General features: G+C 61.3%; 51 protein-coding genes, 2 tRNA genes and 1 other annotated feature (1 of these 54 running past the window's edge). Of the genes, 22 read left to right on the forward strand and 31 right to left on the reverse strand.

Features of this window, described 5'->3' with window-relative positions; genetic code table 11:
- Positions 1-154: 154 nt before the first annotated feature.
- Positions 155-400, forward strand: a complete 246-nt coding sequence (locus tag ACB037_RS18695; RefSeq protein ID WP_239053975.1) for a hypothetical protein — start codon at positions 155-157, stop codon at positions 398-400.
- 62 nt (positions 401-462) lie between these two features.
- Here ACB037_RS18695 and hcp1 read toward each other — a convergent pair whose 3' ends face one another.
- A complete protein-coding gene (gene hcp1, locus ACB037_RS18700; RefSeq protein ID WP_005332563.1) occupies positions 463-981 on the reverse strand; it encodes a type VI secretion system effector Hcp1 in 519 nt (172 codons plus the stop codon).
- A gap of 232 nt (positions 982-1213) precedes the next feature.
- Positions 1214-1978: a LuxR family transcriptional regulator gene (locus ACB037_RS18705; protein WP_151028140.1), complete on the reverse strand. Its 765-nt coding sequence runs from the start codon at positions 1976-1978 to the stop codon at positions 1214-1216.
- 576 nt (positions 1979-2554) lie between these two features.
- Here ACB037_RS18705 and ACB037_RS18710 point away from each other — a divergent pair.
- Positions 2555-4045 carry a SulP family inorganic anion transporter gene (locus tag ACB037_RS18710; protein WP_371175718.1) on the forward strand — a complete coding sequence of 497 codons (1491 nt, stop codon included), beginning with the start codon at positions 2555-2557 and terminating at the stop codon, positions 4043-4045.
- A 145-nt stretch (positions 4046-4190) separates the two neighbouring features.
- Here ACB037_RS18710 and ACB037_RS18715 read toward each other — a convergent pair whose 3' ends face one another.
- Positions 4191-5270, reverse strand: a complete 1080-nt coding sequence (locus ACB037_RS18715; protein WP_371175719.1) for an ATP-binding protein — start codon at positions 5268-5270, stop codon at positions 4191-4193.
- On the reverse strand, positions 5267-5995 hold the full coding sequence (locus ACB037_RS18720; RefSeq protein ID WP_042864283.1) for a response regulator: 729 nt from the start codon (positions 5993-5995) through the stop codon (positions 5267-5269). Before ACB037_RS18720 ends, ACB037_RS18715 begins: the two co-directional genes overlap by 4 nt.
- Before the next feature lie 155 nt (positions 5996-6150).
- On the opposite strand from ACB037_RS18720, the gene ACB037_RS18725 reads away from it, so the two are divergent.
- The 7 genes from ACB037_RS18725 (at position 6151) to ACB037_RS18755 (ending at position 16066) form a co-directional block, all read left to right on the forward strand.
- Positions 6151-7308, forward strand: a complete 1158-nt coding sequence (locus ACB037_RS18725; RefSeq protein WP_371175720.1) for an efflux RND transporter periplasmic adaptor subunit — start codon at positions 6151-6153, stop codon at positions 7306-7308.
- 15 nt (positions 7309-7323) lie between these two features.
- Entirely contained in the window at positions 7324-10449 is a 3126-nt protein-coding gene (locus ACB037_RS18730; protein ID WP_371175721.1) for a multidrug efflux RND transporter permease subunit, read from the forward strand.
- 39 nt (positions 10450-10488) lie between these two features.
- A complete protein-coding gene (locus tag ACB037_RS18735) occupies positions 10489-10617 on the forward strand; it encodes a hypothetical protein (protein WP_270829918.1) in 129 nt (42 codons plus the stop codon).
- Between the two features lie 642 nt (positions 10618-11259).
- Positions 11260-12609, forward strand: coding sequence for a putative glycoside hydrolase (locus ACB037_RS18740; protein ID WP_139739425.1), 1350 nt, complete (start codon positions 11260-11262; stop codon positions 12607-12609).
- 61 nt (positions 12610-12670) lie between these two features.
- Complete coding sequence (locus ACB037_RS18745; RefSeq protein WP_041214661.1) at positions 12671-13960, forward strand: carbohydrate porin; 1290 nt, start codon at positions 12671-12673, stop codon at positions 13958-13960.
- Between the two features lie 74 nt (positions 13961-14034).
- Positions 14035-14904 carry a MalM family protein gene (locus ACB037_RS18750; RefSeq protein ID WP_039041337.1) on the forward strand — a complete coding sequence of 290 codons (870 nt, stop codon included), beginning with the start codon at positions 14035-14037 and terminating at the stop codon, positions 14902-14904.
- Between the two features lie 139 nt (positions 14905-15043).
- Positions 15044-16066, forward strand: coding sequence for a LacI family DNA-binding transcriptional regulator (locus ACB037_RS18755; RefSeq protein WP_041201452.1), 1023 nt, complete (start codon positions 15044-15046; stop codon positions 16064-16066).
- A gap of 326 nt (positions 16067-16392) precedes the next feature.
- On the opposite strand, the gene ACB037_RS18760 is transcribed toward ACB037_RS18755, so the two are convergent.
- The 3 genes from ACB037_RS18760 to ACB037_RS18770 form a co-directional block, all read right to left on the reverse strand.
- Positions 16393-17724 (reverse strand): extracellular solute-binding protein, encoded by a 1332-nt coding sequence (locus ACB037_RS18760; RefSeq protein WP_323918011.1) that lies wholly within the window; start codon positions 17722-17724, stop codon positions 16393-16395.
- 10 nt (positions 17725-17734) lie between these two features.
- Positions 17735-19708 (reverse strand): methyl-accepting chemotaxis protein, encoded by a 1974-nt coding sequence (locus ACB037_RS18765; RefSeq protein WP_371175722.1) that lies wholly within the window; start codon positions 19706-19708, stop codon positions 17735-17737.
- A 93-nt stretch (positions 19709-19801) separates the two neighbouring features.
- Entirely contained in the window at positions 19802-22480 is a 2679-nt protein-coding gene (locus ACB037_RS18770; RefSeq protein ID WP_324047275.1) for a glycoside hydrolase family 3 N-terminal domain-containing protein, read from the reverse strand.
- Between the two features lie 841 nt (positions 22481-23321).
- Between ACB037_RS18770 and ACB037_RS18775 the strand changes: the two genes are divergently transcribed.
- The 6 genes from ACB037_RS18775 to ACB037_RS18800 all read left to right on the forward strand — a co-directional run bounded on the left by ACB037_RS18775 (position 23322) and on the right by ACB037_RS18800 (position 30776).
- Positions 23322-25550, forward strand: a complete 2229-nt coding sequence (locus ACB037_RS18775) for a glycoside hydrolase family 9 protein (protein WP_371175723.1) — start codon at positions 23322-23324, stop codon at positions 25548-25550.
- Between the two features lie 845 nt (positions 25551-26395).
- Entirely contained in the window at positions 26396-26701 is a 306-nt protein-coding gene (locus ACB037_RS18780) for a PTS sugar transporter subunit IIB (RefSeq protein WP_010673339.1), read from the forward strand.
- A gap of 27 nt (positions 26702-26728) precedes the next feature.
- Positions 26729-28081 carry a PTS cellobiose transporter subunit IIC gene (locus ACB037_RS18785; RefSeq protein WP_010673338.1) on the forward strand — a complete coding sequence of 451 codons (1353 nt, stop codon included), beginning with the start codon at positions 26729-26731 and terminating at the stop codon, positions 28079-28081.
- A gap of 57 nt (positions 28082-28138) precedes the next feature.
- A complete protein-coding gene (locus ACB037_RS18790) occupies positions 28139-29518 on the forward strand; it encodes a glycoside hydrolase family 1 protein (protein WP_010673337.1) in 1380 nt (459 codons plus the stop codon).
- A 10-nt stretch (positions 29519-29528) separates the two neighbouring features.
- Complete coding sequence (locus ACB037_RS18795; RefSeq protein ID WP_010673336.1) at positions 29529-29840, forward strand: PTS lactose/cellobiose transporter subunit IIA; 312 nt, start codon at positions 29529-29531, stop codon at positions 29838-29840.
- A 240-nt stretch (positions 29841-30080) separates the two neighbouring features.
- Positions 30081-30776 carry a family 16 glycosylhydrolase gene (locus ACB037_RS18800; protein WP_080560416.1) on the forward strand — a complete coding sequence of 232 codons (696 nt, stop codon included), beginning with the start codon at positions 30081-30083 and terminating at the stop codon, positions 30774-30776.
- A 94-nt stretch (positions 30777-30870) separates the two neighbouring features.
- Here ACB037_RS18800 and ACB037_RS18805 read toward each other — a convergent pair.
- A tRNA-Ser gene (locus ACB037_RS18805) sits at positions 30871-30958 on the reverse strand.
- Positions 30959-31156: 198 nt separating this feature from the next.
- Here ACB037_RS18805 and ACB037_RS18810 point away from each other — a divergent pair.
- Positions 31157-31906: a DsbA family protein gene (locus ACB037_RS18810; RefSeq protein ID WP_371175724.1), complete on the forward strand. Its 750-nt coding sequence runs from the start codon at positions 31157-31159 to the stop codon at positions 31904-31906.
- A 174-nt stretch (positions 31907-32080) separates the two neighbouring features.
- On the opposite strand, the gene galE is transcribed toward ACB037_RS18810, so the two are convergent.
- The 20 genes from galE to ACB037_RS18910 form a co-directional block, all read right to left on the reverse strand.
- On the reverse strand, positions 32081-33106 hold the full coding sequence (gene galE / locus ACB037_RS18815; protein ID WP_323944499.1) for a UDP-glucose 4-epimerase GalE: 1026 nt from the start codon (positions 33104-33106) through the stop codon (positions 32081-32083).
- Between the two features lie 85 nt (positions 33107-33191).
- A complete protein-coding gene (locus ACB037_RS18820; protein ID WP_371175725.1) occupies positions 33192-34211 on the reverse strand; it encodes an FAD-binding oxidoreductase in 1020 nt (339 codons plus the stop codon).
- Positions 34212-34311: 100 nt separating this feature from the next.
- Complete coding sequence (gene hcp / locus ACB037_RS18825; protein WP_263308846.1) at positions 34312-35961, reverse strand: hydroxylamine reductase; 1650 nt, start codon at positions 35959-35961, stop codon at positions 34312-34314.
- 236 nt (positions 35962-36197) lie between these two features.
- Entirely contained in the window at positions 36198-36665 is a 468-nt protein-coding gene (locus ACB037_RS18830) for a Dps family protein (protein ID WP_010673329.1), read from the reverse strand.
- A gap of 130 nt (positions 36666-36795) precedes the next feature.
- Positions 36796-37338, reverse strand: coding sequence for a DUF3833 domain-containing protein (locus ACB037_RS18835; protein ID WP_010673328.1), 543 nt, complete (start codon positions 37336-37338; stop codon positions 36796-36798).
- Between the two features lie 11 nt (positions 37339-37349).
- Positions 37350-37892: a chalcone isomerase family protein gene (locus tag ACB037_RS18840; protein ID WP_069651764.1), complete on the reverse strand. Its 543-nt coding sequence runs from the start codon at positions 37890-37892 to the stop codon at positions 37350-37352.
- A complete protein-coding gene (locus tag ACB037_RS18845; RefSeq protein WP_010673326.1) occupies positions 37849-38067 on the reverse strand; it encodes a TIGR02450 family Trp-rich protein in 219 nt (72 codons plus the stop codon). Before ACB037_RS18845 ends, ACB037_RS18840 begins: the two co-directional genes overlap by 44 nt.
- Positions 38064-38543, reverse strand: a complete 480-nt coding sequence (locus ACB037_RS18850; RefSeq protein ID WP_041211250.1) for a DUF2878 domain-containing protein — start codon at positions 38541-38543, stop codon at positions 38064-38066. The genes ACB037_RS18845 and ACB037_RS18850 overlap by 4 nt, the downstream gene beginning before the upstream one ends.
- Positions 38544-38545: 2 nt before the next feature.
- Positions 38546-39802, reverse strand: a complete 1257-nt coding sequence (locus tag ACB037_RS18855) for a cyclopropane-fatty-acyl-phospholipid synthase (protein ID WP_279988898.1) — start codon at positions 39800-39802, stop codon at positions 38546-38548.
- A gap of 106 nt (positions 39803-39908) precedes the next feature.
- Positions 39909-40688 carry a DUF1365 domain-containing protein gene (locus tag ACB037_RS18860; protein WP_069651766.1) on the reverse strand — a complete coding sequence of 260 codons (780 nt, stop codon included), beginning with the start codon at positions 40686-40688 and terminating at the stop codon, positions 39909-39911.
- On the reverse strand, positions 40685-41944 hold the full coding sequence (locus ACB037_RS18865; RefSeq protein WP_201888513.1) for an NAD(P)/FAD-dependent oxidoreductase: 1260 nt from the start codon (positions 41942-41944) through the stop codon (positions 40685-40687). The genes ACB037_RS18860 and ACB037_RS18865 overlap by 4 nt, the downstream gene beginning before the upstream one ends.
- Entirely contained in the window at positions 41941-42675 is a 735-nt protein-coding gene (locus ACB037_RS18870) for an SDR family NAD(P)-dependent oxidoreductase (protein WP_010673321.1), read from the reverse strand. Before ACB037_RS18870 ends, ACB037_RS18865 begins: the two co-directional genes overlap by 4 nt.
- Positions 42672-43100, reverse strand: a complete 429-nt coding sequence (locus ACB037_RS18875) for a nuclear transport factor 2 family protein (protein WP_371175726.1) — start codon at positions 43098-43100, stop codon at positions 42672-42674. Before ACB037_RS18875 ends, ACB037_RS18870 begins: the two co-directional genes overlap by 4 nt.
- A gap of 1 nt (position 43101) precedes the next feature.
- Positions 43102-44526: a deoxyribodipyrimidine photo-lyase gene (phrB, locus tag ACB037_RS18880; protein ID WP_371175727.1), complete on the reverse strand. Its 1425-nt coding sequence runs from the start codon at positions 44524-44526 to the stop codon at positions 43102-43104.
- Positions 44523-45410: a MerR family transcriptional regulator gene (locus tag ACB037_RS18885; protein ID WP_371175728.1), complete on the reverse strand. Its 888-nt coding sequence runs from the start codon at positions 45408-45410 to the stop codon at positions 44523-44525. The genes phrB and ACB037_RS18885 overlap by 4 nt, the downstream gene beginning before the upstream one ends.
- 139 nt (positions 45411-45549) lie before the next feature.
- Positions 45550-46494: a DUF523 and DUF1722 domain-containing protein gene (locus ACB037_RS18890; protein WP_010673317.1), complete on the reverse strand. Its 945-nt coding sequence runs from the start codon at positions 46492-46494 to the stop codon at positions 45550-45552.
- Between the two features lie 174 nt (positions 46495-46668).
- Positions 46669-47298, reverse strand: coding sequence for an outer membrane beta-barrel protein (locus tag ACB037_RS18895; protein WP_039041374.1), 630 nt, complete (start codon positions 47296-47298; stop codon positions 46669-46671).
- A 178-nt stretch (positions 47299-47476) separates the two neighbouring features.
- Positions 47477-48031, reverse strand: coding sequence for a DUF3157 family protein (locus ACB037_RS18900; protein WP_010673315.1), 555 nt, complete (start codon positions 48029-48031; stop codon positions 47477-47479).
- Positions 48032-48119: 88 nt separating this feature from the next.
- Positions 48120-48950: a hypothetical protein gene (locus ACB037_RS18905; RefSeq protein WP_010673314.1), complete on the reverse strand. Its 831-nt coding sequence runs from the start codon at positions 48948-48950 to the stop codon at positions 48120-48122.
- 147 nt (positions 48951-49097) lie between these two features.
- Complete coding sequence (locus tag ACB037_RS18910; RefSeq protein WP_202044483.1) at positions 49098-49697, reverse strand: HAD family phosphatase; 600 nt, start codon at positions 49695-49697, stop codon at positions 49098-49100.
- 191 nt (positions 49698-49888) lie between these two features.
- Positions 49889-50022, forward strand: a sequence feature (Phe leader region).
- Positions 50023-50060: 38 nt separating this feature from the next.
- Between ACB037_RS18910 and pheA the strand changes: the two genes are divergently transcribed.
- Positions 50061-51233, forward strand: coding sequence for a prephenate dehydratase (pheA, locus tag ACB037_RS18915; protein WP_010673312.1), 1173 nt, complete (start codon positions 50061-50063; stop codon positions 51231-51233).
- Between the two features lie 538 nt (positions 51234-51771).
- Here pheA and ACB037_RS18920 read toward each other — a convergent pair.
- On the reverse strand, positions 51772-52197 hold the full coding sequence (locus ACB037_RS18920; RefSeq protein ID WP_010673311.1) for an LPP20 family lipoprotein: 426 nt from the start codon (positions 52195-52197) through the stop codon (positions 51772-51774).
- Between the two features lie 88 nt (positions 52198-52285).
- Positions 52286-52906, reverse strand: coding sequence for a FlgO family outer membrane protein (locus ACB037_RS18925; RefSeq protein WP_010673310.1), 621 nt, complete (start codon positions 52904-52906; stop codon positions 52286-52288).
- A gap of 265 nt (positions 52907-53171) precedes the next feature.
- Here ACB037_RS18925 and ACB037_RS18930 point away from each other — a divergent pair, with 265 nt between their 5' ends.
- The 5 genes from ACB037_RS18930 (at position 53172) to ACB037_RS18950 (ending at position 57653) form a co-directional block, all read left to right on the forward strand.
- Positions 53172-54323, forward strand: coding sequence for a flagellar assembly protein FlgT (locus ACB037_RS18930; RefSeq protein ID WP_039041370.1), 1152 nt, complete (start codon positions 53172-53174; stop codon positions 54321-54323).
- Between the two features lie 50 nt (positions 54324-54373).
- A tRNA-Arg gene (locus ACB037_RS18935) sits at positions 54374-54450 on the forward strand.
- 209 nt (positions 54451-54659) lie between these two features.
- Entirely contained in the window at positions 54660-55610 is a 951-nt protein-coding gene (locus tag ACB037_RS18940) for a DUF932 domain-containing protein (RefSeq protein ID WP_371175729.1), read from the forward strand.
- Positions 55611-55704: 94 nt separating this feature from the next.
- Positions 55705-56688: a YqaJ viral recombinase family protein gene (locus tag ACB037_RS18945; protein ID WP_371175730.1), complete on the forward strand. Its 984-nt coding sequence runs from the start codon at positions 55705-55707 to the stop codon at positions 56686-56688.
- Entirely contained in the window at positions 56685-57653 is a 969-nt protein-coding gene (locus ACB037_RS18950) for a hypothetical protein (protein ID WP_371175731.1), read from the forward strand. The genes ACB037_RS18945 and ACB037_RS18950 overlap by 4 nt, the downstream gene beginning before the upstream one ends.
- Here ACB037_RS18950 and ACB037_RS18955 read toward each other — a convergent pair whose 3' ends face one another.
- A protein-coding gene (locus ACB037_RS18955) for a helix-turn-helix domain-containing protein (protein ID WP_371175732.1) crosses the window boundary here: on the reverse strand, positions 57654-57671 show its 3' portion. Its footprint extends 333 nt past the window's final position; only the last 18 of its 351 coding nucleotides appear in the window; its start codon lies beyond the right edge, outside the window; the stop codon is at positions 57654-57656.

Below are 57671 nucleotides of genomic sequence, written 5' to 3' on the forward strand. Positions count from 1 at the left end.
TGAACGGCCGGTTGAGCGCTTCATCCAGCGCAAACTCGGCCACCACAAAGGTGCTCTCGGGCAGAGCCCCTACCTTGACGGTGAATTGTAATCCTGTGCTGTCTGCCATGAGGGCTCCTTAACCTGCCAGTTCGCAGCCCCGGGAGCTGCACGGATGACGTCTGAGATCAGGCGCGTCGCAAGATGGGTCACCATCGCCATCAGCATCGCGAGGGAAGGCACGGTGCAAACTGAGAAGCGCCGCTTTCATCTGACAAGGCAATCGTGGGAGATGGCGCGACCGGCCTTCGTTGTGCTTTGCCATCCAGCCGCCATGCAGCCGGATGGCAAAACACAAAAGCTCCGACCACATCCGGTTGAATGGGTCGGAGAAAGCTTGCACGGGTCTGATGACAGCTGACACGGCAGTCATCAGGCCCTGGGGTGCACTACAAGGAACAACGGCAATCAATAAATCGGTGATCAGGCCTCGATCGGCGCGCGCCAGTCATCAGCACCAGAGGTGCCGGCAACGGTGTGCTCCCAGTCGATCTTGCGGTAGGCCATGGAGACCTGGATCAGCTGGGTGAAGTCGGACTTCGCCGGATCCTGGCAGTGGGGCATCTGGCAGTCGATGTCAACGATGGTGGCATCGGTCAGCACAGTGCTGAAGAAGTGCTCCTGCTTGCCCTCGACGGAGGTGCGGTACCACTTCAGGGTCACTTTCGGCAGCATCTCGCCGGAGGCCAGGGAGTTGTACATCAGCGGCACGGCCTTGTTCAGGGCAACGGTGAACTTGAACGGCTTGTGGACACGCTGACCCGCCGGCTGACCGGATTGCGGATCGGTCGGCACGGTGACGACGTGCTGGAACTCTTGTACCAGCATCTCGTCTTCGTGGCCCTGCACGAAGATGTTGCCGACGGAATCGGAGGTGAAGGCACCGGCGGTGATGTTGCCCTGGGTTTTACCTTCGATGCTGATATAACATGGGGTTGGCATGGAATTGCTCCTGATGGTTGAACGGTTATGACACTCGCCCGAATCCGTTAGCAGCGTCCATGCCACTCTTTTTACCCATTACATTTCAATCAGTTATAAAAAAATCTCCCCACACAGCAGTACGCTCGGCGCAATAAGTTGTACTTTTCAACACGTTTGACCATCAGTCATTGCACTGGCAGTTCAATCTTCTGGTATGTGCGCAATTTTTTGCGCCAATCCGACGGGAACACTACTGCTCATCCACATTGGCGACGGCGGCCAGCTCTACGTTCAACCTCACCACCCCCTGTTTCAACGCCCAGGAGATCGCCTGGCACTTGCTGCTGGCCCCCAGCTTGGTGACCACATTGTTCAGATGAAAGGTCACCGTGCGCGGGGTGATCCCCAGGATCTGCGCAATATCGCTCGTCTGCTTCCCTTCCGCCGCCCAGCGGCATACCTCCAGCTCGCGCAGGCTCAGGGCATCATGAGAGGACTCCCCTACCAAACAGACCCTCACCACCGCCTCGAAGATATGCATGGATAGCCAGCTGAGAAAAGGCACCGCAGAGAGCCACTGCGCTCTGGTGCGAGGTGTGCTGGTGATCAGGGAGAGCAGGCCCACATGACCGTTGGCCCCGTGCCAGGGAAACGTAATACCGTCGCGCAATCCCGCCTGCTGCGCGAGCATCATCACGGCAAGGCGCTCATCGTCACAGACCCCCTGCACCATGAGATCCGCCCACAGGATGGGGGTGCTCTGCTCCATGCCGCGCTGGACGACGGGATCGATGGCAAAGAAGTTGGCCTGGGTATAGGCGTCAACCCACTCCTGAGGACAACCATTGAAGATGGTGACATCCGGTCGCTGTATGGTGCTGGGAGACATCAGGGCCAATCTGAAGTAGTCAAATCCCGCCTGTGTCGTCAACTGGCGCAGCAACGCCACTATGGTGTGCTCATCGTCGGCCTGTTCGAACCGGGAGATGAGATCTAACGCGTAGCTTGTATCCATGTTGTCGAATTGTTTTCAAATGGTGTCAGCATTGTTTTTCATGAAACCCAATGGGAGCTGAATCACGTACCAACAAATAGAAACGGAACCCGTGAAACCCTGATCTCAGGGCCCGCCATGAGCCTCAAGGGGCTTGCTCTCGGCGGGATGAAGGGTATGACTTAGAGAGAAATACCAATAACCAGAACTTAACTGCATTAAAATCACGAGTTTTGGCAAAAAACATCGCAATCATATAACAGCACTCGGCGGGGAAGGGATAATAAACCTTCCAGATGAGACCTTGGTCACTGACAGGCCGATCATTTTGTGTCCCGTCCCCCGTTTCTGGCCCTTTACGGGCTTCCCCGGCCTGGCACCGGCTGTTAACATGCGCCCCTTATGCCTGTTATGTGCTCTGGGGTGGCCGTCACGCCGCCCTGACCCTGCCCTGTGCGGCCTCTGCCGCCTGACTCCGGTTATGCCGACCGGCCGGTTTACCCGACCATCAACAGCCAATCCAACCCTGTGATCCCCGCCATTCCCCCTGATTTGCGGGCCTGTGGCCATGGATCCTCAACGAGCGAGAAAATCCCCATGCTGGAACGTGCAAGACAAGAGTGGTTCTCCAACATACGGGGCGATCTGCTGTCGGGCATCGTCGTCGCCCTGGCGCTGATCCCGGAGGCCATCGCCTTCTCCATCATTGCGGGCGTCGACCCCAAGGTCGGCCTCTATGCCTCCTTCTCCATCGCCGTGGTCATCGCCTTCGTTGGCGGTCGTCCCGGCATGATTTCCGCCGCCACCGGCGCGATGGCGCTCCTGATGGTGACCCTGGTCAAGGAACATGGCCTGCAGTATCTGCTGGCGGCCACCCTGCTCACCGGCCTCTTCCAGATAGCGGCGGGCTACCTCAGGCTCGGCAGCCTGATGCGGTTCGTCTCCCGCTCCGTGGTGACCGGCTTCGTCAACGCCCTGGCCATCCTTATCTTCATGGCCCAGCTGCCCGAGCTCACCAACGTCACCTGGCAGGTCTACGCCATGACCGCGGCCGGGCTTGGCATCATCTATCTGTTCCCGCTCGTTCCCGTGGTGGGCAAACTGCTCCCCTCTCCCCTGCTGTGCATCGTCATCCTGACGGCGGTGGCCATCGCCCTGGGCATCGACATTCGTACCGTGGGCGACATGGGCGAGCTGCCCGATACCCTGCCGGTCTTCCTCTGGCCCGACGTGCCCCTCAATCTGGAGACCCTGGCCACCATCTTCCCCTATTCAGCGGGGCTGGCGGTGGTGGGACTGCTCGAGTCCATGATGACGGCAGCCATCGTCGACGAGATGACCGACACCCCAAGCGATCGCAACCGCGAGTGCAAGGGTCAGGGGATCGCCAACATCGGCGCCGGTCTGCTGGGAGGCATGGCGGGGTGCGCCATGATTGGCCAGTCCGTCATCAACATCAAATCCGGTGGCCGCGGCCGCCTCTCCACCTTCGTGGCGGGGACCCTGCTCATCCTGATGGTGGTCTTCATGGATGAGTGGATCCGTCAGATCCCCATGGCAGCCCTGGTGGCCGTGATGATCATGGTCTCCATCGGCACGTTTTCCTGGGAGTCGGTACGCAACCTGAAGAGCCACCCCCTCTCCACCAACCTGGTGATGGTAACCACCGTCGCCGTGGTGGTCGCGACCCACAACCTGGCACTCGGGGTCTTCGTGGGGGTGCTGCTCGCCTCCCTCTTCTTCGCCCACAAGGTTGCCCGCGTCATGGTGGTCAAGAGCGACAGCGAGCGCAGCGGCGCCGTGCGTACCTATCTGGTGCGGGGCCAGGTCTTCTTTGCCAGCGCCGAGCAGTTCCTGGCCGGTTTCGATTTCAGGGAGGAAGTGGAGAAGGTGGTCATCGACCTGACGCACGCCCACTTCTGGGACATCACCGCCATCACGGCCCTCGACAAGGTGGTCATCAAGTTCCGCCGTGAGGGGAAAGAGGTGGCGGTCATCGGCCTGAACGACGCCAGTGCCACCCTGGTCGATCGCTTTGCCATCCACGACAAACACCAGGAGGGAGAGCCCCTGCTGGCCGAGCATTGATCCCGGCGCGCCCCAAGAGGGCGCTGCCTGCAAGCCATAAAAAAGCCCGTCTCTCCCCATGAGATGGGCTTTTTTTGGGCTGTTGGATCACAGTCAACACACGCGCCTCGGCTCGCCCATCCCGAGCCGATGCGGCAATGCGGGGTCATGACCTGCCGTCAGGGTGCAAGAGGGGCCAGGAAAGCAGGAACAGGGTGCCGCCCCGCCCGCCGGATTGGCAGACCGCACTGCCGCCGTGGGCCTCGGCAATCGCCTTGACCACGGCCAGCCCGAGCCCGCTGCCGCCACTCTTGCGCGAGCGTGACGGATCCCCCCGGCGAAACGCCTCGAAGATATGGGCGGCGACCTCCTCGCTGATGCCGGGCCCTTCGTCTTCCACGCTCAGGATGCACTGGGCGCCAGAACGATGCAGGCGCACGGTCAGCATGCCCGGCACCGCGTGCTTCTGGGCATTTTCCAGCAGCGCCATCAGGGCCTGACGGATGCGAAGTGCATCGCAACAGACCCAGAGCTCGGCATCGAGCTCCCGTTTGAGGGTGAAACCGCTCGCGGCCAGAGGGGTGGCAAACGCCTCAAGCACCACGGCAAGCTCGTCGGACAGCCTGATCGCCTCTCGTTGCAACTCCAGGTGGCCGCTGTCGTTGAGACTGAGCACCCGCAAGTCTTCGATCAGGTGGGTCAATCCCTCCACCTGACGCAGCAAGCCTTCAAAGAGCGCACGCTCTGGCGGAAATACCCCTTCGGCCAGCCCCTGCAAGCGGCCACGCAAGATGGTCACCGGGGTGCGCAATTCGTGGGCGATGGCGGCATTCCAGAACTCCCGCTCGCGGGTCATGCTCTGCAGCCGTTCGGCCATGGTGTTGAAGTCCCGCACCAGTTGCGCCGTCTCCCCGATCGCCTGTTCATCCAGCGGCACACGGGCGTCGAGCCTACCCTCTGCCACCTCTCGCAGGCTGTTCGCCACCGAATTGAGCGGGGTCAGGATGCGCCGAGAGAGGCGCACCGCCACGTACAGCGCCATCCCCAATGCAATGAGAATGGTCGAGCCGATCCAGATCATCTCGACCCTGGAGGGCATCCAGCTCTCGGAGATGCTGCCAGGCACATAGGTCACGGCAATGGCGTAGAACACATAGGTGCCGATCACCGCGAGGCAGATGATGCCGAGCGCCATCAGCCCCAGGGAGCGGATGATTTGCCTGCGCAGGCCGGGTGCCGATGTCACGCATCGCCCCCGAAGCGATAGCCGACGCCCCAGACACTGGCGGGCACCCCCTGGATGCCCTGTGCCTCCAGCTTCTTGCGCAGCTTGCTGATGTGGCTGTCCACCGTGCGCTCCTGGGTATCCCCCTCCGGCAGGCAGTGGGTCAGCAGTTCGGCGCGGCTGAACACCCGCTTGGGAGCCCGCATCAGGGAGGCGAGCAACTTGAATTCGGTCAGGGTCAGATCCAGCACCTGCTGCCCCTCATCGCGGCAAATGCTGGCCTCGTGGCTCTCCAGATCGATCTGGAAGGGGCCGACCCGCAGTACCCGGGCCGTGGTCTGTTTCGCAGCCTGGCTGCGTCTGAGCACCGCCTGTACCCGGGCCACCACTTCGGCCGGGTTGAAGGGTTTGACCACATAGTCATCCGCCCCCATGCGAAGCCCCATCAGCTTGTCGAGGTCCTGATCCAGGGCGGTCAGCATGATCACCGGCGTGTCGCCACGGGCCCGGATCTCGCTGAGCACCTGCCAGCCATCGAGCTGCGGCATCTGCACATCCAGCAACAGGAGATCGGGTTTGCATGTCTGGTGCATGGCCAGGGCTTCGCGGCCATCGGCGGCATGCAGGGTGCGCAATCCGTGGCGTTGCAGGTAAGCGGCGAGGATGTCGGCTATCTCGGCTTCATCCTCTGCAATCAGTACCAGTGACTGGGCCGCCGGGTTGGCGGAAGCAGGAAGATACGACATGGTCGGACTCGAAAATGGGGGGCTTGAACTTTATCACCGCCTCCATGGATTCTCCACAAAGCCTCGAATCATTCGCAATAGCCCCTCTCCATAATGCCCGTTCGATGTGCTCTCGCGGCAGCACCATGCCCGGGAGGCGGTTTAACGAGGTGAATATGATGTTTGTCAAACAGCGGTATGCGGGCGCCCTGCTCGCCGTCATTGCCGTATTCGGGTTGGCAGGTTGCGATGGGACGACGCAAGCGCAAGATGCGCCGACCCGTCCTCAGGTGTCGGTGATGACGCTGGCAGGTCAGGACCTGGTCATCAGCGAGGATCTGCCCGCCCGGGTGGCCGCGGTGCGAAGCGCCGAAATTCGGGCCCAGATCAGCGGCATCGTGCAGCGCCGCCTGTTCGAGCAGGGCGCCGAAATCGGCGCAGGCACAGTGCTGTTCCAGATAAATCCAGCCCCCTTCAAGGCGGATGTCGACAGCGCCGCCGCAGCATTGCAGCGGGCCCAGGCCGTGCTGGCTCGCGCCCGTATCCAGATTGACCGCCTGCAGCCGCTGCTGCGCACCGAGGCCATCAGCCGCCAGACCTATGACGATGCGGTCTCCCAGCGTGATCAGGCGGCCGCCGACGTGGCTCAGGCCAGGGCGACCCTGGCCCGGCACCAGCTGAACCTGCAATTTGCCAGCGTGGAAGCCCCCATCGCCGGGCGCATCGATCAGGCGCTGGTGAGTGAAGGGGCTCTGGTGTCCCCCACCGACGCCACCCCCATGGCCAGGATCCAGCAGATCGATCAGGTCTACGTCGATGTGCGTCAACCGGCCTCTGTGCTGGACACCCTGCGCCAGCAGGCTGGCTCGACGGCACCGGAACTGGCGGTGGACATCCTCGGCAGCGACGGCAAGCCGCTCGGCATGCAGGGGCACATCCTCTTCTCCGGCATCGAGGTGGATGCCGGTACCGGTGACGTACTGCTGCGGGTACTGGTGGACAACCCGGAGCGGCGGCTCTTGCCCGGCCTCTACGTACAGGCGCGCATTCCCCGTGCCCGCTATGCCAACGCCCTGAGCGTGCCTCAGCAGGCGGTGGTGCGCACATCGGGCCAGACCAGCGTGTGGGTGGTGGATGGCCAGGGGCAGGCACAACTGGTTCCGGTCAACACCGCTGAACTGGTGAATAGCCAGTACCGCATCACGTCCGGGCTCAACGCCGGACAGCGGGTGGTGATCGAGGGGATCGACCGCCTGACCCCGGGGGCACAAGTCATTGCCCATCCCTGGCAATCCCCCGCAGTCAGCCAGCAGGCTGACGCCGGTAACCGTTGAATCGGAGACATTTTCATGCCGCAGTTTTTCATTCATCGCCCGGTGTTTGCCTGGGTGATCGCCCTCTTCATCGTGCTGGCGGGGGTCATCGCCATCCCCAAGCTGCCCATCTCCCGCTATCCCTCGGTGGCGCCGGTGTCGGTGACCCTCTATGCCACCTATCCGGGCGCCACGCCGCAGACCCTGAACGATGCGGTGGTGAGCCTGATCGAGCGCGAGCTGTCGGGGGTCAAGAACCTGCTCTACTTCGAGTCATCGGTAGACGCCTCCGGCAGCGCGCAGATCACCGCCACCTTCAAGCCGGGCACCGATCCGGAGCTGGCCCAGATGGACGTGCAAAACCGCATCAAGGCGGTCGAGCCTCGCTTGCCACAGGCGGTGCGGCAAACCGGCCTGCAGGTGGAGTCCGCCTCGTCCGGCTTTCTGATGATGGTCGGCATGACTTCACCGGATGGCCGCTTCGATGAGGTCGCGCTGAACGACTACATGGCGCGCAATATCGTGCAGGAGCTGCGCCGCATCGACGGGGTGGGGCGAGTGCAGCTGTTCGGCGCCGAGCAGGCCATGCGCATCTGGGTAGATCCGGGCAAGCTCGCCGCCTACGGGTTGACCATCAGCGAGGTGGCGCAGGCCATCGAGCAGCAGAACGTGCAGATTGCACCGGGGCGCCTCGGCGACGAACCCGCCCTGCCTGGCCAGCGACTGACGGTTCCCCTCACGGTACAGGGGCAGCTGACCACTCCCGAGGCGTTCGCCGCCATCGTGCTGCGGGCCGGTAGTGATGGCGCCAAGCTGGTGCTGGGTGACGTGGCCCGGGTCGAGCTGGGGGCGCAATCCTACGCCTTTTCCAACCGGGAGAACGGCGTGGCCGCCACCAGCGCTGCCATTCAGCTCTCCCCCGGCGCCAACGCCGTGCGCACCGCCGATGCGGTACGCACCCGTCTCGCTCAGCTCGCCCCCACCCTGCCGGCGGGCATGGCCTATTCGATCCCGTTCGACTCAGCCCCCTTCGTCAAGGTCTCCATCGACAAGGTGATCCACACCCTGCTGGAAGCCATGGTGCTGGTGTTCCTGGTGATGTTCCTCTTCCTGCAGAACCTGCGCTACACCCTGATCCCGGCCATCGTCGCCCCCATCGCCCTGCTTGGCACCTTCGCGGTGATGCTGCTGGCCGGCTTTTCCATCAACTCCCTGACCATGTTCGGCATGGTGCTGGCCATCGGCATCATCGTCGACGACGCCATCGTGGTGGTGGAGAACGTCGAGCGCCTGATGGCCACCCAGGGGCTATCGCCCAGGGAGGCGACATCGCGGGCCATGAAGGAGATCACCGGGGCGGTGATCGGCATCACCCTGGTGCTCACGGCGGTGTTCATCCCCATGGCGTTCGGCAGCGGCTCGGTGGGGGTCATCTACCAGCAGTTCACCCTGTCGATGGCGGTGTCGATCCTGATTTCCGCCTTCCTCGCCCTGACCCTGACGCCGGCGCTCTGCGCCACCTTGCTGCGTCCGGTCAGCCCGAGTCACCATGAGAAGCGCGGTTTCTTCGGCGCCTTCAACCGGGGCGTCGAGCGGATCACCGCAGGCTACGGCGTTCGGGTCACCCGGCTGGTCGGACGCAGCGGACGCGTGATGGCTACCTTCGCCGCCCTCTGCGCCGTGCTGGCCATTGCGGCCACCCAGCTGCCCTCCTCTTTCCTGCCGGACGAGGATCAGGGCTACTTCATGACCTCCATCCAGTTGCCGACCGGCGCCACCAGCGAGCGCACCCTGGCCGTCATCAAGGAGTTCGAGGCCCATGTGGCCTCTCGCGAGGCGCTCGACACCAACCTGGTGGTACAGGGCTTCAGCTTCTCCGGCGCCGGCCCCAATGCGGCCATGGCCTTCACCATGCTCAAAGACTGGGACCAGCGTCATGGTGCCACGGCCGCCGAAGAGGCAGAGCTGGCACAGGCCGCCATGGCCAACAGCAAGGAAGGTACTGTGATGAGCCTGCTGCCGCCCGCCATCGACGAACTGGGCACCTCTTCGGGTTTCACGCTCTTCCTGCAAGACAGGGCCAACCAGGGGGAGGCCGCGCTGCTGGCCGCCCAGGCGCAACTGCTGGCACTGGCGGCCCAAAGCGAGGTGGTGAGCGATGTCTATCCCGACAGCCTGCCCCCCGGCGAGAGCATTCACCTCGAGATCAACCGGCAGAAGGCCGAGGCCATGGGACTCTCGTTCACCAGCGTGAGCGGCACCCTGTCGGCGGCGATGGGGTCGCTCTACATCAACGATTTCCCCAACGGCGGGCACATGCAGCAGGTCATCCTGCAGGCCGACGCCAAGGCGCGCATGCAGCTCGATGACGTACTCGGCCTGCGGGTGCGCAATGCCAGCGGCGGCATGGTGCCCCTGCGGGAGGTGGTGAAGCCGACCTGGCGCCAGTCGCCGCAACAGATGATGCGTTTTGATGGTTTCCCCGCCGTGCGTCTTTCCGGGAGTGCCGCCACCGGGGTTTCCAGTGGCGCCGCGATGGCGGAAATGGATCGCCTGGTGGCGCAACTGCCGCCAGGCTTCGCCCTGGCCTGGACGGGGCAGTCATTGCAGGAGCGCCAGTCGGCGGCACAAGCCCCCCTGCTGATGCTGCTGTCGGCGCTGGTGGTCTTCCTGGTGCTGGCCGCGCTCTACGAGAGCTGGTCCATCCCGCTCTCGGTGATGCTGGTAGTCCCCCTGGGCCTGCTCGGCGCCGTGGCGGCGGTGATGCTTCGGGGCATGCCCAACGACGTCTTCTTCAAGGTGGGCATGATCACCATCATCGGTCTGTCGGCCAAGAACGCCATCCTCATCGTGGAGTTTGCCCGCCAGTTGCACGGCGAAGGGCGCTCGCTGCTTGACGCTGCGGTGACCGCCGCACGCCTGCGTCTGCGTCCCATCCTGATGACGTCGCTCGCCTTCACCCTTGGCGTGGTGCCGCTGATGCTTGCCAGTGGTGCCAGCGCGGAGACCCAGCATGCCATCGGCACCGGCGTGTTCGGCGGCATGATCAGCGGCACCCTGCTGGCCATCTTCTTCGTGCCGGTCTTTTTTGTCTTCGTCATCGGCACCCAGGCGCACATTCAGGCCTGGCGGACACAGCGAGCACAGCACCGATCATACTGACCACTGCGCGGGTTTGCTGGCCCTGGGGAGGTGATTAGCATGCAATGCATGCCTGGCACCATTTTGCGTTCCTTCGAAGAGGATGAGCGCGCCATGGTGCCGGGCCTGTGGTTCATGGCCGATGCTGCGGGGCGACCCTATCGCGGGTTGCCTCTCCAGGATTTGTGACCAGCCCTCCGTCGCCGGTGCATCCTTGGTCTTCTCCAAGATGGCGATCTGCTATCTGGCACAGGGGGCTTGCACCATCCCGGGTCGGTGCCGACCCAGCAGGAACCCGGCCTCAGCATCGCTCTGACGACCGACTCTCTTGGCCTCATCGACTGCATGCTGTCTGCCATCACCAGTCAAGGCTGGACACTCCTGGTGCCTGAACCGCTGAAGAGGCCCCCGCAAGGTTGATGACAGCCTAAGTCTCATTCAATACACCATGAAATCGAAGTCAATTTAAGTGTTGCTCAGAAATCGACACATCGCAATCACCTCAGATACATTGCAGATCTACTCCGATACTTTCCTTCTGATCGTCAGTCTCAAGAGAAAAATGAAATAAACCATTAAAAACAACATCATGAACTCTTTTTATTTAAAGATAACTCTTTCTTGCACATCCCATCAGCTGGTCATCAGGACACGTTTTCTGTGATTTGAAACACAAACTTTGATCATCACAGGGGATAAGCATTGCATTGGAAATCGATTTCAAGAAAATGAAGCCAGCATGATTTGTCTTGGCATCGATTGCATAGCGTCTGTTTGAGTCTTGACGGTTCATCGCGGTGGATATTTTTCCCATTGATTGGAGTGGTCAGTATGAATGCATCAAAAAAAGGACTTTTGGCGTCGTTGATCGCCGCTGCCCTGCTTGGCGGGTGTGGTGGGGCCGATAATATCGACTCGAATAGTGGCAACACCGGTGGTAATAACGGTGGCGACAACGGTGGCACCACGCCCCCTGGCGACAGCACCCTGATCCTGTTCGGGGTCGGTGCCAATGGGGGTACAACCCCCAGCATCCAGTCAGAGAAGGACAACTGGAGCTTGCAACCGGTCACCGCTTCTCCCGTCGCCATGACCAGCATCAGCGCCGTGCTCATCAACAATGCCGGTACCGATGACACCGCCGATGTGCAGGTAGCCGGTGACGGAGATGGCACCTTCATGCTCAAATCCGCCACCCCTCTGAACCTGAGCAAATACGCCTCCGGTTTCATCGAGTTCCAGTTGCGGACCAAGAGCAAGGTGCCGGAAGTGCTCAATGCCTCCATCGACAACGAATATCCCAACCGCAGCAGCCTGCCCATTGCCAGCGCCCTGACCGGTTCCGGCGACTGGGAAACGCTCACGCTGCCCATCAACTGCATGAAGCCCTTCCCCGGTGCCACGGCCATCAACCTCGCCACTGTGGGCACACCGTTCCACCTGGCCACCAAAGAAGCCTTCAACTACGAAATCACCAACATCAAGTACCTGCTCACCACCTCGGCCAAGCCCGTTGTCGACCCGGTCACCTGTGAAGCGCCTGGCGGCGCTACCGACCCGGGCACAGACCCAGGCACCGACCCGGGAACCGATCCCGGTACCGATCCTGGTACCAATCCGGACACAGGCTCCGGCGTCAACAATGCCCCCGCGCTGGTGGCCACCGATGCCGCACTCTACTACTCCGGTGACAAGAGCCAGGCCTTGGACCGCAGCGCCGATTACCCGGCAGCCAGCTTCGGCGGCACCCTGACCGATGAAAACCAGGTCATCACCATGGACCTGCCAGGCAATGGCGCCGCCTTCCTCGGGACCGACAGCGCCAATGGGGATCTCTCCGCCTATCAGGACGGCGCCATGCTGCTCGACTTGAAAGTCTCCAGCTACGGTGACTCCCCCAACATCCAGATCCGCATGGACGGTACCGCAGGCCCGGACTTTGGCACCTTCTTCACCATGGACAGCAACATCGTGCCCGATGACGACACCTGGTACCGCTGCATCCTGCCGGTCGCCTCTCTCATTCCGGCGGCCAACACAGGCTCGGTGCAAAAGGCGCTTTACCTGAGCGGGGCCTGGGACTCCATGGCCGGTCTGCGCTTCGCCTTCACCAACGTGGCCCTGAAAACAGCCATCCCGGCAGACTTTGACAGCAATCAGCCCTGCCAGCAGATCAAGTGACAAGGCATTGAATCTTCGAGAAATCGATTGAAAATAATTTTCTACGGATTGGAGCAATAAGATGAAATTGAAGTCACTCGCCTTGTTTGTCGGGGCATGTTGCGGGCTGGCAATGCCCGCAGTATCGAATGCCGCCGAGAGTTTTGGCTTCCACGGTTATATTCGTGCCGGCTCGATGTTTGACGCCAAGGACAACTTCGCCAAGGCGGGGTACGAATATGAGATGGACAAGACCATGGGGCGCCTGGGCTCCGAGCTGGACAACAGCTGGGAAGCGGGCCTGAACAAGTTGTGGGATCTGGGCAGCAACAAGTCGGTCAACATCCACTTCAAGGTGGAGTCCGATGCCGATGGCCTGCAAACCCGTGCCGCGCCTCGCGAAAGCGGTGTGTCAGAAACCTATGTGGAGCTGGGTGGCATCACCCCGACCGGGACCATGTGGGGTGGCCTGCGCTATTACGACCGCGAGAACTACATCTGGACCACCGACTATTTCTACACGGACTACTCGGGAACCGGCGTCGGCATCAAAGCCATGGAGATGGCGGGTGGCAAGTGGGACTTTGCCTATATCAACAGCAACGACACCAGCCACTCCGACCGCGCCAATGGCACTGAAGCCACCATGCACACCCTCCACACCAGCGCCCTCTATGGTGCCTGGGACATGGAGATCGCACTCAAGCAGATGCCCAGCAACGAGTTCACCGGCGATAACAAGCAATATGCGACCAAGGGGGCAGAAGGAACCGTCATCTATTCCCGCGACGACTTCTTCTTCATGCCGGGGGGCTTCTCCAAGTTCATCGCCCAGGCAGGACGTGGGCTGGGTTCAGGGGACTTGCTGGGTGCCAACCTGACCAATACCGCCATGTATCGCAAGGGCTCCCTGTATCAGAAGACACTGCAGGACAAGGCGGATGGCTATAAACCCTACCAGTCCAAGGTGATGGAAGGCGATCAATCCTACCGCCTCTTCCTCTGGGGTGGCTGGTATGGCGCCAATATTCATCTGCTGCCGACCCTCTCCTACCAGTACAACGACTACGAGCTGGGTGGCCATGATTCCTGGTATGCCGCATCTCTGCGCCCGGTATTCCCGATCAATGAGTTCTTCTCCATCCAGACAGAGGTCGGATATGTGAAAAACAACCTGATCATCGACAACGTCGAACGGGGTGGCACCTCTCACAAGGTCAGCATAGTGCCGACCTTCACCGTCAATACCGGCATGGGGCCCTCACCGGAGATCCGCATTCTGACGACCTATGTCGATCACAACAACGAGACCCCCTGGCAGGAAGACCGGGAAGATTTCCTGGTCGGTGTACAGGCGGACATGTGGTGGTAGGTTAGGTCGCGATACTTATCTGCACTATAATCTCGGGTCCCTTGGGGGACCCGCATTGCATACGAGGAAACACGATGAAGGGAACGAAGCAGTGTCTGCCTTTCCTGGTCAGTCTGCTGATGGCCGGATGCGCCGGCATGGGCCCGGAGCATTCGCCAGGATCGGCAGTCTCCGCCCTGCAGCAACAGGTTGAACAAGGTCGGGAACAATTGTCGAACAAGGTGGCGGTCGAGTCATTCAAGGAACTTCGCTTCCAGTCCCTCGGGCAGGAGAGCCGCTGGGTCGATGTGAGCACCGACAGCCAGGTCTATGCATTTGATTCAGGCAAAAGCTATGTAATGGCCTTCTCGCTGCCCGAAGTCAGCCAGGCAACTCGCGTCAAAATAACCATTCCGGTCGACTATACCGTCTTCCTGCCCAGCATCCTGTTGCTTGACGAGCAATACAACGCCGTTCAAACCATTCCCGGTTCCACATTCAGTTATGACGGTCGTTCGTTAATTTCAGGGCAGAACATTCAGGGGGAATTCACCATTCCGGCCCCCATCGGCAGCGCTCGGGCCGCCTATATGGTGATCTATTCCACGGCGAAGGACATGCAGGGCAGTACCCGGCTCAACCCGGACGATCTCCAGCGCGCCATGCAATATGATCGCACCACGGATGTCGCCCGCCTCATCAATGTGGAAGTGCCTCACTCTGCTACCGGACGCCTATATTTGACGCTGGACGCAGAGCCTGCTGCGAATGCGACACAGATCGCAAAAACCATATCGCCCGTGATGGTCTCACCAGATAAATCGTTGGGTGAACTGGATTATTATCAGCATATTCGCACTGCCGTTCAGAGCAAAAACTATGAGCAGGCGCTCGCCTGGGTCAAAGCCGCCGAGCAAGCCGGTTTTACCAAGGCAAAAGAGGTCTTTTTTGCCGCCCAGCAGTAGCATTCCCTCCCCTGGCAAGGCGCATCATCGCTTGTCACCACCAGGGGAAACGGGTATCCTAACTTGCTGATTTATTAAGAAGATATTCATATAACACTGGCCATGACCAGGGGTTTTCACAGTCGAGTACGGAGGGGGGATGTCGAAGTCAGCTCAGGAGAAAAAAGCCACTGTCTATGATATCGCCCGCCGAGCCGGTGTCTCGGCAAGCACTGTATCCCGGATATTGAACGGCTCGGCCAAAGTGGCCGCAGATAAACGTCAGGCGGTGGAAGATGCCATTCAGGAATTGAATTTTCGTCCCAACCTGATGGCGCAATATTTGAAAACGGGTCAGTCCATGACCCTGGGTGTTTTGACCCAACATGTGGAGAGTCCATTTTCCAACGAAATGTTGCGGGGTGTTGAACACACTCTTCAGGGCATGGAGTATGTGCCGCTGATTGTCAGTGGTCACTGGAATGCGGAAGAAGAAGTTGAGCGGTTGCGCCTGCTGGTGGCCCGGCGGGTTGATGGCCTTATTATTTTGACCGGCCACGTCAATCAGCAAACACTGCTCGAGTTTTCCCAGCAAATACCGATTGTGGCCACAGGTCACAATATCATGACCGAGCGGGTACACTCCTTCAGCATCAATAACCGGCTGGGTGGCTACATGGCGACTCGCTATTTATTGGATCTGGGTCATCGTGACATCGCCCATATCGTCGGTTTACCGGATCATAACGATGCCATCGAGCGTCATCATGGCTATCGCCAGGCCCTGGTGAGCGCAGGTATCGAATATGACCCCTCCCTGGTCATCCAGGGGGATTTCGCCGAAGTCGGCGGGCTCAATGCCGTCAAGAAGCTGGTGGAGAGCGGCCGGAAATTCTCCGCCATCTTCTGCGCCAACGATCAGACCTGTTACGGTGCCATTCTGGGGCTCAAGCAGTGCGGCTTGCGGGTGCCTGAGGATGTCTCGCTCATCGGTTTTGACGACCTGCCCTTCTCTACTTATTCCAACCCGCCCTTGACCACGGTACGCCAGCCCATCTACGAGATGGGTGTCAAGATGGTCAAGACTCTGTTGGGTTTGATCGAGAACACGGAGCTGAACTCGGACGAACTGCCCGAATTGAGCATTGTGGTGCGTGATACCACACTGCCCTACAAGGGGTGAACACAGACCGGGGCGGTTCCCTGGGCAGCATCAGATCCCTGCACAGCATCAGCGCAAAGCGGCCTTCGGGCCGTTTTTCTTTTGTCAGCCGCCTGCCCAGCGAATGACTTGCCCCTGCAGTGTCCTCTACCTTGACTCTCTGACATAGCACAGAGACCACACACAAGCAGGCGTCCCTCTTCTGCCGGCCCTCAATTCGGCCTGGCCCGATGACACCAGCCAAAGCCTGGCAATCACAACCCGATGACCCCGGTCGACCTGAATGAAACAAGGCGCCTGAAGGCGCCTTGGGGTGTGTGCAGATCCCTGCGGGAGCGTGGCCACCGTCAAGGCGCTGCGAAGGGGGATTCCGTCCCGGTGGCCGCGCTGGTTGCCAGCGTGGGGAGAGGCTCGTCCGCTTCACACAGACTGGCTCTTCTCGTGGCTGCCTTCTGGGGGGGATACCAGCTTGCCAACCCCTGCTGGATGCGCGCGGCGGCCGCTTCCGGCGTCATGGTGCCGAGCACCACGGATTGCGACACCTCCGCAAGCTCTGTGGTAAGCGATGGCTCACCCCGGGTGAGGAACTGCGCCCCCAGACGCAAGGTGGAATCGCAGGTATCCCGCCAGCCCATCATGGTGCTCGCCACCGGATCCTTGAGCTCGAAGAAGTGATTGGAGAGGGAGAAAAAGCCGGGCACCGAATTGGAGAAACGCTCGGCAAAGTCGGCGCTTGCCATCCACTCCACCAGCTTCAGGGCGGCCTCCTTGTTCGGGCTGGCGGCATTGATGCCGATCCCCATGTCGGTGTGATCGGTGAAATAGCAGGTGTCCCCCTCCCGCGCGACGGGGGGCGGGAAGGCACCAAAATTGACCTTGCCGGTGAACTGGGCCAGCGACCAGGAGCCCGCCACTATCATGGCGGCCTTGCCCGCGGCAAAGGCATCCACCGCCTGTGCTTCGGTGGCATCGGCCGGATGGGCCCCTATGTAGGGCCGCCAGCTTGCCAGCTCACGAAACGCCGCCACATAAGGGGCATCGGTCACTCGCGCCTGACCGTTGATCAGCGCCAGGCGGCCATCTTCCCCATGCCAGTAATTGGGACCGATATTCTGATAACCAAGCTCGGAGACCACCCAGCTGTCGTGAGCCGCCAGCGCCAGCGGCAGATAGCGGCCATCCTGCTTCACCTTCTCCAGCACGGCGAAGAAGTCGGCACGGGTTCGCGGCGGTGTCAGCCCAAGGGCGTTGAAGATATCGACATTGAAGTAGAAACCCTGGATCACGGAGGCAATGGGCAGGCAGAAGGTCTGGGCCCCGGAGTCGGTCTGCCAGGCGGCCTTGGCAAAGCTCGGGAAGTTCTCCATCCCGGGCAGGTCCGTCAGATCCAGCAGATGCCCCTGCTGGAACAGCCGCAGGGACTGATCATAAGGACGGCAAGTGATGAGATCCCCCGCCTTCCCCGCCGCCAGCCGCTCGGCAAGCTCCCGATCGTAATCCGCCGAGCGCTGCGAATGCAGCTTAAGGGTGATCTCGGGATGGATCGCCTGAAAACGGGGCAGAAACTGCTCCTTCCAGAGCGCCTCGTCATCCACGCGCCAGGTTTCCAGCACCAGCTCCTGGGATACCGCCGCCGTACTCAGCCCCCAGACCAGCAGGGCACTCACAGATTTCCACATCGCCTCTCTCCTACACCTTGAAACGGGCCACCAGACTCTGCTGCTGGCTGGCCAGCCCCGACAACACCTCACCACTGCTCGCCGATACCCGGGACGCCTGCTCGGTCTCGTGAGCCACGTCTGCGATGGCCGCCACGTGCTGGGCCACTCCCTGACTCACCGAAATCTGCTCCGCTGCGGCATAAGCCATGTGATCCGCAATCTCCTTGATGGCCTCCATGCGCGAGGCGATCCCCGCCAGGGCACTCTCGACATCCCGGGTCTGCTGCACGCTCTGCTGGGTCTGCTCATGGCTCTGGGCCATCACGCTCGCCACATCGCGGGCGCATCCCTGCAGGTTGTCGATCATCACCTGGATCTCCTGGGTCGCCCCTTGTGAACGGGTAGCCAGCGCCCGCACCTCCTCGGCCACCACCGCAAAGCCCCGCCCGGCCTCCCCGGCTCGGGCCGCTTCGATGGCCGCATTGAGGGCCAGCAGGTTGGTCTGTTCAGCCATGCCACGGATCACCTCGAGAATGTTGCCAATGTTGCTGCTGTAGCCTTCGAGCTTGCGGGTGATCGCCATGGCCCCGGCGATGTCGGTCGCCAGTTGCTCGATGCCATCCCGATTGGCCTGCATCAGATGACGTCCGCGCCGGCTCTCGTCATTGGCCTCCCCCACCTCCCGACGAACATGATCGCTCGAGCGCGCCACTTCGGTCGCACTGGTCTCCAGCTCGAAGATGGCGGCCGCTACCTGATCGGTCTGGGCCTTCTGCGCCTGCACCTGCGACATCACCTGCTCGCCGATCTCTGCGGTCTTGCGCGTCTCGCTCACCAGGTACTCAGAGCCGGTCTGGACCTCCATCAGAAGCGTCTTGGTGTGGTGGGCCAGCTGGTCGATGGAGTTCGCAACCTCACCAAGCTCGTTCCTGGCGGGGTAGCGAACCCGCAGCGTCATGTCACCTTGTGCCATCAGACCGAGAACCCGATTGATCCGCACCAGCGGCACCTGGATGCTGCGGGCCGTACTCCAGGCAACAATGAGGGCGATGAGCACGGAACACAGGGCCACCATCACGATCCAGGTGCGGGCGCTGTCAACCGCGACGTCGGCACTCAGCCTGTCCTCCTGCATGCTCTGGTTGCTGATGGCGATAAGTCTGTCCAGGACCTCCCCCAGTTGCTGGCTCTGCACCTCCTGCTGTACACGCAAGCCATGGAGTTGCTGGCTGATTTGCTGACGGCGCACCAGGGTGGCAATCAGCCCCTTGTCGCCAAATACCAGCTGGGGAATGCGCGCCACATGGCGGGTGAATCTGGCCTTGACGTCATCGGGGACAACAATCCGCTCCAGACGCTGGTTCGCAATGTCGATGTCTTTGGCCAGCACCCCCTGTAGCGCCACCAGATCCGTGTTGCCGTCGGCACGCAGGATCAGCTTGAGATCCCGTGCAATACCGCTGGTGATGAGCTCCGCCTTGTTCTGCAAAGAGCGACGCCCCGCCGTGTAACGCACCAGCAGGTCAGCCGCCGAACGGTAGTTGTCGTCCAGGTGCAGCAGCTCGCTCCGCATCCGTGCGAGCACCCGCTCCAGCTCGACCGACTCTTCGTGCAGGCTCATCAACTGCTCAGAGATGGTAAACAGCCGGGGGGCCTGGTCGGTGACCCGGGCGAGTTGCCGCTCACTCTCGGTATCGAGTGTCAGGGCCGCGAATGCCTTGATGTGCTGCTCATAGCGGACCTTGTCATGGGCAACACGCTGACGGGACTCGGGGAACGCCGACGTCTCCCGGATGGCGAGATGCGCCAGGCTGTCCCTGTCGGCCATCAGCAACGCAGCGCGCAGCCGGCTGGCGGTCAGGGCTTGAGGCGTCGCCTCCTCGGTCACCTGCTGGAAACGACCGTGAATGGAGGTCGTCTTCAGGTAACTGATGGCCCCGAGCAATAGCAACAGGACCAGCAGCAGCGTAAAGCCCAATCTGATCCGCTGTACGATCGACATCCTTCTCTCCCACCTCTCCCTCCGCATCGGGGCGGAGCCGGTTATCAAGGCACCAGGAGCCCGACAGGCATCCTGGTGCATCTGGCTGACGGCTTATCGACTCAACCTGCCCTGGCAATCGAGCCTGACCACTTCCCCTGAGGCCCCCAGCAGAGAAGCCGGTACCCAGCGAACGGTCGCCATGTCGATACGCGCCTGTCCACTGGTACCCAGGATGAAGGGGGTATTGACCTTCGCGAAGTCCATGCCCTCTTCGAGGCAGCGCAGGGGCAGACTCAGGGTCACCCACTTCTGCGGGGGTAACTGGCGCAAGGCCGGAGCAATCTCGATGGACTTTCCGCAGGGCCAGCCACACTGCAGCCCAAGCGTCATGTCCCCCGCTGGCGCCTGCTGCACCCGCAGCGTCACCTGCAGCTCGCTCTCGCCCTTCAGGTAGGTGCGACGATCCGCCCCCTTGACCTGGGTGGTCTGCAACTGGATCGTGGCCCCGGAGTCGACACCCGGCTTGTCCGCCCCGAGGAAGGTGACCGCTCGCGCATCCTGCTGGCGCAGGTAGTCGATGGGCTGAACCTTGATGAAGGTCATCTCGGTCACGCTGTTGCCGGAGACTTCAGTCCCCGTCCAGTTGCTGGCATCCCCCATGCGCAGACGGTGTTCTTCACCCGCCTTTGGCCCGAACAGCTCGAGCACCTTGTCAGCGGCGCTCAGTTTGGCGGGGTCGCTCTCGTTGCAGCCGAAGGTGCGTTTATCCAGGGCCAGGGTATTGAGGTTGCTGACCCGGGCCGCCACAGGGGAAGGCTTGCCGTAGCTGAGCCCGTAGCCATAGGGGAAGAGCGGTGCGTACTCACCCGCGGGATCCTGCTCGAAGGCTGGGCGCTGCCAGCCCGGGATATGGGTGGGCGTGCGATTGATGGTGGTGGCGCACTTGCCAAAGGGCCACGAGAAGGAGAGGCGTCCCTGGAAGTCATGGGCCACCTTGCCCTTGGCATCCCTGAACAGCAGATCGGTGATCCCCTCCCCCTCGGTGCCCGGCAGCCAGGCGGCGACAAAGGCGGAAGAGAGATTGAGCTCCTCATTGACGTAGAGCGGACGTCCGGAGAAAAGCACGGTCACCACGGGGATGCCGGCCGCCTTCAGCCGCTTGAGGGTCAACAGGTCCTCGTGATAGCTGCTCTTGAGATCCCCATAGGCAAGGGTCTTGTTGTCAGGAATGTCGCCGAACCACTCGGCATAGGGATCCTCCCCCATGACCAGGATGGCGACATCGGGCTTGGCTCCCGCAAACTCACCGGATCCCGTGCTTACCTGCACATGATCCGCACCGACGGTGGCGGTCACCGCATCCAGCACGCTCTGGGCACCGGGGAAATCACCGCGCCCGTTCTCGCTGCCTTGCCAGGTCAGGCTCCAGCCCCCCACCTGCTTGCCCAGATCGTTGGCGGCGCTCCCAGCCACCAGCACCCGGCTCTGCCGGCTCAGGGGCAGGATCCTGCCCTCGTTCTTGAGCAGCACCAGCGACTTGCGTACCGCCTCCCGGGCCAACGCCTTGTGCGTCACGGCACCCAGTTCACCCTGCTTGCCCGCCAGCTCACGGGCCGACGGCATGGGTTTCTCCCACAGCCCGGCCCGCATCTTGACCCGCAGGATACGCGTCACGGCATCGTCGATCCGGCTTATCGGGATCTGCCGGCTCGCCACGCCATCGAGCAGGCTCTGGCGAAACTCCATCCAGTCCTTGCGCGCCGTGACCATGAAGATGTCGACCCCGGCCAGCACCGCAGGCAGGCAGCTCCCCATGGTGCAACCGGCGATCTCGCTGTGGCCGTTCCAATCAGAGACGACAAGGCCATCAAAGCCCATCTTGCCCTTGAGCACGTCGGTCAGCAGATAGCGGCTGCCGTGCAGCTTGCCGTTGTACTCAACCCCGTCTTCTGGCAGCACGTCGCGGTTGAGCTCGTTGTGCCAGCTGTTGAACGAAGCCATGACCACCTGGGCACCGGCATCCAGCCCCGAGAAGTAGCCCACCGCGTGCAGGTTGCGCAGGTCCTCTTCCGAATAGAAGTTCTGACCCCGGTCGACCCCGTTCAGGGTACCGCCGTCCCCCACGAAATGTTTCACGTTCGAGATGACATGGCGCTGGCCGCGCAGATCCGTCGCGGAACCTTGCAGGCCACGCACCATCTCGCCGGCATAGTGATAGACGATGGCGGGATCTTCGGAATAGCCCTCATAGGTCCGGCCCCAGCGATCATCCCTGGGCACCGCCACCGTCGGGGCGAAGGTCCAATCCAGCCCGGTGGCGGCCACTTCCCGCGCCGTCACCTGGCCGATACGGTAGATGAGATCCGGATCCCGCGCCGCCCCCAGGCCGATATTGTGCGGGAACAGGGTCGCCGCGAAGACGTTGTTGTGGCCGTGCACCGCATCGGTCGCCCACATGAAGGGGATGCGATACCCCCTGCCCTCAAAGCCCGCTTCCGCCGCCTGCCAATAGGTGTCGGCCTGGTGTGCCCAGTCCTGGGCCGACGCGTGTTTGTTGTTGCCGGGCCAGCCCCCTCCCCCGTTGAGGACGGAGCCAATCTTGTAGCGCGTCACCTCCTCAGGTGTCACTTCACGAAAGTCGGGCTGGATCATCTGGCCAACCTTCTCCTCCAGGGTCATCCGGGAGAGCAGAGCCTGGATCTGGCGCTCCATCCCCTCGTCCCTGGCAATGGCGCTGTGGATCTGCGGCCAGGTGGAAAAATAGGGCATGGTCGACAACTCATCCGCCATCCCGGCACTCCAGATGCCGCACCCCACGAATAGGCAGGTCATAGACCTGGTGAGACCTGTAGTTTTACGCATTTTCCTTATGACTCTCCGGATGTTCTCGTTCATCGCCTGGACTCATCGTTCATGGCGAGTCGTCTTGAAAAACAGTCAAATTTGAAATCGATTGCAAGGATATTAAATGGTAAACAGAAATCTCTTCGTCATTCCAGCAGTATCTTTGTCATGCCATGACAAAGATCCCGCAGAAAGAGAAAATAGTGATGCAACTCACAAACTCGGAGGCGTGCATCATCAGCAGAATACCCATGAAGGAACAGAGAGAACAGGTAGATCCATGTCAGGAAGATCAACAAAATAAAATTAAAACAATAATTTAAATGCAATCGATCATATTGATTTGCCGCATGAGCTGCCTGGAACGACACCGATATAGCCAAACGGCTGGGGAGTCAGAGGAATGTTGAAAGGATTCAATGGAATTCAATTCAAGTGCATGAATATATCAATAAACGAAAATTTGCCGTCTCCATCACATTTCATAAAAGCAAACTTGATCTGCCAAAAAATTTACTGTTACCTGAATCGTGAAATCGATTTCCACTCAAGGGTTGTGTGTGAATCTTGACAGTGAAATGCGGGCCGCAGGATGACTCGGTCATTTTCTGCGTGAGTGCGAAAATCGACGCCATTATTTCCGTCTGTGATCAAAGGGGTAACAATGAAAACATCTCGGCTTAGTGCCCTGACGCTTGCCATGTCTTGCGTCATTGGCTTGCATGGCTGCTCCCTGCCCAGTGCAGGAGCATCTGGTTCAGCTACCTCCTCGGCATCTGCCGGACCTGTGGGTGAATTGCTGACCAATGGGGGCTTCCAGGGAACCGATGGATGGTGGACGGCCGGGGGGACCCTGAACGCCGAGAACCAGATGGGCTGTATCACCTTCACCGAGTCGGGCTCCAATCCCTGGGATGTCATCCTGGGTCAGTCCAATCTCGGCCTGGTGCAGGGGCAAACCTACAAACTCCATTTCACTGCCATGGCCAAGAGCGACATCAACGTCAAGGCCCTGATCCAGCATGATGGCGCCCCCTACACCAACTACATGGTGCAGGACCTCGCCCTCGGCAGCACGCCCAAACCGTTCGATATCCAGTTCACACCTTCTGCCACTGACGAGAAGACCCAGTTCCAACTTCAGATGGGCACCCAGACACCGACCACTGTCTGTATCGGTGAAGCCACGCTATCGGGCCCCTCCTTGATCAAGAAATCGGAGCTGGGCAGCGTGCGCGTCAACCAGGTCGGCTATCTGAGCAAGGCTCTGAAACGGGCGACCATCGCCACCGACAGCAAGGACGCGCTCCCCTGGACCCTGCGCAATGCCCAGGGTGAGACCATCGCGGAAGGCAAGACCACGCCCTTTGGCCTGAATGCCGCATCCGGCGAGAACGTACAGATTGCCGACTTCAGTCAGGTCACCACCCCGGGCACCGGCCTGGTACTGGAGGTCGCCGGCCAGAAGAGTCATCCGTTCAGCATCGGCGATGACATCTATCACACCATGAAATTCGATGCCCTCTCCTTCTTCTATCAGCAGCGTAGCGGCATCGACATCGAAGCCAAATATGTACAGCGCCCCGACCTTGCTCGCCCGGCAGGACACAAACCCGAGAACGTAACCTGCTTCAACAAGCTGGACGCCAAGGGCAACCAGTGGCCTGGCTGTGACTTCACGCTGGATGTGACCGGCGGCTGGTACGATGCCGGCGATCAGGGCAAGTACGTGGTCAACGGGGGGATCTCGGTATGGACCTTGATGAACCTTTATGAACGGGAGCAGCTGGCGAAAGAGGGTGACAAGAGCGCCTTTGCCGACGGCAAGGTCAAGATCCCGGAACAGCACAACGGCTACAACGATCTGCTGGACGAGTCCCGCTGGATGATGGAGTTCTTCCTCGCCATGCAGGTGCCCGAAGGCAAGAAGGCCTGGGTGCCGGTAGGCGATCAGTCCAAGCAGCTCGACAGCCTGAAACTGACCGAGATCGATGCCTCCGGCATGGTCTTCCACAAGGTCGCCGACGAAGCCTGGACCGGGATGCCGCTCCCGCCCCACAAGGATCCACAACCCCGTTTCCTGAGCCACCCCAGCACGGCTGCGACTCTGAACCTGGCGGCCACCGCCGCCCAGTCTGCTCGCGTATGGAAAGATCTGGATCCGGCCTTCGCACAGCGCAGCCTGCAGGCAGCGGAACGTGCCTGGAAGGCGGCCAACCGCCATCCGGACGTCTATGCCTATGACAATTTTGCGGGATCCGGTCCCTATGATGACACCAACCTGAAGGACGAATTCTACTGGGCTGCCGCCGAGCTGTTTGCCACCACCGGCAAAGCCGAGTACAAGCAGGCCGTCCAGCAGTCCCCTCTCTATCTGGCTGCCCCCAAGGGGGATCGCAGCGCAAGTGGTGATCTCTACTGGCAGGATCTCAGCAGCGCAGGGACCATCACGCTGGCCATGGTGCCTAACAAACTGGGCAAACAGGAAGTGGAGAAGGCACGCGCCGCTATCATCGCCGCAGCTGACGGCTACCAGAAGAGCGTGGCGACGGAGGGTTACCTTATCCCCTATCAGGCGACCGAATACCCCTGGGGCTCCAACTCCAACCTGATGAACCGCAGCATCTTCCTCGGGTTGGCCCATGACTTCACGGGAGAGCGCAAATACCTGCAGGCCATGTCCGATGCCATGGACTATGTGCTCGGCCGCAACCCCCTCGACCAGTCCTATGTGTCGGGCTACGGCAGCCGTCCGCTGAAGAATCCGCACCACAGGTTCTGGGCTCACCCCATCGACCCCGCGTCTCCCCTGGTTCCGCCAGGTGTACTCTCGGGCGGACCGAACTCCATCAACTTCAGCGATCCCGTTGCCTCCACCCTCAAGGGCAAGTGTACCGGCCAGACCTGCTGGAAAGATGAGATTGGTGCCTGGACGCTGAACGAGGTCACCGTCAACTGGAATGCCCCCTTCTTCTGGACGGTCAGCGTACTGGATGAAGGTGGATTGACCCGCTGATCACCCTTCCAATGCTCCGTCCCCGTGACGGAGCATTGTTTTACTCCCCTGCCGACCTTGCCCAGGACAGCTCCCGCACCGGTCGCCACCCTCCGCTTTACGTTTTCCTTTTCCTTTTACCCTTTTCCCTTTTCCGTCATCATTCAGAGGCTGACGGCAGCAGAACCCTCTCTTATCGATCATTTCATTGCATCTGACCGCACCTTCGCAACCCTGCCTTTACATGTCCGTCTCTTGGCCACCTTATTTGCGCATCCACTTGATCCCTCATTTGCCATCAGATTTGCTGACGCCATCCGGGCATCACCCGCTACCCGCCTCTTCTACAGTGCCCCGCGCGCGAAGAAGGCGGGACAGCAAGATACCCGGCTCCTGAATCGGGTTTCGTGACCCTCAGCGAGAACCACAAGGAAACCCCAGGCTGAGCCCGCCATCTGAGCAAGACACTGTACAGAGCCCCTTAGCCGCCACCATGACGCCCTGCCACCAGAGGGTGAAGGAGCACGGCGATGGGCTCGGTTACCCGGGGTTGCTGGCATGGTCGCCGGATCGACACCATGCCGAAAGCGCCCCCTGCATCATGCAGGGGTCCAGGAGCAGCATGAAAACCACGACAAACTTGAAATCGATATTTCAAAATACCAAATCGAATAAACATGGCTTAAACCACATCATAAAAACAATTATAACTAACTAATAAATAACGATATTTTATTTTATATGCCTTATATCAGATATCCATCAAGTGATCGCGATCACAATTACAAAACCCCATTCGTGAAATCGATTTCCCACCTTGTTGCATCGATCTATAGTGAGCCCAGCTTAATAACTGAGGAATGATCATGAAAAAAATCATGTTGTGCTGCTCTGCCGGGATGTCCACCAGCCTGCTGGTGAAAAAAATGCTGGTAGAAGCCGAAAAACGGGGCCTGGCTGCCGAGATCAAGGCTTTTGGCGCATCGGAGTTCGATGACCAGATGCCCCATTACCAGGTGGTCTTGCTGGGACCGCAGATCAAGTACATGCAACCGGAGTTGCAAGCCAAGGCGGCGGCTCACGGCATCAAGGTACAACCTATCGACATGATGGATTACGGCATGCAGCGCGGCGACAAGGTGCTGGACTACGCCCTGTCCCTGATTGGTTAAGCGTGCTCACAAGGAAGGACACACACTATGAGTTCACTCTATGGGATGCTGGTCAAGTTGATCGAACAACGGATCGGCCCATTGGCAGGAAAACTGGGCCAGCAACGCTATGTTCTGGCCATCCGTGACGGTTTTATTGCCGCGCTGCCGTTCATGATCGTCGGCAGCTTCATGCTGGTCTTCATCTTCCCACCCATCTCCAGCGAAACCACCTGGGGCTTTGCCAGAGCCTGGCTCGATTTTTCCAACACCTATCGTGCCGAACTCATGTTGCCCTTCAACATGAGCATGGGGCTGATGACAGTCTTCATCTCGGTGGGCGTCGCATCCAGCCTGGCCAAGCAGTACTCCCTGGACCCCATCACCACGGGCCTGCTGTCGCTGATGTCGTTCATGCTGGTGGCAGCGCAATACAAAGACGGCACCATCTCCACCCAGTATTTCTCCGGTCAGGGCATCTTTACCGCTCTTATTTGCGCCATCTATTCGACTGAGGTCTATGCCTGGCTCAAGCGCAACAACATCACCATCCGTCTGCCCGAGCAGGTGCCGATGGGGGTGGCGCGCTCCTTCGAGGTGCTGATCCCGGTCCTGGCGATTATCCTGACCCTGCACCCCTTCAACATGCTGCTGCAGGAAACCACTGGCATGATCCTGCCCGAGGCGATCATGTCCATGCTCAAACCGCTGGTGGCGGCTTCCGACAGCCTGCCTGCCGTCTTGCTGGCGGTGCTGTTGTGCCAGATCCTCTGGTTTGCCGGCATCCACGGCACCATGATCGTCACCGGCATCATGAACCCCTTCTGGATGGCAAACCTGGCCAGCAACCAGGCCGCATTGGCCGCCGGCCAAGCTATTCCCCACACCTTCCTGCCCGGTTTCTGGGATCACTTCCTGTTTATCGGCGGCGTGGGCTCCACCTTGCCACTGGCATTCCTGCTGATGCGCAGCCGCGCCGTACACCTGCGCACCATAGGACGAATGGGCGTGGTCCCCGGGTTCTTCAACATCAACGAGCCGATCCTGTTTGGTGCTCCCATCATCATGAACCCGGTCTTCTTCCTGCCCTTCATCCTGGTGCCGGTGATCAACGCCATCCTGGCCTGGTTCGCGGTGGATCTGGGTCTGGTTGAGAAGGTCGTGATGCTGACCGCATGGACCACGCCGGCCCCCATCGGCGCCTCCTGGGCGACCAACTGGGCCTTCAGTCCGGTCATCATGTGCTTCATCTGCATGGGGATCTCCGCCCTGATGTATTACCCCTTCGTGCGGGCTTACGAACGCACCCTGCTCAAGCAGGAAGCCGAGACGGCTGAAGCGGAAGAAGCCGCCAGATCAGAAAAAGCAGACACAATCACACCGATTCAGAGTCAGGCGTAAGCGCCAGGCGTGCGGGCGCCACGCCGCCTGCACGCCGGTCATCAAGAGGAAACTGCAATGCAATATACATTCCCCGAAGGCTTCTGGTGGGGTAGCGCCTCGTCGGCCGCACAATCGGAAGGAGCTGCCAATGTGGGCGGCAAGGCACCGACCATCTGGGATCACTGGTTCGAGACGGAGCCACACCGTTTCCACGGTCAGGTTGGCCCGGCCAACACCTCCACCTTCTACGATCGTTATCGTGAAGACATCGCATTGATGGAACAGATTGGCCACAACAGCTTCCGCACATCCATCTCCTGGGCCCGGTTGCTGCCGGATGGCCACACCGTCAACCAGGAGGCCGTCGACTTCTACAACAAGGTTATCGATGAGCTGCTAGCCAAGGGGATCAAACCCTTCATCGGCCTGTTCCACTTCGACATGCCGATGTACTGGCAGGAGCAGGGTGGCTGGGAGAGCCGCGAAACCGTGGCGGCCTATGCCGAGTACGCAGCGCTCTGCTTCAAACTGTTCGGTGATCGCGTCGCCTGCTGGATGACCTTCAATGAACCCGTTGTGGTAGTGGAAGGAGGGTATCTGTATGACTTCCATTACCCGAACCAGATGGACTTCAAACGGGCAGCCCAGGTGGCCTATCACATGATGCTGGCCCACAGTCTGGCGGTGAAGCGTTATCGCACACTCTCCCTGCCCGGCCAGATCGGCATCGTCCTGAACCTGACCCCCTCCTATCCGCGCTCTTCAAACCCGGCAGACTTGAAGGCCTCGTTCATTGCCGACCTGTTCTTCAACCGTGCCTTCCTCGATCCTGCGGTGAAGGGGGTTTATCCCCAGGAGCTGATCGATATCCTGCGCGAGCACGATCAGATGCCAGTTGTGCAAAGCGGCGACTGCGAACTGCTGGCCGCCGGCAAGATCGATCTGCTCGGCATCAACTACTACCAGCCGCGGCGAGTGAAGGCACGCATGACGGCCATCAACCCGGACTCCCCTTTCCTGCCTGACTGGTTCTTCGAGAATTACGAGATGCCAGGCCGCAAAATGAACCCTTATCGCGGCTGGGAAATATATGAGCGCGGTATTTATGACATATTGATCAACCTGCGAGATAACTATGGAAATATCCCAAGCTATATCTCCGAAAATGGTATGGGTGTCGAAGGGGAGCACAGATTCATTGGTGAAGATGGTCAGGTAAAAGACGATTATCGTATCGACTTCATTCGCGGCCACCTCCAGTGGATTCATACCGCCATTGCCGAAGGAAGTAATTGCCGTGGTTATCACCTGTGGACCTTTATTGACAACTGGTCCTGGATGAATGCCTACAAGAACCGTTATGGATTCATCAGCCTTGATTTGGAAAGCCAGCAGCGCACCGTCAAGAAAAGTGGTGAATGGTTCGCCAACGTCTCTCGTAATAATGGATTTTAAGGAGTCATAAATGATGGATCTTGAAGAAGCAGTCATGGGCATCATCGTCAATGCCGGCCAATCTCGCAGTCTCTGTTTCGAAGCCCTGCGTCAGGCTCGTGCTGGCCAGTTCAGCGAAGCGGATGCCTTGCTGCTCCAGGCCACCGACGCGGGGAAGGCTGCCCATGCCGTACAAACCAAACTGATTGAAGCCGATGAGGGCGAAGGCAAGACCAAGATGACACTGGTCATGGTACATGCCCAGGATCACCTGATGACCTCCATTCTGTGCCGCGAACTGGCCACCGAACTGGTCGAGATCTATCGCCGCCAAGCCAGCTGATTTTAACTCATCGGATCGGGAGTCCGTGCTTTTGCCACCGTTATATACGGTGGCTTTTTTTATTCTGGTTATACCAGCCAGCCGTCATGTCTTTCATACCTTTTTCAGGCAATTTCAAAAGTATGAAACTGTCATGACGCGATACCAGTATAAGTTTCAATATCTGTTTATGGCTATTCTGATGCTGCTTGTAGTCATCAATAAAACACTCATTAATAAACACACAGGAATGTGGATAATATGCGTAAACTTGGACTGATGTCAGTATTGCTGATGGCGGGAGGATTATATTCCACTCAGGCATCGGCATGGTGGTGGAGCAATCAGGATTGGCAGGTCTCTGATGGTTGGCGCAATGGCGGGTCAGAATTCGACTGCACCTGGCGCGCCGCCAACGTCTGGATGGAGTCCGGCACGGCCATCCTCCATGCGAAATCCGACAAAGGGAACAAGAGCTGTGCTGAGCTGCGAACCTACAACTACACCCGCAAGGGTCGTTATGAGGTGCAGATGCAGGCAGGATCGGTGCCCGGCACCATCAGCTCCTTCTTTACCTATACCGGAGATGCAGGCACCAGCTCTCACTATGAAGTCGACATCGAGCTGATGGGGGGCACCAACCTGCTCCATACCAACGTCTGGATCCAGGGGCGTCAGTATCCCCAGGACATCGACCTGGGCAAGTACGGTATCTCCATCTGGAACATGGAGCGCTACGCCTTCAACATCGACGAGGCGGGAGTCACCTGGCAGGTCTTCAGCCGCACCCAGAACAAATGGGTGAGCGTGCGCCGCGAGAGCCGCCCCGTCACCAGCTGGATGCAGACGTTTGTGAATAACTGGATCAGCGCCAACCCGAGCTTCCCGCCCAGTTCCTACAACGGCCAGCCCGTCTACGCCAAATACAAGTACGCCAATGTGACGCCCTGGGAGTGATCGCGATGGTCAACTAAATCCGGGCACACGGCGGCATACCCAAAACCGAAGACACAAAAAAGCCCAACTGAATAAATCAGTTGGGCTATGTAGATGGCGGAGGAGGTGGGATTTGAACCCACGGATGGTCGCCCATCGCCGGTTTTCAAGACCGGTGCATTCAGCCGCTCTGCCACCCCTCCGCAGCAGTGCGACGCATATTACCCATGCCCCCAGCCCTTGTAAATCCCTACTCCGTTTGTTTGCCCATTTATTGGGCTATCTGGCGCACAAAACCGGCAAAACCGCTGCAAACCGTGCTTTTTCAAGCGGATGGCTTGACTTGAAAACAGACTCACCCACTATAGGGGCCACTACCACATCCCCAGCAAGATGGACTTATGAGAATCAAACATGCCCTGTTCGCCGCCCTGACCGGCGCGACCCTGCTTGCGGCGCCCGTGCAGGCGAGCGAGCTGACCAAGAGCGATGTCGAGCAGATCGTGCGCGACTATCTGGTCAAGAATCCGGAGATCCTGGTCGAGATGTCCAACGCCCTGCGTGCCAAGCAGGAGAGCCAGCAGGCCGAGAACGACAAGACGCTGATAGAAGCCCATGCCAAGCAGCTCTTCGCCAACCAGGATCCCGAGAGCGGCAATCCCAAGGGCAGCCTGACGGTGGTGGAGTTCTTCGACTACAACTGCGGCTACTGCAAGCGCGCTCATCCCCTCATTCAGCAACTGCTCTCTGAGGACAAGGAGATCCGCTACATCTACAAGCAGTTCCCCATCCTGAGCGAAACCTCCTACTATGCCGCCCGCGCGGCGCTGGCGGTGAAGCTCGGCCAGCCCGACAAATACCAGGCCTTCCACGACAAGCTGTACGCCCATCAGGGGCCCCTCTCCGACGAAGCCCAGGTGAAAGACGTCGCCAGGTCCGCCGGCGTGGACTGGAGCAAGGTAGAGGCGAAGATCAAGGACGGCAGCATCGATCAGAATCTGGGTACCAACCGGGCGCTGGCCGAAGCCATGGCCATTTCCGGCACCCCGGCCTTCATCATCGGCGATCAGATCCTGCGCGGCGCACCGCGGGATCTGGCCAGCCTCAAGGCCATCATCAAGGATGTCCGCGCCGGCAAGAGCATCCAGTAACCCGCGCGTTGTTCATGAAAAAACGCCCCGGCATGCCGGGGCGTTTTGCTATTCAGGCTGCAAACCATCAGGCCTGATGGGCCGTCGCGAGAAGCTGTCAGCAAGGCGAAGAGCAGCGCATGGACCCGAGTTTATATGAATAAATGAGGTTCCTGAGCAGCCCATGACCCTTGATCACGGCTTCGCAGCAGGGCCATAACCGTTCGGGTTCTGACTTTGCCAGCGCCAGGTATCGATCATCATCTGCTCCAGACCCCGCTCAGCCTGCCAGCCCAGCTCGTCACGGGCCAGAGCCGGTTCAGCCCAGCACTCGGCAATATCGCCGGGGCGACGGGGCTTGATCTGGTAGGGAATGGCACGGCCACTGGCTGCCTCGAACGCCTTGACCATCTCCAGCACGGAATAGCCCTGACCGGTGCCGAGGTTATAGGTGAAGACGCCGGTATCACTCTTGATGCGGGCCAACGCTTTGAGGTGACCGATGGCGAGATCCACCACGTGGATATAGTCGCGCACCCCGGTGCCGTCCGGGGTCGGATAGTCGTTGCCAAAGACCCCCAGCTCCTTGAGCTTGCCCACGCCGACCTGACTGATGTAAGGCAGCAGGTTGTTGGGAATGCCGTTGGGATCTTCACCGATGAGGCCGCTCTCGTGAGCACCCACCGGGTTGAAGTAGCGCAGCAGCACGATGGCCCAGCGAGGATCGGATTTGGCGAGGTCACGCAGGATCTCTTCGACCATCAGCTTGGAGCGGCCATAGGGATTGGTGGCGCTGGTGGGGAAATCTTCCCGCAGGGGTACCGAGGCCGGATCCCCATAGACGGTGGCCGAGGAGCTGAACACCAGCCGGAACACGCCGGCCCTGGCCATCTCTTCGCACAGCACCAGGGTGCCGGTCACGTTGTTCTGATAGTAGGTAAGCGGGATCTGGCCGGATTCCCCCACCGCCTTGAGGCCGGCGAAGTGGATCACGGATGCTATTTTGTGTTCGGCAAACAGCCGCTGCAGGCAGGCTCTGTCCAGAATGTCCCCTTCCACGAAGGTGACCGGCTTGCCGGTGATCCGCTCGACCCGCTTGAGAGACTCGGGGGAAGCGTTGGAGAGGTTGTCCAGTACTACGACCTGCTGCCCGGTACCAAGCAGCTCGACCAGGGTGTGGGAACCGATGTAACCGGCTCCCCCCGTCACCAGAATTGTCATTTTTTATCCCGTACTTTGCTGAAACTGGGGTTGAGTCTACCCGCACGACCCGCCCAGGAAAAGCTCGGGATACCAATGACACCCGTCAGTACTCCAGGCTCACATCCCCTCTGGCGGTGCAGGAACAGGCCAGCGCCACCCCGCTCTCGAGGTCCTGCGCGCTCAGGGTCATCACGCTCTGGCGCTCGATTTCGCCTTCCGTGGTGCAACGACAAGCGCCGCACACCCCGGCGCGGCAAGCGGCCATCATGGTCTCCCCCGCCCCCTCCAGTGCTGCCAGCAGGGTCTGGCCAGGCAGTATCTTCACTTTCTTGCCGCTCTTTTTGAGGGTCAGCCAGAAGTGGTCGCTATCGGCCGCAACTGGCGCCGAGCCCGATGTAGCAGCAGGCAGGCCGAACGACTCCTGATGCAACTGCCCGGCGGGCAGCCCGAGCCCGGCCAGCATCTCGCTCACCACCGCCATATAGGGGGCGGGCCCGCACAGATAGACATGGCGGCTCAAGAGATCCGGCGCCAATTCCTTGAGCATCCCCGGTGTGAGCCGGCCAACCCAGGGATGAGCCGTTGGCGCCTCTTCCCCTACTTTCTCCAGCACTAAAGCATGGCGCACACCGGCATGAGCCTCGGCCAGCGAAGCCAGTTCCCTTGCGAAGATCACATCCCCGGGGGTTCTGGCGCTGTGAATAAAGCGAATGTCTGCATCCGGCCGTTTGGCGAGCTCGTCCCGCAGCATGGCCCACATGGGGGTGATGCCGGAGCCGGCGCTGAGCAACAGCGGCCGCTCGCAGGGGAGCGCGGTCAGGTGGAAATCGCCGAAGGGGCCGTCTACCCGGATCTCGTCCCCCACTTGCAAGCTCTGGTGCAGATGGTGAGAGACCAGCCCCACATCCTTGATGGTGACCTGCCAGAAAGGATCCTGCGGGCTGGAGGAGAGGGTGTAGGCGCGGCAGTGGGGCTGGCCGTCAATCATCGTGTGCAGGGTGACGCACTGGCCGGCCAGCACGGAGGGCAGGTCGCCAGCCAGGGGTTCAAATTGCCAGCTCGTCACGTCGTGGGTCTCTGCCCGGCGGGCTATACAGCGCAGGCTCAAAGAGGTGGAGGTCATCGCAAGGCTCCTCTTGCTCGGAAATAGCGTTGAAAAAAGGCGAGCCATCAGGCTCGCCAAAGGCTTACAACATGCTGAGCGTGTAAGGCTGTATCTTTGCTCAGGCCGCCAGGATCTCGGCGAGATCCGCGTCTGCCGTGGTGGTTCCTTTCAGGCCGAACTGCTCCTCCAGCACCTTGAGCAGGGCCGGGGTGAGGAAGGCCGGGGCGGTCGGGCCGGTGCGGATGTCCTTCACACCGAGCGCCAGCAGGGTGAGCAAAATGACGATGGCTTTTTGCTCGAACCAGGAGAGCACCAGGGTCAGGGGCAGATCGTTGACGCCGCACTCGAACGCGTCGGCGAGCGCCAGCGCCAGCTGGATGGCGGAGTAGGCATCATTGCACTGACCCACGTCCAGCAGGCGCGGAATGCCGCCGATATCGCCGAAATCGAGCTTGTTGAACTTGTACTTGCCGCAGCCCAGGGTCAGCAGCAGGCTGTCCTGCGGAATCGCCTTGGCAAACTCGGTGTAGTAAGCGCGCTCGGCACGGTCACCGTCACATCCCCCCACCAGGAAGAAGTGGCTGATTTCGCCAGCCTTGACCTTGTCGATCACTGCTGGAGCGGCCTGCATCAGGGCGTTGCGGGCAAAACCGATGGTGATGAAGTGCTCGAGCTCGGTGTGCTTGAAACCTTCCAGCGCCTGGGCCTTCGCGATGACCGCAGAGAAGTCCTCCCCTTCCAGATGGGTGACCCCAGGCCAGCCGACGATGGAGCGGGTGAAGATACGATCCGAGTAGTTGCCCACGTTCGGGTCGATGATGCAGTTGGAGGTCATCACCACGGCGCCCGGGAAATTGGCAAACTCCTTCTGCTGGTTCTGCCAGGCGGAGCCGTAGTTGCCCACCAGGTGCGGGTACTGCTTGAAGAAGGGGTAGGCCAGGGCCGGCAGCATCTCGCCATGGGTGTAGACGTTGATGCCAGTGCCCCTGGTCTGCTCCAGGATGAGCTTGAGATCCACCATGTCGTGACCGGAGACCAGAATGCACTTGCCCGGTACCGGAGTGACGCGTACCTGGGTCGGCTCGGGGTGGCCGAAGGCGGTGGTTTCACCGAGATCCAGCATCTCCATGATCTTGAAGTTCAGCAGGCCAATATCCATGGCGCACTTGAACAGGGGATCCAGATCGCAGGGATCCGTGCCGAGCCAGCTCATGATGCGATGGAATTCGGCGGCGACCCCGGCATCCTGCTGATCCAGCACCCGGGCGTGTTCCATGTAGGCGGCGGCACCCTTGAGGCCATAGAGGCAGAGCAGGCGCAGCCCCATGATGTCTTCGTTGACGTCGTTCTTGCCCCGGTTGACCGCGGTCTGCGGCGCCTGGGCAAGCTGGGCCAGCAGATCGGCACCCGGCTCGAAGCTGGCCGCGGCGGGCAGTGTGTCGGCCTGCACCGCCAGCGGTGCCAGCTTGGCGGCCAGTTGCTGGCGATAGGCCAGCGCCTGGTTGACGTAGGCGACGATGCGAGCGGAGTCGAAGTTGACGTTGGTGAGGGTGGCAAAGAACGCCTTGGGCACGAAAGCGTCTATTTCGCTGTCGACGATGCCGTGCTCGCGGGCCGCCAGGGCCCAGGCGCTGAGCCCTTGCAGGGTATAGATCAGCACATCCTGCAGATCAGAAGTTTCAGCCGTCTTGCCGCACATGCCTTGTGCATAGGCGCAGCCGTTGCCTGCCGGGGTACGAATAGTCTGTTCACATTGCACACAAAACATCATGTCTCTCCTAATTGGACATTTCAGTTATCTGTTTTGTGGCGATTCTATTCCCCTCTTGGAAAACTTAATAGGCATTCAATTTACCAATTAACATTTCATTGATGCAGATCAAATAGAAAAAAGCCGCCCAAATCGGGCGGCAAGCGGGTGGGAAATCAAGGAGAGACAACTCGGGTTTGCAACAACAGGGGCAATGATACGGGCCGGAGCATGGGCAGCCGGCCCCAGGTTCATCAGGCCAGATAGGCGCGCAGCATCCAGACCAGTTTTTCCTGCTGCTGCACATAGTCGGAGAGGATGGACGCAGTCCCTTCATCACCGGCATCGGCGGCCTGACCCAGGATGCGGCGCTGGGCAACCAGCAGTTCGCGGAAGCTCGCCAGCAGGGATTCCACGCAGGCACGACCGTCATGCAACCCCTTCTGCTCGGGGATGGCGGACACCTGGATGTAGTCGCTGAAACTGTGCAGGGGCACCCCATCCAGGGTCAGAATGCGTTCGGCCAGGGCATCGACTTTCAGCAGCAGGTCGTTGTAGATCTCTTCGAATTTCAGGTGCAGCTCGAAGAACTGGTTGCCGCGGATGTTCCAGTGGAAGCCACGGACGTTCATGTAGAGGATCTGGTAGCTGGCCAGCAGCTTGTTGAGCTCGGCGGCCAGGGCTTGTGATTGAACGGTATCAAGACCAATAGGGCTCTTCATGATTCACCTCCAGGTGGTAAGCATTATCGGGAACGGAGTCAGCTTATCCAGAAGAAGACTCAAAGGACAATCGTCCGTGCCTTGCCGATCAATAGCCAATGGCTATCGTCGGCAAAAAATGCACCGGCTTTCATTGCTCAAGCCGTTCGATATAGAGGATCACCTCGCCGAGGTAAATGCCGAACTTGCTGATCTTCGCGCGGTTGATCAGGCGATCGTCGTCCAGCAGATACATCCAGTCATCGAAGCTCACCCTCACCACGCTCTCATCCGGCAGTGCCAGATCAAGTTGATAACGCCAATTGAGGGCAAAGCCCTCTGTCTTGCCTACCGCCTCCCCCACCACGTCTGAAGCCGTGCCGCGCCAGTGGCCATCCGCTCCCTTGCTCAAAAACCAGGTGCGGGTCTGCCGACGGCCATCATCGAAGTAAAACTGCTCGAACAGCTCTCCCTTGCCCTCTCGCCAGTGCCCCTGCATCTCGACCCGAAAGCGACTGGTCACTTCGCCGCTGCGGTCCGTCACCAGGCCATGGGCCACCAGCTTGCCATTGAAGAAACGGGCGAGATCCCAACCCGGCCGGGAGCCGCGATAATCGTCAAGACCCGCGCCGCAACCAGAGAGCCACAGCAGGGGCAGCAACCAGGCAAGACGCCACCAGGAAGAGAACTTCATGGAATACTCCGTCAGGATTGGCCGCGCAGGCGGCGGGTCAGAGCGGGATCCCGGCTGTCGTCAGTCAGCCAGATAGCAAGAAACGCGGGGGCGAAGGCGGGATCATAGAGAGAGCCAAGGAGGCGATCTCGCAACCAGAAGTGGCCCGCCCCCTGCTCGTCCACATAAAAAACCAGCTTGTCGCCGGGGGCGACATCCGGCCAGAGCGTGGCCAGTCGAGCCAGCCAGCGTTGGCGCTCACTCTCGCTGCCAAGGCCGAGCCGCTGCCACTCGGCGGCGGTCGCCTCCAGCAAATCCTGGCGCTCGATGGCCCTCGCGTAGGTAATGCTGAGGGCCTGCGGGTAGCGCCCCGGCTGATAGCGGCCGCTCTCGCTGTAGAGGGTGGCGTCATAGAGCTTGAACCAGAGCCAGCGCATCTCCCCCTGTCCCACGGTGCGCAGCCCCTGCCAGGGGGCGGCAACGCTCTGGGCGGTCGCAAACAGTGGCAGGCTCAAGGCCGCCAGCAGCAGGCTAGTTCCACCCCATGTGCCAACGGGCGGGATCCTCCAGTTCATGCCAGTCCATCTCCTGTTCCTGCAGGGTGTTGATATCCTGCATCACCACGCTCGCCAGATGCCCCTGGGCATCGCGCTGGCAGGCCACCACCAGGTAGAAACGCTCGGCCAGCTCGCACTGGCCATCCCTGGTCCACTTGGAAAACAACAAGGTGTCGGTCGAAAAGGTGTTCATCTCGTCTCACCCTCCAGCTTGACCGTTACCCACAGGAGTACGGGTAACCACCACATCCAGATCACCGCCAGCAGCACTGCGCTTGTCCAGATGCCCCAGGGTAAGTTTACTGCCCCCATGGCGGCCCCCGCCATATAGGAGGAGGCACCCCCCACCATGCCGAACAGCCCCTGTTGCCAGCGCGGCAAGGGGCGAAGCCAGCGAAGGCCGTGGGAGAGGGTCAGGGCGAAACCGCACCAGAGCAGCAACAGCCAGAGCGGAAAACCGGACGGAAAGTGAAACAGGCCGAGGCGCCAGAGCAGGATGTCGAGCAGGCAGCCTGCCAGGGCGACCGGGATGAGGCGCCAGTCCTGCCCACGGCAGGGGGAGAAGATGAAATGGAGCAGCAGCATCCCGAGCAGCGGGCCCGGTTGCTGCCATGTCACCGCAAGCAACCAGTAGAGGTTGAACCCCAGCAGGTGGGCCCACTGCCACATGATCAGCGACCGCTTGCCGGCAAGTCCCCGGACCAGCCATGGGGCCCCGGCTTGGCGGCCTCCAGTTGCACCAGGCTGATGGCCCGCTCCCAGAATCCCCCTTCACAGTAGGCGAAGTAGAAGTGCCAGAGCCGGATGAAATCCTGGCTGTAACCGAGTTTGGGCAGCTCCGGGGCCAGCGTCAGGAAGCGTTCGCACCAGTGGGCCAGGGTACGGGCATAGTGGTGGCCGTGATCGTGCAGCCGTACCAGCTGCATGTCGGTCTCCCGCGCCAGCAGACCCGCCATCTGGGAGACGCAGGGCAGGCAGCCTCCCGGGAAGATGTAGCGCTGGATGAAGTCCACCCCGCGCAGATACTGGGCGTGACGCTGATCGGCGATGGTGATGGCCTGGATCAGCAGGCGTCCGCCGGGCTTGAGCAGGCGCGACAACTGGCGGAAATAGTCGGGCAGGAAGGCGTGCCCCACCGCCTCGATCATCTCGATGGAGACCAGCTTGTCATAGCGTCCCTCCAGCTTGCGGTAATCCTCCAGCAGCAAGGTGATGCGATCCCCCAGCCCCTCCCGCTCGATCCACGCCTTGGCATAGTCGTGCTGGGCCCGGGAGATGGTAGTGGTGGTGACCCGGCAGCCGTAGTGACGGGCCGCATAGACGGCGAGACCGCCCCAGCCGGTGCCTATCTCCAGCAGGTGGTCGTCCGGCCCAAGCTCAAGCCGCTCACAGATGGTGCGCAGCTTGGCCTGCTGCCCCTCCTCCAGGGTGGCATCCGGGTGGGGATAGATGGCGCTCGAATACTGCATGTGATCGTCGAGAAAGCCCTGATAGAGGGTGTTGCCAAGGTCATAGTGGGCGGCGATGTTGGCGCGCGAACCGGTCAGGGTATTGCGATTGAACCAGTGGCGCACCTTGTTGAACGGGAAGCTGAGCCAGCCGAGGCGCCGTTCCAGGGCGTCGAGCAGCTGCAGATTGCGGGCCAGCAAGCGCACCAGTGCCACCGGCTCCGGGCTGGTCCAGAGACCCTCCACCCAGGTCTCTCCTGCGGCGATGCTGCCCCCCAGCAGCAGGCGGCGATAAAACGCCGGATCCTGCACCACCAGCTCGGCATGCAGGTCGCTGCCCGCCTTGCCGAAACGGTGGCACTCGCTGCCGTCGTGGAGCACCAGCTGGCCCTGCTCAAGGCGCGCCAGCAATTTGAGCAGCAGTTGCTTGGCCCCCTTGTCGATGAAAGAGGCAGAGAGGGTTGATTGAGCAAGTTCCATTAGCGGCTCTCCGAATGGGTCAAGAGTGGGGTCGTTCGGTTGGGATGAACCCGCACCATGGGCTGCTGACAACACCAGGAAGCGGAATTAAGCGGGTGTGTCAGCGTCACGGGCGGCTCTCCGGATGGGTGAAGACGGGGGTGCGTTTGATAAAAAGGCGCAGGGCCTGCCAGTAGATCCCGAGCAGCACCTTCAGGGTCATCCAGGGCCAGCGAGCCAGCAGCGCCGCCAGCCCCTTGCGCGACAGCGGCGCGCGGCGCAGGGCCAGGGTGGCGTCAAACAGCTTGCTCTCACCGGATACGGGGTGGCTCTCGATATGGATCAGCGCCTCCTCTTTCGGCGCCCGGATGCGCCAGTGGTAGCGCATCCCCAGTCCCATGAAGGGGGAGACATGAAAATCCTTGTCATGGGGGGAGAGCGCCGCCAGATCCAGCAGGTAGTAGTGGCGCTCGTTCCAGGGGGTATTGGAGACCTCCGCCAGCAGGTAGCGGGTCTCCCCCGCCCGATCGCAGAAGTAGAAATTGACCGGGCTGAAATAAAACCCGAGGCAGCGCACGTTGCCAAGGAGCAGCACCCGTCCGCCGGGCTCCGCATCCCCCCCAAGGGCCGCCACCTTGTCCCAGACCGCCTGCTTGAGGGGCCCTTCGCTGCCCCGCATATAGTCCTCGCGGCGAAACGAGAGCAGTCCGGCCCGCTCCACGGCAAACCAGCGCCCCTGCTCAAGCCCGGGCAGTTCGTCCAGATCCAGCCCCAGCATGAAGAGGCTGTATGAAAAAGCGTGGGCCCTGGGGGCGAAGCGGCGATGGCGCACCGAGCCTTGCCAGATGGCGCTGATCCCCTCCCCCATTCCCTCGTCCCCCTGCGTCAAGGCCGCGGCGCCGCTCATAGCTCGGCCCCGAAGCGTCTGGCCACGTCCAGGGCGCTGCGCACCCCGTCCTCGTGAAAACCGTTGTACCAGTAAGCCCCGCAGAAGTGGGTATGCTGATGGCCACAGATCTCGCCCCGTCGCTGCTGGGCGGCGATGGAGCCCTGATTGAATACCGGATGATGATAGACGAAACGGCGCAACACCTTGCTCTCGTCCACCCGTCCACGGGGATTGAGGCTGACGCAGAAGGGCGCGGAGGAGCTTACCCCCTGCAGGATGTTCATGTTGTAGCTCACCAGGGGGCGCGCCCCGTCATCCTCACCGAGCTGGTAGTTCCAGCTCGCCCACGCCTTGCGGCGCATCGGCAGACAAGAGGCGTCGGTGTGCAGCCAGACGTCGTTGGCCTGATAGGGCATGTTCCCGAGGATGGCCCTCTCTCCGTCGCTCGCATCCGCCAGCAGGGCCAGGGCCTGATCGCTGTGACAGGCGAAGATCACCTCATCAAAATGGGCCTCCTGCCCCTGGCTGGTGACCACGACGCCATCCGCCACCCGGCGCACCGCCTCCACCGGGGTAGCGAGGCGGATGCGCGACTGCCAGCCCGCCGTGAGCGGCCCTATGTACTCTCGCGAGCCACCCGGGATCACATACCACTGGGGCCGGTTCGCCACCTCCAGCAGCCCGTGGTTGGCGAAAAACCGCAGGAAGAAGCTCAAGGGGAAGGCACGCATGTCCGCCAGGGTGGAGGACCAGATGGCCGCTCCCATGGGCAGGATGTAGTGGCGGGCGAAATAGTCGCTGAATTTCCCCGCCTGCAGGAAGTCCCCCAGGGTCAGCTCGGGGGTCAGCTCCCGCTGGCGATGCGCGGCCAGCCAGGTCCGCGCCTCCCGGTTGAAGCGCAGGATCTCGGCAACGAAGCGATAGAAGCGCGGGCTCAGCAGATTGCGGCGCCGGGCGAACAGGGTATCGAGGTTGTGACCGTTGTACTCCATCCCCTCGGGACTCTTGACCGAGAAGCTCATCTCGGCGGGTTGGCGCCCCACCCCGATGCGCTCCAGCAATTTGAGGAAGTTGGGATAGGTGCGGTCATTGAAGACGATGAAGCCGGTGTCGATGGCATAGTGGCGCCCAGCCTGTTCCACCTCCACGGTGGCGGTGTGGCCTCCCAGGGTCGGCGCCGCCTCGAACAGGGTGATGTCATGCAGCTTGTGGAGCAGAAAACCGGCGGTGAGACCGGAGATACCGGAGCCGACGATGGCGATCTTTTTCTTCATGAAGGGCGTCCTTTCGAAACGAGTGTGCGGCCAAGGCGCAGCCAGAGCCCTGTCGGCAGGGCGCCGAGCAGGCGCAGCAGCCAGATGAAGCGACGGGGAAAGTGGATCTGGTGGCGACCGGCGGCAAGCCCCGTCATGATGGCGCGGGAAGCCTCTTCCACCGTCACCAGGCAGGGCATGGGAAAATCATTCTTGTCGGTGAGCGGCGTCTGCACGAAGCCCGGGCGGATCAGGGTCACCCCGATGCCCTTGCTGGCCAGATCCAGGCGCAACGTATCCGCCAGATAATCGAGGGCCGCCTTGGAGGCGCCATAGGCCTCCGCCCGTGGCAGGGGCAGCCAGCTCACCGAGGAGCTGACGATGGCAAGCCGTCCACCCGCCCCCAGCCGCGGCAGCAAGGCGGCCAGGGCGTTGCCGGTGGCAATGAGGTTGGTCTCGATGACCCGGGCAAACAGGGCGCCGTCAAAGCCTTCTGCCGGATCCATGTATTCACAGTTGCCCGCATTGAGAATGAGCAGGTCGAGGGCGGGCAGACTCGCGGCCACCCCGGCCATGGCGGCGCTGTCGCGCGCATCGAATCGCAAAGGGGTGATCCCCAGGTCGGCCAGTGCCTGCAAGCGCACCTCGTCCCGGCCACAACCCCACACCTGCCAGCCGGCGCGCCGATAATCCAGCGCCAGCTGGCGGCCGATGCCCGAGGTGGCCCCGGTGATCAGCACCCGGCCGCTCATATCCCCAGCCTCCCCTTGATGGCACGTACCACGGGCCCCAGCAGCGGCAACTGCTCGTAGAGCATGGCCCCGAGATCGAAGTAGTCCCGGTGCAGGCACACCTTGCCCCAGGAGTCGAACGTCAGCCGGGTGGCACCCTCGACCCTGACAGCCCGGCCACCGGCAATCCTGGGGTGGGAGAAGGTCATGACCCAGGCGAGCCAGGCTTCGTTGCCCGACTGCTGCTGACTCGTTATCTCGAAACTGCACTGGGCAAGGCGCTCATAAAGGGAGGAAAAGTAGCGGGTGAGCGCGGCCAGCCCCTCTATCCGGTGCGCAGGATCGATGAAGAGCACCTCATCGGCATAGACCTCCGGCAAGCGGTGCAACTGATGCTTGTCCAATTGCAGGTAGAGGATGACAAAGCGGGCCAGCGCGTCATTCATGCTAGTTTTTCTCCAGTTCGCGGAACATCTCGATGGCCCTCACCCGTGCAACGGCATGATCCACCATAGGGGCCGGATAATCCTGCCGCCCCTTGAGCCGCAACCAGTCGTGGGGCTCGTGGAGATAGGCAGCAGGCACATCCGCCAGCTCAGTGACCCAGGTACGAATGAACTCCCCTTGTGGATCAAATCGTTGCCCCTGGGTGGTGGGGTTGAAGACCCGGAAATAGGGCGCCGCATCGGCCCCGGTCCCCGCCGCCCACTGCCAGCCACCATTGTTGGCCGCCAGATCCCCGTCGATGAGCCGACTCATGAAGTAGTCCTCCCCGAGCCGCCAGTGGATGTGGAGATCCTTGGTGAGGAAGCTCGCCACTATCATCCGCAGCCGGTTGTGCATCCAGCCGGTGGCGTTGAGGCAGCGCATGGCCGCATCGACCACGGGGTAACCGGTGCGCCCCTCGCACCAGGCGGCGAAGGCATCCGGATCCCAGCTCCACGGCAGGGCCACCGTCTCCGGCTTGAAGGGGCGGTTCATGGAGAGGCTCGGGATCAGCACCAGCAAGTGGCGGTAGAACTCGCGCCAGATGAGCTCGTTGAGCCAGACGAAACCGGGTTGGGCCTTCGACTGGGGCCGGTAGCCGAGACGCTGCTGCAGCGCCCCCACGCACTGGCGGGCACTGATGATGCCCGCCGCCAGATAGGGGGAGAGCACGGAGGTGCCCGCCAGCGCCGGAAAGTCCCGGGTCTCGCCGTAATCGAGCACCGCCTGATCCAGAAAAGCGTGCAACCGGCGGCTCGCCTCAGCCTCCCCCACCGGCCAGCGGGTGTCCGGCGTCAGATCCCCCAGCCCGTCGTCCACCCACTCCCGCTCGGCCAGGGGCAGCCACGGCAACGGCTCGCCGCGTGGTGCGGGGGCACGGTGAATGACGAAGCCATCCTCCTCGAGAGCCTTGAGCCAGGCGCGGCTGAAGGGGGTGAAGACCTTGAACATCTCCCCCGACCCGGTCAGCACCCGACCGGGCGGCAGCACGCAGCAGCCGTTGAACCAGTGGCTGGTCATGCCCTGCTCCCCCAGCGCGGCGCTGACGGCGTGGTCGCGGCGCAGCTCGTCAATCTCGATGGCCTGGTTGGCGTAGAGCTGGCTCACCCCGAGCTCCCGGCAAAGCGCCGTCAGCGCCGTCGGCACCTCGGCAAAGGTCTCGACCCGCAGCAGATGAAGCGGAATGCCGAGGGCCGCCAGCTCGCGGCCCATGGCATCCACCTGTGCCAGCATGAAGCGCTGGCGGACCGGGGCCAGCTTGTGCTGCTGCCACTGGGTCGGCGAGACGATGAAGAGTGCGGCGACCGGTTCATCTCCGGCGCAGGCGTGGCGCAGGGCCGGGTTGTCGGCCAGACGCAGATCGTTGCGAAACCAGACCAGCCTCATGACGGTGTTCTCCCGCCCTTGCCCTTCGCCTTGGCAGTGCGGGGCGTCGCACTGACCTCTGCCAGGGTGGCGTGCCAGTTGCGGGCACGCCGCCACGGCTCATCGTAGAGGCGTCCCAGCTCGCCAAAGAAGCGGGTGCCCTCAGGCCATTCGGCTGCCTGGTCCTGCTTGCCGAGCCCGGCCCCCAGCAGGATCAGCCAGGGGGGAGTGGCGCGCCCCTCCAGCAAGGTGGCATGGCGGGGCTCCACCGCCCCCAGCAGTTGCACCTCATATCCCTGACCGATGAGCTCATACGCAGCCCAGACAAGATCCAGCGACCCCACCTGCCCCCAGCTTGCCAGGGTGACGGGGACGCCCTTCTCCTGCTCGATGAGGTGGCGGGCGAAACGGGTATGCAGCCAGCCGAGCCACACCTGTTGCAGCAACTCGCCATCGGGGCGCTCGCGCCACAGCCCCAGCAGCCGCTCCACCAGGGGCTGCAGCACCCGGCTTCGCACCAGCTCGAAGGGGTAGCTCGCCAGCAGATCGCCAAGCTCGGCCTCCGCCTTGCGCTGGTTGAAGGCGAGCAGCGCCTGGCTGAACTGCTCCAGGGTCTGCTGCCAGTGATCGCTCACTGGCGCACTCTGGGGCTCGCTCAACAGCCCCTTCACCTGACCTATGCTCACTCCCCGCTCCAGCCAGCTCAGGATCTCGCCTATCTGGCGGATATCCTGTTCGCTGTAGAGGCGATGGCCCTTCTCGGTTCGGGCCGGTTGCACCAGCCCGTAGCGGCGCTGCCAGGCGCGCAGGGTGACGGCGTTGACGCCGGTGAGGCGGGAGACCTCGCGAATGGGGTAGACGCCCTCGTCGGGGAGAGGCGCGGCTGCTTGTGATTCATCAGACATGAGAGAGTCCATCAGACGTTGGGAAGAGGCCCCGGTCATCCACCAGGGCCTGCACAGAGGGTTCAGAGCCCGTAGCGCAGCTTGAGCGTGTCGGGATGAAGGTCGAGGTAGGCCTGATCGGCCAAATCCAGCCACACCTTCACAGCCCGTAACGCAATTTCAGCGTGTCGGGATGGGGATTGAGGTACACCTGCTCGGCGAGATAGGGGTTCGGGTACTCGCGCAGGTAGTGGCGGATCAGGGTAAGGGGCACCAGCAACGGGAAGACGCCGGTGCGGTACTTGTCGATGGTGTCGCACAGCTCCTGCTTCTGGGCCGGGGTCAGCACCCGCTTGAAGTAGCCCTGCAGGTGCATCAGCACATTGGTGTGGCTGCGGCGGTTGGCCCGCAGGGTCAGCGCCGCCATCAACCCCTGGATGTAGCTGTCGGCCACCTCCTGCAGGTTGGCCTTGCCAAGGTTGGCGAGCAGGCGCCCCAGCGCCCGGTAGTGGGTGGTGGCGTGGGAGAGCACCAGGTACTTGTAGCGTGAATGGAAGCGGATCAGGGCTGAGGCGGTGATCCCCCGGGCGCAGAGCTGCTGCCAGTCGTGGTAGGCGAAGACCCGCAGCACGAAGTTCTCCCGCAGGATGGGGTCGCACAGGCGGCCATCTTCCTCCACCGGCAGCAGGGGGTTGGCCTCCATCAGCGCCTTGGCGAAGAGGCCGACCCCCTCCTTGGCGCTCCCCTCGTTGTTGGCGCCATAGATACGCACCCGCTCCATGCCGCAGCTGGGGGACTTGGCGCAGAGGATGTAGCCGGAGAGGAAGTCGAGCTGTCGTGCCTTCTGCTCACTGAAGGCAATCAGCTTGTCGGTGACGTCGAAGCTGCCGTTGCTTGCCTCGGCCCGCACCTCGCCCTGGCGCTTCACCAGCCGGATGGCGGCGCGGGGTGCGCCCAGGCCAATGGCCATCTCGGGGCAGACGGGGTGATAGTCGAAATGGGCGCCCAGATCCCGTTCGCAGAAACTGGATCGTTTGTGGCCCCCGTCGAAGCGCACTTCCTGGCCGAGCAGACAGGCACTGATACCGACCTTGATCTTGTACATGATGAAGCCCCTTGTATAAGCCTTGAGTAAGTTATAGCAGTTATACAAAAAATTGGAAGCTGTATAACTATTGCGAACTGATACGGCCAGGGGGCGGCGGGCGGATCTGCCCCCATAAAAAAAAACCCATGACCGAAGTCATGGGTAAAGGTGAAGACCCTGCAGGAAGGATGATCAGAAGCTGTATTTCACACCCAGGCTGGAGATGGAGCCTTTTTGCAGATCCCAGTTGCGATAGGTGTAGTCGGCGGTGAGGGCCAGGTTCTGGGTCAGCTTGTAGGCCGCCCCCGCCTTGAAGTCGTGCATGTCGTCGGTCATGTTGGCGTAGCGATAGCCGGTGGAGAGCTCGACGGCGCCGATGTCGTAGCGCAGGCCCACTTCTCCGTAGAGGCTGCCGCTCTTCTTGCGGGCCAGGGTATCCCAACCGGAATGGTTCACGTCGGAGGCCAGCTCCCGTTCCAGGCTGTAGCCCATCAGGCCGGTTTCACCGTAGAGGTTCAGGCCGGTGCTGAGGGGGGTGTAGACACCCATCCCCAGGCTGGAGATGGCCATGCTGTCGTTGCCGCTGCTGCGGGAGGTGTATTCGCTACCGATCCGGCCATAGACATTGCTGGTGAAGCTCTTGGAGAGATCCAGGCTGAGGCCGCCGAAGTCGCGGTTCTCCCCATCCTTGCCACCGATGTAGTCAGACTTGGTGTGGGCCCAGGTGGCAGAGCCCTTGGCATAGCTGAAGGCATCTTGCGCCAGGACGGAGGTGGAAGAGAGACCGGCCAGAACCAGAACAGACAGTGCGATCTTTTGCATTTTGTTGACTCCATGGGTTGAGTTAGGCGGACCTAACTGGAATGGAGCCATTGTGACGGGCAAAGGGGGCAACGCCGAGGAGCAAGCTGTTGCCAAACCATGTCAGATGTAAGCGGATATTGCTGGCGGTTACTGGTGCAACACTCTGCGGGGGAGCGAGGGCTCCCCCGCCGTCATCCTAGCGGAACTCCACCTCGTCGATCTGCACCCGCACCAGCGGCTTGCCGGTGAGGCCGGCGGGTCGTGCCAGCTCGATGGCCCGGGAGGTGCGTGCCTCCCCCTTGCGCAGGTAGGAGTCAGGCAGGCGGTTCTCCCCGACCCAGAAGCGCACGGGCTCGCTCGAGAGCTGCACCCCGTCGGCGCTGAACAGGGTCAGGCTGCCGTTGACGCGCACCACGTTGCGACTGCCGGTGTTGCTCACCACGAACTGCAGGCTGAGGGGATCGTCCCCCGCCACCTGGTCCAGCTTCACCGTGATGCCGTCCCGGGTCGCCTGGGAGAGCAAGTCGGGATGGGCCATGGCCTGCTCGGTCAGCACCGGGGCCGCGACACTCGCCGTCACTGCCTGACCGGCTACCGTGGCTGCCGGCTTGACCAGCAGGTATTCCCAGGTGAAATCGTCATTGAGTTGCACCTGGCGACCATCCGGCAAGGTGATCTGGTGCAGGGGAGCCGCCTCGGCCAGCAGAGGGCACAGACAGAGGGCGACCAGCAGTCGGGAGAGGGGTTTCATGGGCAGGCACTCGATAAAGGATGCGAAGGGGGCAGTATAAAGAGTCGTGCCCTCCTTGCCTATGACCCCCCTCACGTTACGCCCTCGGTCAAATGACCAGGGGGTGGGGATCCTCCAGCGTGGCAAGATCCAGGGTCACCAGATCGAACTGGGCACTCCTGAGGGCCTTCTGGATGGTGGGCTGCATGTCGAACACCAGGGCCCGCAGCCGTTCGGGCACCCGGATCCTCGCAAGGGTGGTGACCCTGTCACCCAGGGTATGGAAGAAGACCTGGGCTCCCCCCAGCCCCATGTCCACCAGCATCTGCTCGGCCATGTCGACCATCCGCAGGTGCCGCCTGTCCAGGGAGGCCATATCGACAAACCGCCGGCTCAGGCAGGCCTCCCCCACGTCTCCCCAGAGCGCCAGTTGCCGCTTGTGAAAGCCGTAGCGAAAATCCCGGTTGGTCATCCCCTGCTCGGCAAAGATCCAGAGGGTGTTGGCGGGCAGGCTGTGGAATCGGCGCAGGTACTCCCGCTTCTCCTCCACCGAGGCCGACATCAGCAGCGGCGGGCCCTCTTCATGTTCGAGCTGCTGGCAGAGGTAGCGCACCGGGTCGGTCACCTCGGCGAGGTGGCCCAGGTGGGCGCTGAAGATCATCTCGTCGGTCTTGAGCACCTGATGGGGGATGCCGTAGTGCCGGCAGTAGCGCTGTGCCCTGGCCACCGACTGGCGGCTGAGGGTGGGGTTGTCCAGGGTGATGGCGCGAAATCGCACCCCGCTGGCCCGGCACAGATCCATGCTGTAGCAGGATTCCAGTCGGCCGGAGAAGGAGACAAGCAGTTCGCTGTAACCGGCCAGGGTGTTGATGAGCCTCTGTTCCCTGGCTTGAAAGGTCTGATCGTATCCCCGATGCAGCGCAACGACATTGGCATCCATAACAACAACTCCGGATGATGAACTGGATACCATTTTGCCCGCACCAAGCTGAATATACACTTAAAGAGCATGGATAAAGCTGTACGTTATTTGCCCTCAATCAAGGTTTTGCACACTTTTTTCGCTGCGAAGCGAAACTGGCTCTCCTCAGGCAGGCAACAACCCCTGAGCGATCAGATGCGCCCGGCACCGGGCCGGATCGGTGAAGATCAGCCCCCGCAGACCGAGCGCCTCGGCCGCCGCCACGTTGGCCGGGCTGTCGTCGATAAAGAGGCACTCCCCAGCCTTGAGGTCGAACGACACCAGCAGATAGCGGTAGATGTCGGGCTCGGGTTTGAGCATCCGCACCCGGGCCGACACCACCTTGCCGCTGAAGAAGCGCCAGAAGGACTGATGCTGCTCCAGCCAGTCGATGCTGGCGTGCCCCATGTTGGAGAGGGCATAGAGGGGGTGGCCTGCACCGTGCAGTTCTTCGATAAGCGCCACCATGGCGGGATCCGGCACAAGGGAGGACGGCACCGCCTGCAAGATGGCCAGATTCTCCGCCATCGACAGGCCGGTGCGCCCCTGCGCCTGACGGGCCATGGTGTGCAGAGAGAGGGTCCCCCTGTCCACCTCCAGCCAGTCCGGGTGGTTGAACAGCTGCTCCGCGATCCCAGTCGCCCCCTCGGGTCCGCGCACCCCACTCACTATGGCCACCGGATCCCAGCGCACCACCACCCTGCCCAGATCGAAGATCACCGCCATCGTCTCGTCCCCTCTATGTGTTGTTGCCACGGATGTGGTCACGGCGGTTGCCATAAACAGGGACCAGAACGACGCTCACTCTCCCTCGGCAACCCGAGCCACCACCCTGCCCCGTTCAACGCCCCCGGGCAAGTTTTACTTGCATCGCACCGCCAAATCCCTTAATGGTTATGGCGTTACATTCAGGACACGCCCATGAACACACCATTCTTCTTTGTTTTCTCGTTTACCCGGCCCACATGAGGGAAGGCCCGTCGTCACGTGAACCATTCGCGTAAACAGAAACCAAAGACGAATCGAGCCTCCCCAGCGGAGGCTTTTTTTTGCACCACACACCACAGAATCACTGGATAGGGAACCACCATGGCAACGCTCGACGAGATCAGACACGACATCACCCAGTTGGATCAGGAGCTGCTCGCCCTGCTGGCCAAACGCAAGACCCTCAGCATCGAGGTCGCCCGCGCCAAGCAGGCCAATCCCCGTCCCATCCGTGACCACCAGCGCGAGCAGGACTTGCTGGTCGCCCTGATCCAGAAAGGGCGCGCCCTCGGACTGGATGCCCAGTACATCACCCGCATCTACCACACCATCATCGAAGACTCCGTGCTCTCCCAGCAGGCCTACCTGCAGAGCCTGCTCAACCCCCAGCAGCAGGAGCCCATGACCAGCGTCGCCTACCTGGGACCGCGCGGCTCCTACTCGAGCCTGGCCGCCCGCAAGTACCTGGCCCGCTACAAGGATCAGGTGATCGAGGTGAACTGCCAGAACTTCCGCGAGGTGCTGGACACGGTGGAGTCGGGCCGCGCCGCCTTCGGGGTGCTGCCCATCGAGAACACCAGCTCGGGCTCCATCAACGAGGTGTACGACGTGATGCAGCACACCACCCTCTCCATCGTGGGTGAGCTCACCTATCCCATCGAGCACTGCATCCTCACCGCCGTGCCCACTGAGATCGAACGCATCAAGACCTTCTACGCCCATCCCCAGGTGTTCCAGCAGTGCTCCCATTACCTCAGCAAGCTGGAAGGAGCGCGCCACGAGATCTGCGACTCCTCCTCCAGCGCCATGATGAAGGTGAAGGAGCTGGCAAGCCCGGAGGCGGCGGCCATCGGCAGCGCCGCCGGCGGCGAGCTCTACGGCCTGGACGTGCTGGCCGAGCAGCTCGCCAACCAGAAGGAGAATTACAGCCGCTTCATCGTGGTGGCGCGCAAGCCCATCGACGTAGCGCCCCAGATCCCGGCCAAGACCACCCTCATCATGTCCACCTCCCAGAAGCCGGGCTCCCTGGTGGAGGCGCTGCTGGTGCTGCGCAGCCACGAGATCAACATGACCAAGCTGGAATCCCGTCCGGTGCAGGGCAACCCCTGGGAGGAGATGTTCTACCTGGATGTCTCCGCCAACCTGCAGACCCCGGCCATGCAGGCCGCCCTGCTGGAGCTGACCAAGATCACCCGCTACATCAAGGTGCTGGGCTGCTACCCGAGCGAAGACGTCAAGCCGACCGCCGTGCCGCCCGTCTTGATGGGCAGCTGATGGGGAGCGGATCACGCCCCTGCCACACAAAGGCGAGCCCCGGCTCGCCTTTGTGCTCTCTGCTCCCTCCCCGTGAGACGCGGCCCAGTCCCGCCCTTCCCTTCCGGCGTTAAACCGCCCTCCACCCCCTTCCTCGTGGACCCGGGATCCTGGCGCTGCTGTCTTTCCACTCACCATCAGGCCATCTTCCTCCCGTTGCGGCCCCCTTTTGCCGCCTGCCGGGCCTTTCTATCGTTTGGCTTTATTTAACGACATGGCTATATCGTTAGATTTCCCTAAACAAAAAAGGCCGCCATTCCGGCGCCCGGGCGCCTCTTGTACTACCTCAGCCCCCTTTTTCCTCGCCACAGGCCGGATCCCGCCCGGCCCCTCAACCACGGTTATCCTCACCGCAGGCCCTATCCGTCCAAGGCGCCAGCCCCGGTTATTCCCCGCAGATCCGAGCTCTTTCCCGGCCAAACAAAAAGGCGAGCCTGCGCTCGCCTTTGTCTGTACCGTGATGATCGCCGGGCTCATGCCGGCGCCCCCCGGACCCGCCCTAGAACTGGCCCGCCATCAGCTGGTTCAGGTGATAGAGGTTGCGGGTATCGAGCTCCAGCTCGGTGGCATAGGTGTTGCCACGGGGATAGGTCGCCACCACCCGGGCACCGCGCACCATGCCCGCCACCGACACATCCAGGGAGTTGGAGGTCTGGGTCAGGTCCTTGTAGCTGCTCTGGCCGCGCACCTGCTGGCCGTTGAGCTGCTCCGCCAGCTCCCGGTAGGCGTCCATCTTGGAGGCGCGGATCGCCTGCAACATCTTCTCGGACTGGGAGGGACCGGGCTGGATGTCGATCACCGCATACCCCACCGCCTTGAGCACCGGGAAGTCATCGGGCTTCTCGCCCACGTCATAGTTCACCACCCGGTTGCCACTGCACGCCGTCAGCAACATGGCCATCAGGCAACCCAACAAGATTTTCATCGCTGTTTCCCCGTTTTCCTGTTCACCACACCCGATGTTTCACGGCTCAATATCAGCCAGCCCGCTTCACGCTTCATGACGCGCCACCTCAAGGGGTCAGGTTGACCAGATGACCGGACGGGCTCTGGCCCCCCCGCATCAGGTAACCGCGATTGATGGAGGCCCGGCCAAAGGAGTTGCTGGCACCGGACAAATATTGTTTCGGGATCAGGCTCTGGGCCGTGGTCTCGACCATCTTGGTGCGCAGATCGATGATGCGGGCGTTGACCAGGATCCCCTGCTGATTGCGGCTGAAAGTGCCGGTCAGGATGCGGGAGATGGGTAGCCGGGACGAGAGATCCTTGTAGTTGCGGCTCATCACGAAGTCCCCCTGCGGGGTCACCTGGATGTTGCCCGTGGTCTTGAAGTCCACCACCACCTCACCGCGCCGGTTCAGCTCGTAGATGAAGCTCTCCTCGATCTGCTGCCCCATCCAGTTGGTGTCCTTCAGGGTGTCGAGATCGACAAAGGAGGCGACCGCAATGGGCTCGGTCAGGGTCGTGAGGGACTTGCGCTCCATCAGCTGATCCGTCATGCGGGCCACCAGCCAGTTGAGCTCCATCCCCTTCGCCGCCTGGCGGGGGTCTCCCAGCTCCCGATTGATGGGGTCGGCCGACCCGCAACCGACCAATGCCAGCGCCACCGCCAGCACCGTGATAACTCTCTTCATGGATACCTTTCCTGTATCTGCACCTGACCTGTTATCGGTCGCAACCGCCAACACTTGAGGCAGGAATGCGCGCAGGATCCTCGATGATCCCAGGGCAAAGGCGCGCACTGTGCCACCGGAGCCCACCGCGCGGGCTCCGGTCAGGGAAGAAGGCATGGTTCTTGCTTTTATTTGGTCACCCGCTCCGGTGCAGACCGGATCTGTGTCCAGGATCCCTGACCCGCCCCACCGGCGGCAGTGGGGTCGCCCACTCAAGGTGTTTGTTATGAAAGTTTCGCTGCTGTTCACCCTGCTGCTGGCCAGCCTGTCGGCCAGGGCCGAACTTATCGAGGCCCAGGGCAGTGCCGCCATTCTGGGGGGCGACGAGGTCTACGCCCGCGAGCAGGCGACCCGGGATGCCCTGCGCCAGGCGCTGCTGGCCAGCGGTGCCTCCGTTTCCAGCATCCAGCGCCTGGAAAACGGCAGCCTGCGATCCGAGCAGATCCAGATCCGCTCCGGCGGCGACATCCGCCAGTACCGCCTCAAGCGCGAAGAGGTGCGCAACGGCCGCATGTACATCACCCTCGTGGCCGACATCCAGGCGGAGCGGCAGATCTGTCAGACCCAGCACTACGCCAAGGATTTGACGCTGGTGCGCCTGCGCATGCGCTACCCGGACCAGGCGAGCACCGGTGCCCTGGACGACATGCCCGCCGATCTCTCCCGCCGGCTGTTTGAAACCCTGGCGACGACGCCCCAGGTGGTCGCACGCCAGTGGCTGGACGAGAACCTGCGCATCGACCCTCTCCATCTGCAACAGGGGGATCGCAGCGCCCTCGAGGAGATCAAGGCCCTGAGCCTGCGCACCGACAGCCAGTATCTGGTGCTCGGCAGCATCGACGACCTCTCCCTCGAGCCCCAGGGCAACGCCCTCACCAGCTGGTATGAGGATCCCGTGCGCAATTTCTCCATGCAGCTCTACCTGTTCGACGGCATCAACGGCAGCCTGCTCGGCCGCAAGGAGTACAAGGGCCGCGCCAACTGGACCTTCTCCAAGCGGGAGCAGGTGGGCAGCAGCGGCGGCCAGTTCTGGCAGTCGAGCTTTGGCCAGGAGGTGGGCTACCAGTTGAAAGAGGCGGCCCAGGACATCGCCGCCGAACTCGCCTGTGCCCCCGTCACCGCCCGGATCGTGGCCCAGCACGAGCGCGGCCCCCACATCAACCTGGGCCGTCGCAACGGGGTCAAACTCGGGGACCAGTTCCGGGTCCAGCACAGCGCCGACTTCGTCGACCCCTATGGCAAGTCCCGCGTGATGCGCAACCCCGCAGATGGTCTGTTCGAGGTGGTGCAGGTGTTCGAGGATGGCGCCATCATCAGCAGTCAGAACAAATATTCACCGTTCAATGTCCAAATCGGTGACCTGGCCGTATTGGAATAGGAATCAAGGGTTTAAAAGCACAATGCTTCTTGTATAATGCCCGCCACAAGGTTCCCGTAGCTCAGCAGGATAGAGCGGTCCCCTCCTAAGGGACAGGCCACTGGTTCGACTCCAGTCGGGAGCGCCATACAAAACAAGGGGTTAGCGTCGTCATGGTGCTAACCCCTTGGTCGTTTTTGGCCTGGGGTACCACACGGGGTACCACAGCGCGCATTCCATAGCTAGAAACTAGAGAAGCAAATAAGTCTCATTTCAATTAATTTCAGATATACATTACCTCCATGAACCTACCCAAGGGACTGCTCTGTTCAGTCCCTTTTTCATTGGAGATTTCTCATGGCTCACCTGATCGATACGATGGCCTACACCGGCCAAACCCCTTGGCATGGCCTTGGCAATGTCTTACCCCCGCAACAATCTCTCGATATCTGGCTGCAGGCAGCCGGGATGAATTGGACCATCGAGCAGAGTGACGTGATGTTTAACGTCGCCTCCGATGCACTGCATATCCGTCCCTACAGCGGCAGCAAGGTGCTTTATCGCTCCGATACCCTCACCCCTCTGTCGGTGGTCTCAAGCCGCTACAACGTGGTACAGCCTCACGAGGTGCTGCATTTCTATCAAGACCTGGTGGAAGCCGGTGGCTTTGAGCTAGAAACAGCAGGCTCGCTCAAAGGTGGCCGCAAGCTGTGGGCACTGGCTAAGACCGGCCAGGATCTAAAACTCAAAGGCAATGACTTGGTAAAGTCCTATCTACTGCTGGCAACCAGCTGCGACGGCACGCTCTGCACCACGGCACAGTTCACCTCGCTGCGAGTGGTCTGCAACAACACCCTGCAGATGGCACTGCGTGGCACTACCGGAGCCATCAAGGTGCCCCACTCCACTCAGTTCGATGCCGCTGCCGTCAAAGAGTCGCTTGGGCTCGGGCTGTCTCATTGGGATGAGTTCAAGACGCAGACCAAGGCGTTGGCACAACGGCCCGTAGCCCCTGAAGAGGCACTGCGCTTTTTCAGCGACCTGTTGGCGCAACCGCTGGATGAGGAGAGCATCATTCTCACCAAGCCGGTACAACGGCTGCATGAGCTCTATCAGGGCGCGGGTATGGGCTCAGAGCTTGCCAGCTCCCGTAATACCGCCTGGGGGCTGGTCAATGCGGTCACCGAATACGTGGATCACCACCGGCGTGCCCGCAGCCAAGATCACCGGCTTGATTCCGCCTGGTTTGGTCAGGGCGCCCAACTCAAATCCCAAGCCCTGAATCAGGCACTCACTCTGCTGCAGTAATTCCGCTTCCCCATTCAAACCGCATAACGACCTCACCCGGACTGGCGCAAGCCAATCCGGGCGTCGCCATTTATGCCGTCAACAAGGAGTCGTCATGAAAGCAAAATATGGCCAAGCCTTGCGGCTGGCCTCCACTACCCAATTAACCCGCGAGCAGTGGCTCGCTATCCGCAAACTTGGCATTGGCTCCTCCGATGCCGCCGTGGCAGTGGGACTATCCCCCTACAAATGCCCGCTCAGCCTGTGGCTGGAGAAGACTGGCCGCAAGGAGCCGGAGGATATCTCCCATAAGGAAGCTGTGCTGTGGGGCATTGAGCTGGAACCTGTGCTGGCGCAGGTCTACGCCAAACGCACCGGCTTTCGTGTACGCCGAGTCAATGCAGTACTGCAACATCCCGAGCAACCCTTCATGCTCGCCAACCTCGACCGGGAGGTAGTCGGCCATCCCGATGGGCCGGGCATTCTGGAGATCAAGACCGCCAGCTATCACAGCGCCCCCCAGTGGGAGGAAGGGGTGCCGGTGGCTTACCAGTGTCAGGTACTCCATCAACTGGCCGTCACCGGCCATGCCTGGGCCGAAGTGGCTGTGCTGATCGGTGGCCAGGATTTTCGGATTTACCGCATCGAGCGTGATGAGGAGAAGATCCAAGATCTCACCGAGCGGGAAGCGCAGTTCTGGCAGATGGTGCAACAAGATCAGCAGCCAGAGCCTGACGGCTCGAGTGATGCTGCCAATGCTCTGAGCTGGCTGTTTCCACGTGATGATGGCCAGACGCTGGATCTCTCCGATTCCCCCGAGTTCAACCAGCTGTTTGGCGAACTGCTGCGCTTGCGACAGCAAAAGGAAGCCGTCGAGCTGCAGGAGTCACAAATCAAACAGCGGCTGCAAGCGACCTTGGGTGAAGCGACAGCCGGGCTGTTTGCCGATGGCAAGATCACCTGGAAGCGCAGCAAAGACCGGCTGGCGCCGGATCTGGATAAGCTCGGTCAGGATCATCCCGACCTGCTCACCCGTTACGTCAAACCGGTGCCCGGCGTGCGCCGTTTCACCATTCAACCCTTGAGGCAAACTCCATGATCAAAGGACTGGCGATCACCCCGCCCGTGATCGGGCGGATCTGCATCGGCAAGCTGGTGCAAAAACAGGATAAATGGGTACCGGAGAAGGACGACAGCTTCACCCTCACCACCCAGATACAGCAAAAGGGGGGATGGTTGCTCCATCCCCTGCATCAACACTACTCATCGCAGAAAAGTGGCCAAGGGCAGGAGCAAACCAAGATCCGCGCCATTCCGGTGCGAGTGTTATTCAACGACAGCGACCTGAATCTGCGGGCGGAATACAGCGCGTTTGACCGGCAAACCGGCAGGCCGCTCTGTGTCGGGAATGGGGAGGTGGCTAGACGTGTGGGCGCGCAAGGCATGGAGGAGGTCAGCTGCCCTGGACCAGAGCGCTGCGCCTTTGCAGGGCAACAGGGCTGCAAGCTGTACGGGCGACTGAACCTGTTTGTGGAGGGGCAAGGGGATGAGCTGGGCAGTTTTATCTTCCGCACCACCGGCTACAACTCGGTACGCACCTTGGCGGCGCGACTGAAGTACCTGGAGGCAGTGAGCGGGGGCCATACCCGCTATCTGCCGCTCACCCTGCGGTTGCGAGCCAAGAGCACCACCCTATCGTACCGCACACCGGTCTACTACGTGGATTTGACCTTGCGGGAAGAAACCAACCTGACTGAGGCAGTCAGGCAAGCACAGGAGGCCGCCCAGCGTGATCAAGAGGCGGGGCTCGCCATCGACCAGATGGAGCTGGCCGCTCGCGACCTGCTGCGCAATGGCCAATTTGAGGATATCGATGAAGAGGTGCCGATGCTGCTGGAGGAGTTCTATCCCGAAGCCAACAACGACGAAACGGCTAATGGTAACGCTGGTGTGGAGGCGACTACCTCGCATGCCGCACCGCAGAGGCCGCAACCAAGAAGGAGTCCGCTCACCAACAAATTGGGGAAAGGGACCCCATCCCCTCCCCCAGTAAATGGCGGGTGATCAGCGGGGACGCGCCAA

Source organism: Aeromonas sp. S19(2024) (genome assembly GCF_041402625.1).
In the GTDB taxonomy this organism is placed as follows: domain Bacteria; phylum Pseudomonadota; class Gammaproteobacteria; order Enterobacterales; family Aeromonadaceae; genus Aeromonas; species Aeromonas caviae.

Excerpts from the sequence above, each read along its gene's own strand:
- ACB037_RS18695 (WP_239053975.1), top strand. The coding sequence starts at position 155 with ATGACGTCTGAGATCAGGCGCGTCGCAAGATGGGTCACCATCGCCATC.
- hcp1 (WP_005332563.1), bottom strand. The coding sequence starts at position 981 with ATGCCAACCCCATGTTATATCAGCATCGAAGGTAAAACCCAGGGCAAC.
- ACB037_RS18705 (WP_151028140.1), bottom strand. The coding sequence starts at position 1,978 with ATGGATACAAGCTACGCGTTAGATCTCATCTCCCGGTTCGAACAGGCC.
- ACB037_RS18710 (WP_371175718.1), top strand. The coding sequence starts at position 2,555 with ATGCTGGAACGTGCAAGACAAGAGTGGTTCTCCAACATACGGGGCGAT.
- ACB037_RS18720 (WP_042864283.1), bottom strand. The coding sequence starts at position 5,995 with ATGTCGTATCTTCCTGCTTCCGCCAACCCGGCGGCCCAGTCACTGGTA.
- ACB037_RS18725 (WP_371175720.1), top strand. The coding sequence starts at position 6,151 with ATGATGTTTGTCAAACAGCGGTATGCGGGCGCCCTGCTCGCCGTCATT.
- ACB037_RS18730 (WP_371175721.1), top strand. The coding sequence starts at position 7,324 with ATGCCGCAGTTTTTCATTCATCGCCCGGTGTTTGCCTGGGTGATCGCC.
- ACB037_RS18735 (WP_270829918.1), top strand. The coding sequence starts at position 10,489 with ATGCAATGCATGCCTGGCACCATTTTGCGTTCCTTCGAAGAGGATGAG.
- ACB037_RS18740 (WP_139739425.1), top strand. The coding sequence starts at position 11,260 with ATGAATGCATCAAAAAAAGGACTTTTGGCGTCGTTGATCGCCGCTGCC.
- ACB037_RS18745 (WP_041214661.1), top strand. The coding sequence starts at position 12,671 with ATGAAATTGAAGTCACTCGCCTTGTTTGTCGGGGCATGTTGCGGGCTG.
- ACB037_RS18750 (WP_039041337.1), top strand. The coding sequence starts at position 14,035 with ATGAAGGGAACGAAGCAGTGTCTGCCTTTCCTGGTCAGTCTGCTGATG.
- ACB037_RS18755 (WP_041201452.1), top strand. The coding sequence starts at position 15,044 with ATGTCGAAGTCAGCTCAGGAGAAAAAAGCCACTGTCTATGATATCGCC.
- ACB037_RS18760 (WP_323918011.1), bottom strand. The coding sequence starts at position 17,724 with ATGTGGAAATCTGTGAGTGCCCTGCTGGTCTGGGGGCTGAGTACGGCG.
- ACB037_RS18765 (WP_371175722.1), bottom strand. The coding sequence starts at position 19,708 with ATGTCGATCGTACAGCGGATCAGATTGGGCTTTACGCTGCTGCTGGTC.
- ACB037_RS18770 (WP_324047275.1), bottom strand. The coding sequence starts at position 22,480 with ATGGCGGATGAGTTGTCGACCATGCCCTATTTTTCCACCTGGCCGCAG.
- ACB037_RS18780 (WP_010673339.1), top strand. The coding sequence starts at position 26,396 with ATGAAAAAAATCATGTTGTGCTGCTCTGCCGGGATGTCCACCAGCCTG.
- ACB037_RS18785 (WP_010673338.1), top strand. The coding sequence starts at position 26,729 with ATGAGTTCACTCTATGGGATGCTGGTCAAGTTGATCGAACAACGGATC.
- ACB037_RS18790 (WP_010673337.1), top strand. The coding sequence starts at position 28,139 with ATGCAATATACATTCCCCGAAGGCTTCTGGTGGGGTAGCGCCTCGTCG.
- ACB037_RS18795 (WP_010673336.1), top strand. The coding sequence starts at position 29,529 with ATGATGGATCTTGAAGAAGCAGTCATGGGCATCATCGTCAATGCCGGC.
- ACB037_RS18800 (WP_080560416.1), top strand. The coding sequence starts at position 30,081 with ATGCGTAAACTTGGACTGATGTCAGTATTGCTGATGGCGGGAGGATTA.
- ACB037_RS18810 (WP_371175724.1), top strand. The coding sequence starts at position 31,157 with ATGAGAATCAAACATGCCCTGTTCGCCGCCCTGACCGGCGCGACCCTG.
- galE (WP_323944499.1), bottom strand. The coding sequence starts at position 33,106 with ATGACAATTCTGGTGACGGGGGGAGCCGGTTACATCGGTTCCCACACC.
- ACB037_RS18820 (WP_371175725.1), bottom strand. The coding sequence starts at position 34,211 with ATGACCTCCACCTCTTTGAGCCTGCGCTGTATAGCCCGCCGGGCAGAG.
- hcp (WP_263308846.1), bottom strand. The coding sequence starts at position 35,961 with ATGTTTTGTGTGCAATGTGAACAGACTATTCGTACCCCGGCAGGCAAC.
- ACB037_RS18830 (WP_010673329.1), bottom strand. The coding sequence starts at position 36,665 with ATGAAGAGCCCTATTGGTCTTGATACCGTTCAATCACAAGCCCTGGCC.
- ACB037_RS18835 (WP_010673328.1), bottom strand. The coding sequence starts at position 37,338 with ATGAAGTTCTCTTCCTGGTGGCGTCTTGCCTGGTTGCTGCCCCTGCTG.
- ACB037_RS18840 (WP_069651764.1), bottom strand. The coding sequence starts at position 37,892 with ATGAACTGGAGGATCCCGCCCGTTGGCACATGGGGTGGAACTAGCCTG.
- ACB037_RS18845 (WP_010673326.1), bottom strand. The coding sequence starts at position 38,067 with ATGAACACCTTTTCGACCGACACCTTGTTGTTTTCCAAGTGGACCAGG.
- ACB037_RS18850 (WP_041211250.1), bottom strand. The coding sequence starts at position 38,543 with ATGTGGCAGTGGGCCCACCTGCTGGGGTTCAACCTCTACTGGTTGCTT.
- ACB037_RS18855 (WP_279988898.1), bottom strand. The coding sequence starts at position 39,802 with ATGGAACTTGCTCAATCAACCCTCTCTGCCTCTTTCATCGACAAGGGG.
- ACB037_RS18860 (WP_069651766.1), bottom strand. The coding sequence starts at position 40,688 with ATGAGCGGCGCCGCGGCCTTGACGCAGGGGGACGAGGGAATGGGGGAG.
- ACB037_RS18865 (WP_201888513.1), bottom strand. The coding sequence starts at position 41,944 with ATGAAGAAAAAGATCGCCATCGTCGGCTCCGGTATCTCCGGTCTCACC.
- ACB037_RS18870 (WP_010673321.1), bottom strand. The coding sequence starts at position 42,675 with ATGAGCGGCCGGGTGCTGATCACCGGGGCCACCTCGGGCATCGGCCGC.
- ACB037_RS18875 (WP_371175726.1), bottom strand. The coding sequence starts at position 43,100 with ATGAATGACGCGCTGGCCCGCTTTGTCATCCTCTACCTGCAATTGGAC.
- phrB (WP_371175727.1), bottom strand. The coding sequence starts at position 44,526 with ATGAGGCTGGTCTGGTTTCGCAACGATCTGCGTCTGGCCGACAACCCG.
- ACB037_RS18885 (WP_371175728.1), bottom strand. The coding sequence starts at position 45,410 with ATGTCTGATGAATCACAAGCAGCCGCGCCTCTCCCCGACGAGGGCGTC.
- ACB037_RS18890 (WP_010673317.1), bottom strand. The coding sequence starts at position 46,494 with ATGTACAAGATCAAGGTCGGTATCAGTGCCTGTCTGCTCGGCCAGGAA.
- ACB037_RS18895 (WP_039041374.1), bottom strand. The coding sequence starts at position 47,298 with ATGCAAAAGATCGCACTGTCTGTTCTGGTTCTGGCCGGTCTCTCTTCC.
- ACB037_RS18900 (WP_010673315.1), bottom strand. The coding sequence starts at position 48,031 with ATGAAACCCCTCTCCCGACTGCTGGTCGCCCTCTGTCTGTGCCCTCTG.
- ACB037_RS18905 (WP_010673314.1), bottom strand. The coding sequence starts at position 48,950 with ATGGATGCCAATGTCGTTGCGCTGCATCGGGGATACGATCAGACCTTT.
- ACB037_RS18910 (WP_202044483.1), bottom strand. The coding sequence starts at position 49,697 with ATGGCGGTGATCTTCGATCTGGGCAGGGTGGTGGTGCGCTGGGATCCG.
- pheA (WP_010673312.1), top strand. The coding sequence starts at position 50,061 with ATGGCAACGCTCGACGAGATCAGACACGACATCACCCAGTTGGATCAG.
- ACB037_RS18920 (WP_010673311.1), bottom strand. The coding sequence starts at position 52,197 with ATGAAAATCTTGTTGGGTTGCCTGATGGCCATGTTGCTGACGGCGTGC.
- ACB037_RS18925 (WP_010673310.1), bottom strand. The coding sequence starts at position 52,906 with ATGAAGAGAGTTATCACGGTGCTGGCGGTGGCGCTGGCATTGGTCGGT.
- ACB037_RS18930 (WP_039041370.1), top strand. The coding sequence starts at position 53,172 with ATGAAAGTTTCGCTGCTGTTCACCCTGCTGCTGGCCAGCCTGTCGGCC.
- ACB037_RS18940 (WP_371175729.1), top strand. The coding sequence starts at position 54,660 with ATGGCTCACCTGATCGATACGATGGCCTACACCGGCCAAACCCCTTGG.
- ACB037_RS18945 (WP_371175730.1), top strand. The coding sequence starts at position 55,705 with ATGAAAGCAAAATATGGCCAAGCCTTGCGGCTGGCCTCCACTACCCAA.
- ACB037_RS18950 (WP_371175731.1), top strand. The coding sequence starts at position 56,685 with ATGATCAAAGGACTGGCGATCACCCCGCCCGTGATCGGGCGGATCTGC.